The organism is Micromonospora sp. NPDC049497, from assembly GCF_044465805.1.
In the GTDB taxonomy this organism is placed as follows: Bacteria; Actinomycetota; Actinomycetes; order Mycobacteriales; family Micromonosporaceae; genus Micromonospora.
On sequence record NZ_JBITMC010000018.1, the window covers coordinates 56,373 to 111,387 of the forward strand.

A 55,015-nucleotide genomic window follows, 5' to 3' on the forward strand; every position below is an offset into this window, starting at 1 on the left:
GTGACCTGCGGGCAGCATACCGCCCCCGATGCGGCGGGCCGGGCCGGCTCGGGGTGACTACGCTGACCGCATGGCCGACACCCCGTCCGGCGCGCCGCAGCCGCCGTCGCCGACCGCCCTCGACGCCCCGCCGCCGGGCGGGCCGGCCGTGAGGATGCCGACGCGCCGGCTGGGCTGGCGACGCTTCGTGGCGCTGGCCGGGGTGGTCCTGCTGATCGCGGCCTGCGCCGTGTTCATGCTCTTCCGGCTCGGAGAGAGCCTCGGCGCCGAGGCGTTGCTGATCGGTCTGGTCGCGTCGATCCTTCCGGTTCCGGTGCTGGTGGCCTGCTTCCTGTGGCTCGACCGGTACGAGCCGGAGCCACTGCGGTACCTGATCTTCTGCTTCGCGTGGGGCGCGTTCGTGTCCACCGCCGCCTCGCTGACCGTCAACAACTTCTCGGCGGGACGGTTCGAGGACCTGGGGCTGCCCACGGCGCTGACCGGGGTGCTGGTGGCCCCCTTCATCGAGGAGCTGACCAAGGCCCTCGGGCCGATCCTGCTGCTGATCTTCCGGCGCCGGGAGATCTCCGGCATCACCGACGCGCTGGTCTACTGCGGGCTCTCCGCGATCGGCTTCGCCATGGTGGAGAACATCCTCTACCTGGGCGGGTACGGCTACGCCACCGGCGTGGAGCGGTACGGCCCGGCGACCGGCACGCAGCAGGTCATCGCCATCTTCATCGTGCGGATCCTGCTCTTCGGCTTCGCCCACCCGCTCTTCACCGCGATGACGGGCGTCGGGCTGGGCATCGCCGCGCGCGCCGCCGACCGCCGGGTGCGGGTGCTCGCCCCGGTCGCCGGCCTGCTGCTGGCGATGATGCTGCACGGCACGTGGAACCTGCTGCCGACGCTGACCCAGGCCACCGGCGAGACGCTGATCCTGCTCTACGGGTTCATCGGCGTGATGGTGCCGATCTTCTTCGGCATGGTGGGGCTGGCGGTGTGGCTGCGGGCCTGGGAGGGACGGCTCACCGAGCGCATCCTGCCCGACTACGTCCGGGCCGGCTGGCTGACCCCGCCCGAGGTGGCCGCGCTGAGCAGCCTCGGACGGCGGCACGCGGCACGGGTGTGGGCCAAGCGGGTCGGCGGCGACGCCGGGCTGAAGGCGATGCGGGGCTACCAGTTCGCCGCGACCCGGCTGGCGCTGCTGCGCGACGGCATGCGGCGGGGTCTGGACAACCGGCCCGCCGACCGGGAGCGGGCCGCCGTGGAGGAGCGCGAACTGCTCGACACGATCAGCGGGTACCGGGCGTTCTTCGTCGGTCGGGACCCGCAGGCGCCGGCCGGTACGTGGGACGGGCAGCGCTACCACCTGCGGTTCCCGGACGGCTCGCAGCGGACCGTCGAGGCGCCGGACGAGCCGGTGGTGCCGATCCCGGTGGTGCTCGCGCCGCCGCCGCCGCCCCCGCCGGCCGGCTACGGCCCGCCCGGCTGGTACGGCCCCGGCCCGGCGGCGACCTGGCCGCCCGGCCGCCGCTGACCCCCGCCGTCGTCCCCGACCTGACCGGTGCTCAGGTCATCAGGCTGGTGAGGAAGTCACCGAGGCCCTGGAACAACGCCAGGAGGCCGGCGCCGATCGCCCCGAACATCTCCGCCGCGCCCTCGGGCCGGAAGGCCATGAAGTAGATCAGGAACGCGATGAACCCCCAGAACAACAGCTTCCTTATCCAATCCGGCATCGTCCCTCCCCAGGCCGGTGGTGCGGCTGGCTTCCCGGCGGGGAGCGGTGCAAACGACGCCGACGGCGCCGGGTGTCAGAGGTACAGGCCGGTGGAGTCGTTCTCGATGCGTTCGGCGGCCACGGCGTGCACGTCGCGCTCGCGCAGCAGCACGTAGCCGCGGCCGTGCAGCTCGACCTCGGAACGGTCGTCGGGGTCGAACAGCACCCGGTCGCCGGAGACGATGGCGCGGACGTTCGGGCCCACTCCCACCGCGGTCGCCCAGGCGAGCCGCTTGCCCACGGCGGCGGTCGCCGGGATCACGATGCCGGCGGTGGAGCGGCGCTCACCCTCGCTGCCCTCCATCCGCACCAGCACGCGGTCGTGCAGCAGTCGGATCGGCAGGCCGGAGTCGAGGTTCGTGTGGTCGGCGGTCACGCCGCAGACGGTACCGTGCCCGTCCCTGGCCGTCCGCGCCTGTCCGGGAGTGGTTACCTGCCGGTGGACGGGGCAATGTGTGGCCGAACTGCCCTACGGTGGGCGGGGTCGGACGTATCCTGTCCGACTGACCCCGTGCGCGGTCCCTTTCTCATGCCAGGAGGTGCGCTTGAGCCGCTTCGAGCGGGTACGCGGTCGGCTCCGCCGTGCGTACGATTCCGGTCGCGAGTCGGTGCGCGCCGGCCGGGCCGACCACGCCGACCACCCGGAGACGCCGGCCGTCGCCTCGCCGGCCTCCCCCGGGCCGGTGGCCCCGCCGTCGGCGACCGTCGTCGGCGCGGAACAGCCGGCCGCGGTGCACAACTCCACCTCCAGCCGGGACGACGCGGACGTTCCCCACGCGCTGCGGATCTCCGCCGCCTGGTGCTGGCGTCTGATCGTGATCGGCGTCGTCTTCTGGGCGCTGCTGGGGATCGTCGGGCGGATCAGCATCGTCATCATTCCGCTGGCGATCGCGCTGCTGCTGTCGGCGCTGCTGGCGCCGGCTGTCGGGTGGCTGCTCCGGGCCCGCCTGCCGAGGTCCCTCGCGACGGCGGTGGTGCTGGTCGGTGGCCTGGCCGCGGTGATCGGCACGCTCACCCTGGTGGTGAACGAGTTCATCCAGGGCGTGCCGGAGCTGAGCGAGAAGTCGTCCGAGGGTGTGCGCCAGATCCAGGACTGGCTCAAGACCGGCCCGCTGCACCTGAACGACGGCCAGCTCGACCGCTACATCAACGAGGCCGAGCAGTGGGTCAACAACAACACCGAACGGTTCACCAGTGGCGCGCTCGCCACCGCGGCGACGCTGGCCGAGGTGCTGACCGGCGCGGTCCTGGTGCTCTTCGCGACGTTCTTCTTCCTGCGTGACGGCAACAACATCTGGCGTTTCCTGGTCCGGCTGCTGCCGGTCGCCGCCCGGTGGAAGGTCGACGACGCGGGCCGGGCCTCCTGGGCCACACTCGGTGCGTACGTTCGCGCGACGGTGCTGGTGGCCTTCATCGACGCGGTCGGCATCGGGATCTTCCTGATCATCTTCGACATCCCGTTCGCCTTCCCGCTCGCCGCCCTGGTGTTCCTCAGCTCCTTCATCCCGATCGTCGGCGCCACCCTCTCCGGCGGCGTGGCGGTGCTGGTGGCGCTCGTCGACAGCGGCCCGGTGACCGCGCTGATCATCCTCGGTGTGGTGATCGGTGTGCAGCAGTTGGAGGGACACGTGCTCCAGCCGCTGATCATGGGCCGGGCGGTGGCCATCCACCCGCTCGCGGTGATCATCGGGATCGCGGCGGGCGTCGTCCTCGCCGGAATCACGGGCGCGCTCGTCGCCGTACCGCTGATCGCCGTGCTGAACACGGCCGTCCGGCGTCTCGCCGCGCGTACCGTGCCGGACACCCCGCCCGACGCGGTCGTCGTCGCCGCCAAGGCCCCCTGACCGGCCCGACACCCCCACAAGATCACGCTCGCTCCAGGAAGTAGTGGCCTCCGCACGCGGGGAGGCCACTACTTCGTGGTTCCAGCACGATCACGAAGGGCGCGGCGCGCGGTCAGGCCTTCGCGAGGCGCTCCAGGGCGCCGCGGGCGACCTCCGGGCGGGTCGTGTACCAGAACGGCGGGAGCGAGCGGCGCAGGAACGGCCCGTAGCCGCGGGCCGTCTCCAGCCGTGAGTCGAGCACCGCGACCACACCACGGTCACCGGTCGCCCGGATCAGCCGGCCGACGCCCTGGGCGAGCCGGACGGCGGCGATCGGCACGCTGACGGCGGCGAACCCGGAGCCGCCGTTCGCGTCGACCGCGGCGGCGCGGGCGGCGGCCAGCGGCTCGTCGGGCCTCGGGAACGGCAGCCGGTCGATGACCACCAGCTGGCACGCGTCACCGGGTACGTCGACGCCCTGCCACAGTGACATCACGCCGAACAGGCAGCTCGACTTCTCCTCCCGGAACCGCCGGACCAGCAGCGGCAGCGCCTCCTCGCCCTGGAGCAGCACGGGCAGGTCGGTCCGCGCGCGGACCAGCTCCGCGGCCTGCTGTGCGGCCCGTCGGGAGGAGAAGAGCCCGAGCGTACGGCCACCGAGCGCGCCGACCAGCGCGAGCAACTCCTCGCCGGCCGCGTCGGGCAGCCCGGAGACGCTGGGCCGGGGGAGGTGCGCCGCCACGTAGAGGATGCCCTGCCGCGCGTAGTCGAACGGGGATCCCACGTCGAGTGAGCGCCAGCCCGGCCCCGAGGTCGCCGGGACGCCCGGCGTGCCGTCCGTGACCTTCCCGCCCGGGCCGGCGGCGCCCCGCGTGGCTTGCGGCCGGTCGGGTCCGGTGGACGCGGCGAGGGCGGCGGCGGCCGGAGTCGGCGGGCTCGCCGTGGGCGCCTCCAGGCCGAGCGCCCGCGCCACCGTGTCGAAGCGGCCGCCCAGCGTCAGCGTGGCGGAGGTGGCGACGACGGTGCGTTCCTCGTACAGGTGGGTGGCGAGGGTGCCCGCGACGGACAGCGGCGCGACGACCAGCGCCCGCCGGCCGGTGGTGTCGTTCTTCTCCACCCAGGCCACGTCGTGGTCGGCCTCGTCCAGCAGCCGCTGCGCGGTGGTGGAGAGCTCGTCGAGGGCGGCCTTGGCCTGCTGCTTGCGCACCGGGTCGGGGTCGTCGGCCTTGACGTCGCCGATCGCGTCGAGCGCCGACCGGGTGGCCGCGTCGAGCAGCGTGCACGCGTCGCGCAGCGGACCCGGCAGGCCGGAGGTGATCCGGCCGGCCGGCGCCTCGGCCAGCCCGACGGCGAGGGCGTCGCCGGCGGCGGTGAGCGCGTCGGCGGTCTCCGGGCGCAGCAGCGGGCGGGCGCGCTTGGCGGTGCGGTCGATCAGCTCCGGCACCAGCTCGGCCTGCGCGGCGGAGGAGACCCGGTCGGCCAGCTCGTGCGCCTCGTCCACGACGAGCAGCTTGTGCGGCGGCACGATCTGCCGGCCGGCGAGCATGTCCACCGCGAGCAGGCTGTGGTTGGTGACGACGATGTCGGCCTCGCGGGCGCGGGCCCGGGACGCCTCGGCGAAGCACTCCGCGCCGAACGGGCAGCGGGCGGCTCCCACGCACTCCCGGGCGGGCATCGAGACCAGCCGCCACGCCTGGTCGTCGACCCCCGGGTCCAGCTCGTCGCGGTCGCCGGTGTCGGTCTTCTCCGCCCAGTCCCGCAGCCGCTGGATCGACTTGCCGAGCCGGCCGGCCTCACCCAGCCACTTCGTCCCGCCGGCGGGGCGGGGCGCGGGGGTGTCGAAGAGGGTGTCCTCCGGCTCGTCCTCGGTGGAGTTGTCCAGTCGGGCCAGGCACAGGTAGTGGTGCCGGCCCTTGAGCACCGCGAAGGTGGGCCGGCGGCCGAGCAGCGGCTCCACCGCGTCGGCCAGCCGGGGGAGATCGTGCTCGACGAGTTGCGACTGCAGCGCCAGGGTCGCCGTCGAGACCACCACCGGGCCGTCCACGGTCAGCGCCGGGGCGAGGTAGGCCAGCGACTTGCCGGTGCCGGTGCCGGCCTGTACGAGCAAATGCTCGCGGGCGGAGACGCACTCCTCGATCGCGGTCGCCATCTCCTGCTGGCCGGGGCGCGCGGCGCCGCCGGGCACCGCGCCGACGGCGGCGACGAGCAGGTCCGCGCCGCTGGGCCGGTCGCCCCGGCGCCGTCGCCCGGTGCGCGGCGAGGGGCTGGCGGAACCGGTGGCGGTGCGGGGCGGAGTCACCGTGCGACGGTACCCGCCGGACCCGACACCGGCCGCGCGGCACGGCCCGGGACACCGTCACGGTCCGGCATCCGTACGGCCGCGCCCGGTTACATCCCTGCGGCGACGCCTGGGCCGAATCGGTTAGGGTGCGAATCATGCCGAGCGATGTGGTCCGTGTGATCTACCGCAAGTACGACGGCAGCGCCCACCGCGACTATAGGGCCCGCCGGCTGGCCGAGGACGACCTCGGAATTTGGCTCGGCGTCACCGCCGGCACCGCCTCGGTCTACCACGGCCGCCCGTCGGTGGAGCAGATCCCCTTCGTCCTCCTGGTGCCGCACGCGGCCTGGTGGACGGGCATGTTCAACCCGCCGCCGCGGACCAGCGAGGTCTACTGCGACATCACCACACCCGCCCGCTGGGCCGACGACGACACGGTCCACCTGGTCGACCTCGACCTGGACGTCGTACGGCGACGGGCCACCGGCCTCGTCGAGCTGCGCGACGAGGACGAGTTCGCCGAGCACCGGGTCCGCTTCGGCTACCCGGACGACGTGATCGCCGAGGCGGAGGCCGCCGCCGGATGGCTCCTCGGTGCACTGGGTGACGCCACCGAGCCGTTCGCCACGTCGTACCGGAAGTGGCTGGCCCTGGTGGTCTGAGCCGGCGCCGTCGTCGTGGCCGTCACCAGCGCGGCGGCCAGGTGTCCTCCGGGCCGAGCGGCGGCACGTCGCGCACCTTCTCCGGGTTGAGCTGGTTGAAGACGCCGGTCACCCGGCCCTCGTGCACGGCCAGGGCGGTGACCAGCCGCAGCGGCCGGCCGTCGCGGAACACCGTCTCCAACTGGAGCCCCAGGACACCGTCGACCAGCACCGGCCGGGCCCGCAGCCGGCCGCCGTAGCGGCCGGCCTGACCGAACAGGCCGAGGGTGAAGCGGGCGACCTTGTCGGCCCCGACCACCGGGTACCGCGCGGCCGGGAAGTGCCCGCCGCCGTCGCCGACCAGGACCACGTCCGGGGCGAGGACCTTCAGCAGGTCGTCCAGCTCACCCGACTCGGCGGCGGCGACGAACGCCTGCACCACGCGGCGCTGCTCGGCGGCGTCGGCGGTGTGCCGGGGCGCCTCCGGTGCGCTGACCGCGCGGCGGGCCCGGGAGGCGAGCTGCCGGGCGGCGACGTCGGTGGTGCCGAGTACCTCGCCGACCCGGGCGAAGGGCACCGCGAAGACATCGTGCAGGACGAACGCGACCCGCTGCTCGGGGCTCAGCCGCTCCAGCACCACCAGCAGGGCGGTGCCGACCTGGTCGGCGCGGACCGCCCGCTCGGCCGGGTCGGGTGCGAAGCCGTCCGGCCGGGGAAGGGCGTCCAGCGGCGTGACCACCGGCTCGGGCAGCCACTGGCCCGGGTACGTCTCCCGACGCACCCGCGCCGAGCGGAGCACGTCCAGGCAGATCCGCGAGCAGGTGGTGGTCAGCCAGGCACCGAGCTGGCGGATCTCGGCGCGGGCCGCGGGGTCGGCGAGCGCCGCCGCGTACCGCAGCCAGGTCTCCTGGACGGCGTCCTCGGCCTCGCTGCGGCTGCCCAGCATCCGGTACGCGACCGCGGTGAGCCGGCCCCGCTCCGCCTCGAACTCCGCCGTCAGGTCGCCCACCCCGTCGCTCCCTCCCCGATACACAGGACGATCCTCCCCCGCCGGAGGACGCCGCACGGCCCCCGACCGTGACAGCAGGGAAATCCTCCCTTTCGTGCGGGGAGCATGATCGGCTCGACGTCAGTGACATCGGGGTGTCCGGGTGGGTCTTTCAGCCCGACGTCATTGACATCGAGTGGATATACGCGCCTGAGCGGAACGCGACGATCAGGCGGTGGTTGTCGGCGGGCGGTCTTGGGCGGGGTGGGTGATGATCGCGGGATGAGCGAGGTGAGTGGGACCGACGGGACCAGCGGGAGCGACGGGGCTGCCGTGGTGGAGCCGGTCGGGGGGACGATGCGGGAGTTGCTGCGGGTCGCGTCCGGTGACGCGGTCGATCTCGCGGCCGTCGACCCGCGGTCGACGCCGGGGCTGCCCGACCGGGAGGTGACCGGTGAGGACCGCAAGGCGTGGGCGCGTACCCAGGTCGAGCTGCTCGGTGTCGGACTGGGACGGCAGCAGGAGATGCTCTTCGCCGGTGCGAAGGCGCCGGCGGTTCCGGCCGCCCGGGGCCCGGCGGCCCGGCGGCGGGTGCTGCTGGTGCTCCAGGCGATGGACAGCGGAGGCAAGGACGGCACGATCAAGCGCGTGGCCGGTGCGATGAACCCGCTCGGGCTGCACATCCGCTCGTTCGGGCCTCCGACGGAGCAGGAGCTCGCCCACGACTTCCTGTGGCGGATCCGGCGCGCCCTGCCCGCGGCCGGGTACGTGGGTGTCTTCAACCGGTCGCACTACGAGGACGTGCTGGTGGCCCGGGTCGAGTCCCTGGTGCCGGAGGCGACCTGGCGGGCCCGGTACGACGAGATCAACGCCTTCGAGCGGGAGCTGGCCGACGACGGGCTCACCCTGGTCAAGGTGATGCTGCACATCTCCCACCACGAGCAGGGCAGGCGCCTGCTGGCACGGCTGGACGACCCGCGCAAGCACTGGAAGTACAACCCGGGTGACGTCGACGCGCGGGCCCGCTGGAACGACTACCAGGCCGCGTACGCCGAGGCTCTGAGCCGGTGCGACACGGACGCCGCGCCCTGGTTCCTGGTGCCGGCGGACCGGAAGTGGTACCGCGACTGGGCGGTGGCCCACCTGCTGCGTGAGACGTTCGACACGGTCGGTCTCGGGTATCCGGCTGCCACCTTCGACGTACGACGGGAACGGGAGCGACTGCTGGGGACCACGGGACCGGTGAAAGTTAACGGAAGATGAACAGAGGGTAGATCGGAGCTGGCCATAGGTGGGCCGCCGTTTTCCCGGATCCGTCGTTTCCTAGCATTCCCAGGCGGGCGCCTCTCCGGGGGAGCCTCCACCCTTCCACCGACACGACGAGGTCCGTGCTGTGAAGTTTTCCTTCCGCCCGAACGAGGGCGCCTTCTACGAGCTCTTCACCAGGGCCGCGCAGAACCTGGTGAAGGGCACCGAACTGCTGAACGAGCTGGGGCTGCCCGGGGTCGAGGTGCAGTCGGTCAGCGAACGGCTGACCGAGGTGGAGCACGACAGCGACCAGATCACCCACGAGCTGTACAAGAAGATCAACTCCACGTTCATCACGCCGTTCGACCGGGAGGACATCTACCGGCTCGGCTCGCTGCTGGACGACGTGATGGACCACCTGGAGGCGGTCGGCAACCTGCTCTACCTGTACGGCCTGACCAAGCTCCCGTCGCTGCCGCGGGAGATGCACGAGCTGGTCAACGTGCTCGACCAGCAGGCGAAGCTGACCGCCGAGGCGATGCCGCGGCTGAGGTCGATGAAGGACCTCGAGGACTACTGGATCGAGTGCAACCGGCTCGAGAACACCGGTGACCAGATGTACCGGATGCTGCTGGTCCGCCTCTTCTCGGGCGAGTACGACGCCCTGACGGTACTCAAGATGAAGGAGGTCGCCGACGAGCTGGAGGCGGCCTGCGACGCCTTCGAGCACGTGGCCAACACCGTCGAGACCATCGCGGTCAAGGAGTCCTGATCCTGTGAGTCCCGAACTCATCGCCGTGCTGGCGGTGATCGCGGTGGCCCTGGCGTTCGACTACACCAACGGGTTCCACGACGCCGCCAACGCGATCGCGACCAGCATCTCCACCCGCGCGCTGACACCACGCGTGGCCCTCGCCATGGCGGCGGTCGGCAACTTCATCGGCGCGCACTTCGGTGCCGAGGTGGCCAAGACCGTCGGTAGCGGGCTGGTGAAACTACCCACCGGGCAGGCCAGCCTGGCCATCGTCTTCGCCGGCGTGATCGGCGCGATCGTCTGGAACCTGATCACCTGGTACTTCGGCCTGCCGTCCTCCTCGTCGCACGCGCTCATCGGCGGCCTGGTCGGCTCGACCATCGCCGCCTCCGGCACGGTGCTGTGGACCGGTATCGGGGAGAGCGTCATCATCCCGATGATCCTCTCGCCGATGGTCGGCTTCCTGCTCGGATACATCGTCATGATCGCCGTGCAGTGGATCTTCCGGAAGGGGCACCCGGGCAAGCTGAACCGGGGCTTCCGCTGGGCGCAGACCGCCTCGGCCGCCGCCATGTCGGTCGGCCACGGCATGCAGGACGCCGCCAAGACCATCGGCATCGTGGTGCTCGCCCTCTACGTGGGCGGCTTCCAGGACGATCCGGAGTTCATTCCGGAGTGGGCGTTCTGGACCTCGGCGGCCGTCCTCGCGGCCGGCACGTACGCCGGTGGCTGGCGGATCATCCGGACCCTCGGTCGCAAGATCATTGACCTGCGTCCGCCGGAGGGCTTCGCGGCCGAGACCGTGGCCAGCTCGGTGCTCTACTTCAACGCGCTGGTCCTGGGCGCCCCGATCTCGACCACCCACACGATCACCTCGGCGATCATGGGTGTCGGGGCCACCAAGCGGCTCTCGGCCGTGCGCTGGGGCGTCGCCGGCAACATCATCGGCGCCTGGATCCTGACCTTCCCGGCCGCCGGCTCCATCGGCGCCCTCATGTACTTCCTGGTCCGCCCCCTCTTCAGCTGACAGAAGGAAGGGCCCCTTGTTAACGCCTGGCGTTGTACAAGGGGCCCTTCCTAACGCACCTAGGTGTAGTCGACGCCGATCTGCGCGCGGATGCCGTCGAGCAGCGCCATGACCTCCAGCGTGACCGAGTGCGGCACGAGCGGGCTCTCCGGGAGACCCGCCGCGAGGCAGCGCTGGACCTCCTCGGCCTCGTACTGGTAGCCGTTGCCGACCAGCTCCGTCGTGACGGTCTCCGGCTCGGCGCCGTCCCGGTGCAGCGTCATCGAGCCGGGCCGGAAGAACGGCTCCGGCAGGTCGATCCGCCCGCCGGTGCCGGTGATCGAGGCGACCAGCGGGGTGGCTCCCACCATGCCGCAGCTCAACGTGGCCACCGCCCCCGAGTCGTACCCGAACACGATCCCGGTGTTCTCGTCCACGCCCTCCGGGCTCACCTTCGCCCACGAGCGCACGTGATCGGGCACGCCGAGCAGCAGGTGCGCCAGGCTCACCGGGTACACGCCCAGGTCCAGCAGCGCGCCACCGCCCAGGGCGCGGGCCCGCATCCGGTGCTCCGGCGGGAACTCACCGGCAGCCCCGAAGTCCGCCCGCACACTGGTCACCGTGCCGATCGCGCCGTCGGCGACCAGCTCGCACACCCGCCGTACCAGCGGGTTCGTCCGCATCCACATGGCCTCCATGAGGAAGACCCCGGCGGCGCGCGCGGCGTCCACCAGCTCCCGGCTGGTGGCCAGGTCGAGGGTGAAGGGCTTCTCCAGCAGCACCGCGCGGCCCGCCCGGAGACAGGTCAGGGCCGCGGCGTGGTGGGCGGCGTGCGGGGTGGCCACGTAGACGACGTCCAGGTCGGCGTCCGCGGCCAGTTCCGCCCAGGAGGCGTACGCCCGCCGCGCGCCGTGCCGGGCCGCGAAGCGCTCGGCGCTCTCCCGCGTACGCGAGCCGACCGCGACCAGCTCGGCGCCCGGCACCAGCCGGAGGTCTTCGGCGAACCGACCGGCGATGTGGCCGGTGGCGAGGATGCCCCAACGAGTCATGCCGCAACGCTAGCGAAGATCACCGGGGGAGCGGACCGGGGTTCCGGGGGGCGGGAAACAGGGCCGCGTCCGGGCGGCCGGGCGTGGCCTAGGCTCACCGCATGACGATCGAGCGCGACGGCTTCCCCGCCCCGCCGGCGCTGGTGGAGCACGCCCGCCGGTTCCGTGCCGAGGGGGGCACCCCGGCCGTGCCACGGGTCGCGGCGACCGTGCTGCTGCTGCGTCCGGCCCCGGCCGACTTCGAGGTCTACCTGATCCGCCGGGTCGCCGCGATGGCCTTCGGCGGGATGTACGCCTTTCCCGGTGGCGGTGTGGACGCCTCGGACTCGCAGGCGCACGTGGACTGGGCCGGCCCGGACCCCGCCGAGTGGGGTGCCCGGCTCGGCCTGTCTCCGGAGGCCGCCCAGGCGGTGGTCTGCGCGGCCGCGCGGGAGGTGTTCGAGGAGGCCGGTGTGCTGCTCGCCGGCCCGGACGCGCGGACCGTGGTGGGCGACGTCAGCGGCGACGACTGGGAGGCGGCCCGGGTCGCCCTGGAACGGCACGAGGTGGGCTTCGCCGACCTGCTCGCGCAGCGGGGCCTCACCCTCCGGTCGGACCTGCTGCTGCCGTGGAGCCGGTGGATCACCCCGGAGTTCGAGCCGCGCCGCTTCGACACGTACTTCTTCCTGGCCCTGCTGCCCGAGGGGCAGCGGACCCGGGACGTCTCCCGCGAGGCCGACCGCGTGCTCTGGGCCCGGCCGGCCGACGCCCGCGACCGGGCGGCGGCGGGCGAGCTGACCATGCTCCCGCCCACCCTGGTCACCCTCGGTCAGGTGGCGGCCTGCGGTGACCTGGACGGGGTGGCCCACGCCGCGACGACCCGCGACGCCGCCACCCCGGTCACACCGCACCTCGACGTGACGACACCCGACGCCCCCCGCTTCCTCCTGCGCTGACCGTCCCGCAGGCGCGCGCCCACATGCAGTTTCAGAGAAAGAGTGGCCATTCCGGCGAGAATGGCCACTCTTTCTCTGAAACTGCGGCAGTAGGCGGGGCGGCTCAGCCGAAGCGGCCGGTGATGTAGTCCTCGGTCTTCTTCACGCTCGGGTTGCTGAAGATCTTCTGGGTGTTGTCGTACTCGATGAGGCGGCCCGGGTCGCCGGTCTTCTCGATGGAGAAGAAGGCGGTCCGGTCCGAGACACGTGCGGCCTGCTGCATGTTGTGCGTCACGATGATGATCGTGAACTTGTCCTTCAGCTGGAACATCAGGTCCTCGATGGCCAGCGTGGAGATCGGGTCGAGCGCCGAGCAGGGCTCGTCCATGAGCACGACCTGCGGCTCGACCGCGATGGTACGGGCGATGCAGAGCCGCTGCTGCTGACCGCCGGAGAGGCCGGCACCCGGCTTGGCCAGGCGGTCCTTCACCTCGTTCCACAGGTTCGCCGACTTCAGCGCCTTCTCGGCCGCCTCGTCCAGGATCGACTTGCGCCGTACGCCGTTGAGGCGCAGCCCGGCCACCACGTTCTCGTAGATGCTCATGGTGGGGAACGGGTTCGGGCGCTGGAAGACCATGCCGATCATCCGGCGGACGGCGGTGACGTCCACGTCGCGGTCGTAGATGTCCTGCCCGTCGATGGTGAGGCTGCCCTCGACCCGGGCCCCCGGGAGCACCTCGTGCATCCGGTTGATCGACCGCAGGAAGGTGGACTTGCCGCAGCCGGAGGGGCCGATCAGGGCGGTCACCGTCTTGGGCTCGACGGTCAGGTTGATGTTCTCGATCGCCTTGAAACCGCCGTAGTAGGCGGTGACGTTCGAGGCTTCGATGCGCTTGGCCATGGTGGTGGTACCTCCGGGGTTCATCGGCCGAGCCGGTTGCGACGGGCCAGCAGCTTCGCCGCGATCGTCAGGATCAGCACGAGGGCGACCAGGGTGAGTGCCGCGGTCCACGCCCGCGCCGGCGCGTACCTGGACGCGTCACCGGCCTGCTGGTAGACGAAGAGGGCCAGCGACGACTGGTTGTTCTCGAAGGGGTTGAAGTTGATCGCCGCGCCACCGCCGGCGACGAGCAGCACCGGGGCGGTCTCGCCGGCCGCGCGGGCGATGGCGAGCATGACGCCGGTGACGATGCCCGGCAGGGCGGTCGGCAGCACGACCCGCAGGATGGTCTTCCACTTCGGCACGCCGAGCGCGTACGCGCCCTCGCGCAGCGGCGCCGGCACGAGGCGCAGCATCTCCTCCGTCGACCGGACGATCGTCGGGAGCATCAGCACGCTGAGGGCCAGTGCCGCGGCGAAGCCGGAGAATCCCGGCCGCCCGTCGTTGAAGTACGGCGACACGATCAGGATCCAGAAAGCCAGGATGAACAGACCGGAGACGATCGACGGGATGCCGGTCATCACGTCGACGAAGAACCGGATCGCGGCGGCGAACGCGCCCCGGCCGTACTCGACGATGTAGATCGCGCAGAGGACCCCGATCGGGACGGTGATCAGGGTGGCGATGCCGACCTGCTCCAGGGTGCCGACGATGGCGTGGTACGCGCCACCGTTGGGATCGCGAGCCCCGATGTTGTTCATCGAGGTGAGGAAGAAGTCGGCGTCCAGCCGCTCGGCGCCCTTGGTGACCAGCGTCCAGACCACCGAGGCCAGCGGCAGGACGGCCAGCACGAACGCCGAGTGGATCAGCGCGCTCCAGGTGCGGTTGCGCGCCGACCGCCGGCCCTCGACCGCGTTCGCGGCGAGGAAGAGCCCGGCCAGGTAGAGGACCGCCCCGATCACCACGACCAGGACCGGGCCGCCGATGCCCGTGCCGTACACGAGGCCGGCGGCGACCAGCAGCGCGACCAGCGCGATGGCCGGCGCGGCGTACTTCGGCAGTCGCCGGGCCCGCAGCGTCGGCGGCTGGGCCGGCGGGCGGGTGCGGTGCGATGCGACGGTGCTCATGCCGCCACTCCGCTTCGCTCCGTGGCGCCCTGAGGCACCGATGCACTGTGACGGTGATTCACTCGCTGACGCTCGCTCATGCGGCCGACTCCGTGAACTCCCGGCGGCGGTAGATGATCGCCCGCGCCGTGATGTTGACGATCAGCGTGATCGCGAAGAGGACCAGACCGGAGGCGATCAGCGCGCCCCGACCCGTCTCGTTCGCCTCGCCGAACGCGTTGGCGATGTTGGCGGCGATGGTGTTGCCGCCGTTCTCGATCAGGTTGAACGAGATGTTGAACGTGATGCCGAGGGTCAGCGCCAGCGCGATGGTCTCGCCGAGCGCGCGGCCCAGGCCGAGCATCACCGCGGCGATGATGCCGGGGCGGCCGTAGGGGAGCACCGCGGTGCGGAGCATCTCCCAGCGGGTGGCGCCCAGCGCGAGGGCGGCCTCCTCGTTGGCGGTCGGGGTCTGCAGGAACACCTCGCGGGAGAGCGAGGTGATGATCGGCAGGACCATGATCGCGAGCACCAGCGCGCCGAGCAGGATGGAGGCGCCGAAGGGGCCGTCGCCGCCGAACAGCGGAATCCAGCCGAAGTACGTGTTCAGCCACGCCGAGAAGTCGCGGACCGGGCCGGAGAAGTAGTCCCGGCCCCAGAGGCCGAAGACCACGCTGGGCACGGCGGCGAGCAGGTCGATGAGGAAACCGAGGGAGGTACCCAGCCGGCGCGGCGCGTAGTGGGACAGGTAGAGCGCGATCCCGAGCGCCACCGGGACGGCGAGCAGCAGCGCGATCACGGAGCTGAGGACGGTGCCGAAGGCGAGCGCACCGATGCCGAACTTCGGCTCCGGGTCGTTCGGGAACCAGCCCTCGAACGTCCAGAAGTTCTCCGTGTTCGCGCGGAGCGCCGGGACCGCCTTGATGATCAGGAACACCGCGATGGCGGCGATGACGACCAGGACGGCGGTGCCGGCGGCCAGCGTGAGGCCGCGGAAGGCCCGTTCGGCGCCGAACCTCCGGGCCCGCGGCAGCGCGCCGCCACCGCCCAGGCCGGGGCCGTCCGGTGTACGGGTGCTGACTGGTGCCTCGGCCGTACGCGCCGAGGCACCGGCGGGGCTCCCGTAACCGTTGGTCACGGGGCTCCCGCCGGTGCCGGCGTTGGCCGAGCGGTGAGGGATGTCACCCATCTGCTCGCTCGCTCCGATTGAGGAATGGTGGTGTCGGGTCAGGAGAGGCTGGTGACCGCGGTCTCGACCTTGGTCCGGACGGTCTCCGGCAGCGGGGCGTAGCCCAGTTCGGTCAGCTCCGCCTGGCCCTCGGTGCTGGCCGCGTAGCCGAGGAAGCCCTTGACCAGCGGCAGCTTGTCGGCGGCGGTGCCCTTCTCGCAGACGATCTCGTAGGTCACCAGGACGATCGGGTAGGCCCCGGCCTCCTTGGTGTTGTAGTCGATCTTCATCTTGAGGTCGTTGCCCTGACCCTCGATGGCCGCACCCTGGATCGTCTTGCCAGCCGCCTCGGCGGTCAGCTCGGCGAACTCGCCGGCGCCGTTACCGATCTTGGCGATGCCGAGGCCGGCGTTCTCGGCGAACGACCACTCCATGTAGCCGATGGTGCCCTCGGCACCCTTGACCCGGCTGGCCACGCCGTCCGAGCCCTTGGCGCCGGTGCCGCCCGGGGCCTTCCACTCCTTGGCCTTGCCGAAGGTCCAGTCGGCCTCGGCGGTCTTGCCCAGGAAGTCGGTGAAGTTGTCGGTGGTGCCCGACGAGTCCGACCGGTGCACGGTCTGGATGGCGGTGGCGGGAAGCTTGGCGTCCGGGTTGTCGGCCTTGACGGCCGCGTCGTCCCACTTGGTGATCTTGCCCGCGAAGATCTTGGCCAGGGTGGCCGGCTTCAGCTGGAGGTTCTCGACGCCGGTGAGGTTGTAGGCGACGGCGACCGGACCGATGACCATCGGCAGGTTGACGGCCTTGCCGGTGGCGCAGCGGGCGTCGGCCTTGGGCTGCTGGTCCTCCTTCAGGGCCGAGTCCGAGCCGGCGAAGTCGGCGGTGCCGGCGATGAAGGCCTCGATGCCGGCGCCGGAGCCCGAGGGCTCGTAGTTGATCGTGACGCCCTGGCACTTCTGCTGGTACGCCTTGATCCACTCGGCCATGGCGTTCTTCTGGGCCGAGGAGCCCTGAGCGTTCAGCGTGCCCGTGGCGCAGTCGGCCGCCGCGGACGACCCGGAGGCCGACGGGCTGGCAGGCTCGTTGTTGTCCGAGCCGCATGCACTGAGAGCGAGCGTCGCGGTAAGAGCGAGGCAGGCGAGAGTGCCGTGCCGCTGGAGCTTCACCTGAGGGGTTTCCCTTCACGTCTGACTGACTGGGCTCCCGGTTGGGGGACCCGGAACCGGCACGCTGACCGGCTGGTCCAAAAGCTAGGAGCGCCAGGTGACCGGTTCGCCGGTCGCAAGTGAACGAAAGGTGAACAGGTTGAACCCTCGGGGTGACCGGTCGCTGAGGGCGAGTTGTCCGTTACGTGAACTCGGGTACCCCTGTCGGACGTATGGGCATTTTCCCGGTTGGCCGTTACCGTGCCGAGTCGCCACCGTTATCCGGCGGTGACCCGTCGCGCCGTCGCTCAGGAGATCCGGGCCACCTGGTCGGCCACCCGGCGGCGGAGCACTTCCGGCAGCGCCGCGTAGCCCAGGTCGGTGATGGCCCGTTGCCCGTCGGCGCTGGCCGTCCAGCCGAGGAAGCCCCGGACCAGCGGCACCTCGTCCGGGGCGAGTCCCCGCTCGCAGAGGATCTCGTAGGTGACCAGCACGATCGGGTACGCCCCCGCCGCCCGGGTGTCGCTGTCCACCTCGACCGGCAGGCCGTTCCCCGGCATGGTCACCGCCTTCCCGGCACCCTCCGCCGACGGCGGGACGAACTCACCGGCCGCGTTGCGGATCCGGGCCACCGGCAGGCCCGCCCGCCGGGCGTACGACAGCTCCAGGTAGCCGATCGCGCCCTCGGTGTCGGCGACCGCCTCGGTCAACCGCTCCGAACCCTCCGCGCCGGTCCCGCCCGGCCCCGGCCACGTCCGGTCCGCGCCGAGGGTCCAGTCACCCGGCGCCGCGGCCGCGAGGTAGGTCGTGAAGGTCTCGGTGGTGCCGGAGTCGTCCGATCGGTGCACCGACCGGATCGGCGCGGCGGGCAGGTCGACCCCGGGGTTGTCGGCGCGTACGGCGGGATCGTCCCAGGTCGAGATCGCGCCCGCGAAGATCCGGGCCACGGTCGCCGGGGTCAGCCGGAGTTCGGCGACGCCGCTGAGCCGGTACGCGACCGCCACCGGGCCGATCACCATGGGCAGGCTGATCGTCCGACCGCCCGAACACTGCGCGTCGGCCTGCTCCTGCTCCTTCGGTTCGAGCAGCGACTCACTGCCCGCGAAGTCGGCGGTGCCGGCGACCAGCGCCTTGATGCCGGCCCCCGAGCCGGAGGGCTCGTAGTTGATCGTCGAACCGGGGCAGGACCGCTGGTAGGCGCGGGTCCAGACCTCCATCGCGTTGCGCTGGGCCGAGGAGCCCTGCGCGTCCAGGGTGCCGGGGGCGCACAGCTCGCGGGGGACCGGGCCGGTGACGGGATCCGCCGTGCACGCCCCAACGGTCAGCAGCAGCGTCGCGACGCTGCCGGCCGTGCCGAACCGTCGCCCGCGCACCACTCAGCCCAGTTGGTAGTTGACGTGCGCCGACCAGTGCGCGAAGCCGAGCCGCCCGTAGAGCGCGACCGCGCCGGTGTTCGACTCGTCGACGTAGAGCATCACCCGGTCCAGGCCCCGCCGGTCCCGCAGGTAGGTCAGGCCCGCGGCGGTCAGCGCCCGACCCAGCCCGCCGCCGTGGAAGGAGGGGTCCACCCCGAGCACGTAGACCTCGCCGATGCGGGCGGACCCGGGCCGCTCGTGCACCTTCGTCCAGTGGAAGCCGCGCAGCCGGCCGTCGGAGGTGTCGACGGCGAGCAGGAAGCCCGCCGGGTCGAACCAGGGCTCCGCCAGGCGTACCCGCAGGTCGTCGACCGACCAGAGGCCCTGCTCCGGGTGCTCGGCGAAGGCCCGCGCGTTCAGCGCCAGCCATGCGGCGTCGTCGTCTCCCGGTCGGTACGGGCGCAGCGTCACGCCGTCCGGCAGAGGCTGCTCCGGGATTGGCGCGGTGAGCGGCCGGCGCAGCTGCCAGAGCACCCGGGCGCGCCGGAAGCCCAGGTCGACGGCGAGCGCGGCGGCCGACGGGTGGTCGCCGTGCGCCCACACCCGGAGCGGCCCGGTGGCCGTCGCGAGGACACCCCGGGCCAGTGCCCGCCCGGTGCCCCGCCGCCGGTACGCGGGGTGGACGACCAGCTCGACCCCGGTCCCGGTGGCGGTGTCGGTGGTGTCCAGGTGCGCGTACCCGGTCAGGGTGCCGTCGTCGGCGCGGGCGGTGAGGTGCACCGCGGGGGCCGCGGCGTCCCGGAGGCGGAGCAGGACGTGCTCGTCGAACGGGTCCGCCCCGTCGGCGTCGCCCGCGAGCCGGGCGAGGGTCAGCACGTCGGTCACCTCGGCCGGGTCGAGCCGGTCGGTCCGGGTCACCTGGTCGACGGTCGGTTCGGCGTTGCTCATGCCGGCCACCGTAGCCCGCGCCCGCGGTGGCGCCGGACCGGCCGGCTCATGTCGTGCCGGTCGGCATCGCCCCCAGCTGGAACCGGCTCGTCAGGTCCGGCAGGATCCGGTGCAGCGCGTCCACGGTGCCCTGCCGGTCGCCGCCGGCGTCGTGCAGCAGCACCACCGAGCCGGGTACGACGCCGGTGACCACGGTGGCGGCGATCCGGCCGGCCCCCGGCGCCTGCCAGTCCGACGGGTCCACGTTCCAGTGCAGGGGGACCATGCCGAGTTCCTCGGCCACCGAGACGACCGTGCGCGTCCAGGCGCCGCCGGGCTGGCGGTAGTAGGAGATCGGGGCGCCGGGCGCCGCCGCCCGGATCGCGTCGCTGGTGCGCACCAGGTCGGCCCGGATCCGGTCCGCGGACCGCGCCCCGAGCCGGACGTCGTGGTTCCAGCTGTGGTTGCACAGGGTGTGCCCGTCGGCCACGATCGCCCGGATCAGGTCCGGGTGGTTCTGTGCGTTCTCGCCGACCACGCAGAAGGTGGCCGTGACGTCGTGCCGCCGCAGTGCGGCGAGCACCTGCGGCGTGTAGTGGGGGTCCGGGCCGTCGTCGAAGGTCAGCGCGACGGCCGAGGTGCCCGTGGTGGTGTGCGCGCCGTACGCCTCGTCGGAGTCGTCGGCTGCGCCGGACTGCGTGGCCTGCCCGTCCGGGCCTCCAGGGTCGTCCTGCCCGGCCTCGTCGGGGCCGCTCGGCCCGCCGCCCGTCGGGGGCTGGTCGGCGTAGTGGGGGGCGGTGGCGCCGGTGGTGACGCCGCGACCGGGTCCGTCCGGGACCAGGCTGCGACCCAGGGCGTACGCGGAGCCGAGCAGGGCGGTCAGCACCAGGACGACGATGCCCAGGGAGCGGACGGCCGGGCTGACCCGCATCAGTGGACCCGTCCCGGGCCGAACTCCACCACCGCGGTCGATGCACGCACGATCTCCCCCTTTGCCTGGCAAACCCGGCAATCAGAATAGGGCGGGCTAGCCGTGCAAAAAGGGCAGATCAGTAATAGTTCCTGCGGAAGGAGACGGTCAGACCGGCAGCGGCGCGTGCTCCGCGTCCGGCAGCGAACGGGACGGCGGCACGACGAACTTGTAGCCGACCTGGCGGACCGTGCCGATCATCGACTCGTACTCCGAGCCGAGCTTCGCCCGCAGCCGCCGGACGTGCACGTCCACCGTGCGGGTGCCGCCGAAGTAGTCGTAGCCCCAGACCTCGCGCAGCAGCTGGTCCCGGGTGAACACCCGGCCCGGGTGCTGGGCCAGGAACTTCAGCAGCTCGAACTCCTTGTAGGTGAGGTCCAGCGGCCGGCCCTTGAGCTTGGCGGCGTACGTGTCGGGGTCGATGGTCAGCTCGCCCGCCCGGACGGAGCCGCCGGTGCCGGCGGTCGCGTTGCTCAGCCGGCCGACCGCGAGGCGCAGACGTGCCTCCACCTCGGCCGGACCCGCCGAGGCGAGGATGACGTCGTCGACGCCCCAGTCGGCGTTGAGCGCGATCAGACCGGCCTCGGTGACGACCGCGACGAGAGGAACGCCGAGCCCGGTGGCGTGCAGCATCCGGCAGGTGGCGCGGGCCTCGCTCAGCTCGGAGCGGGCGTCGACCATGACCGCGTCCGGGCTGGGGCCGGAGACCAGGGTGCGGACGTCACGCGGCGCGGTGCGGACCGAGTGCGGCAGCAGGTCGAGCGCCGGCAGCACAGCGGATGGTTCGCCTGCGCGTGCGGTCACCAGCAGCAGGATCTCCACGATCACCTCCGTCCCGGCGGCCGCATCGGCCGCGCGCGACCAGCGGCACCCCGAACCGGGCGTGCGCTGATGAACTTGCGTGGGTCCCGGCGTCGCTGACGGGCGGGTAACGGCTTGAGCGTAACCGATGGCCCCGGCTTCACCTTCACGTCCTTTCCCGTTTGCCCGAGTTGCCCTTGATCGCAGCTCACCTTTTAACGTCGCCGAAACCGTGCTCCCCGCACCGGCCAGCGGGTCTGGCACGATCGGAGGCGTGTATCCCGCCAGCTCGCCCGACACCGGCCGTGATCCGTGGCCCGACGGGCCCCGTCCGGCATCGGCCGGCGCCTCGCCCGCTCCGCGTACCGGACCGGGTGAGGAGGACGACGGCGACCGCCGGAGCGGCCCGCGCCGCCGGCGCGACGGCGAGCCGGCCCGTCGCCCGGACGACGCCCCGGACGCCGAGCCGGAGGAGGAGCAACCGCCGCCGGTCGAGGTGCGCCGCCCGCTGGCGCTGGCCGTCGCCGGCTTCGCCGCGCTGCTCGGGCTCGGTCTGGTGCTCGCGGCGCAGACCTCCGGCCCCGGGCACCGCCTGCCCTTCGCGATCGTCGTCCTGGGCGTACAGCTGCTCTTCGTGCTGGCCTGGACGACCGCCCTCCGCCCGCCGGCCATGTGGCTGGTCGCCGGCGTCGCCGGCGTCGCCGCGGTGGTGGCCGACGTGGCCGCCGTGCGGATGGCGGAGGCCCGCCTCACGCCGCTGCTCTCCGTGGCGGCCGCCGCTCTCCTGGTGGCCGTGCTCGGCCAACTGGTCCGCCGGGTGGACCGGGCCCGGGTGACCGACTCGCTGCGCGGGACCGCGCTCATCGTGGTCGGCGTCGTCGCCTTCGCCACCCTGATCCTGCTCAGCCGGATCGTGGCGGGGACCCAGACGATCACCGTCGGCCTGCTGGCCGCCGGGGTGGCGCTCACCGTCGCTCGGTTCACCGACGGGTTCGCGGCCTGGCCGCGACTGGCCCCCCAGGTGCCCCGTGGCGCCTCCGGCGTGGTCGGCGGCGCGATGGTCGGCACGCTGGTCAGTGCCCTGCTCGGCAGCTACCTGGTCGCCCCCTTCACCCCCACGAAGGCCGCGCTCATCGGCCTGGTCGCGGCGGTCGCGGCCGTCCTCGCCGACCTCGCCGCCGGGTACGCCGAGGCGGGCCGGCTGATGGCGGGGGAGCCACCGACGATGTGGGTGGCCCGGCACATGCAGGGGCCGCTCGGCGGGTTCGCCCTCGCCGCACCGGCGGCGTACGTCATGTGCAAGCTGGTGTTCTGACCACGGTTGAGCTTTTCGGAGTTCGGGTACCAACGGTTGCGCCGAGGCGGCGACCGGGTGACAGGAGGCGGCGTGACGCAGGAGTACGCGTACGAGGAGGAGCGGCCGCGGCGGCGCGGGCGCAAGGTGCTCGTCACGCTCGTCGTGCTGCTCCTGATCCTGGTCGGGCTGCTGGTGGTGGCCGACCGGGTGGCGGCCGGGGTGGCCGAGCGGGCCATCGCCGACCAGGTCCGCCAGGAGGTCGCCAAGCAGGGCGCGCAGTCCTCGCCGCCCTCCGTCGACGTGGGCGGCTTCCCGTTCCTCACCCAGGTGCTGAACGGCCGTTACGAGCGCATCTCCATCGGACTGACCGACGTGCAGGGGTCGGTGCAGGGTGACGCCGTCGCGCTGCCGAAGCTCGATGTGGACGCCCGCAACGTGGCCGCGTCGCTGGACACTCTCCGGTCCGGGCAGGGCGACGTGGTCGCCGAGACCGTCAACGGCACCGGCACCATCAGCTACGAGAGCCTGGCGGCGCTCCTCGACCGGGAGGGGCTCACCCTCGGCGAACAGAACGGCCGGCTCGCGGTGACCGCCCCGGTCGACGTCCTCGGGCAGCGGCTCACCGTCAACGGCACCGCCGACGTGACCGTCGGCGAGCAGGGAAAGGTGGCGCTGCGCTTCAAGGACCTCAGCGCCGAGGGGCTGCCCGACGTTCCGCTGGCCCGCACGATCCTCAACAACTACGCGCAGAGCATCTCGATCGACGTACCCCTGCCCGACCTGCCGTTCCAGCTCGCCGTCCGCGAGGTTCGACCGCTGCCCGAGGGTCTCGCGGTGACCGCCGACGCGAAGAACGTGCCGATCAACTCCGCCACCTGACCGAGCGCGCCGCCTCCCGGGCCGGCCACGTCCGACGCGGGAGCCGCGTCCCGGATGCTGGTCGGCCCGGTGGCGTCACGGTCACTGACTGGTAGGCTCCGTGGTCATGGGGACGCTCCTCACCAAACGGCGCGCGGTCGACCTGTGCCGCGTGGCCACCTGCCTGTGTCGCCCCGTCATCTGACGGCGGGGCTGTCCTCGGCTGCCTGATCCGGCAGCGCACTCAGGGTCCACGACCCTTCCGGTGCTCCCCCACCGAACGCCCGACAGCGGCGCCGTCGCACGAACCCGTGATCCGTCCTAGCTCTGGGTCCCGCGTGCGGCAACGACCAATACCGATCTCCGCGCGCTGGCTCACCATCCATCCTCACCAGGGAGTGATCTGATGAGTCGCGACACCGCGCTCGTCTCGGCCGAGTGGGCCGAGAAGAACCTCGACGCCCCGGGCGTCGTCTTCGTCGAGGTCGACGAGGACACCTCCGCCTACGACACCGGCCACATCGCCGGCGCGATCAAGCTCGACTGGAAGACCGACCTGCAGGACCCGGTCCGGCGGGACTTCGTCAACAAGAGCCAGTTCGAGGCGCTGCTCTCCGAGCGGGGGATCAGCAACGACGACACCGTGGTCCTCTACGGCGGCAACAACAACTGGTTTGCCGCGTACGCGTACTGGTACTTCAAGCTCTACGGCCACGGCGACGTCAAGCTGCTCGACGGCGGGCGCAAGAAGTGGGAGCTGGACGCCCGTCCGCTGGTCAAGGACGCGGTGACCCGCCCGGCGACCCGGTACGTCGCGCAGGAGCCGGACACCTCCATCCGCGCCTTCCGGGACGAGGTCGTGGCCGCGATCGGCACCAGGAACCTGGTCGACGTGCGCAGCCCCGACGAGTTCGCGGGCCGCCTGCTCGCCCCCGCCCACCTGCCGCAGGAGCAGGCGCAGCGGGCCGGCCACATTCCGACCGCGATCAGCGTGCCGTGGTCCAGGGCCGCCAACGAGGACGGCACCTTCAAGTCCGACGACGAGCTGCGCCGGATCTACGCCGACGCCGGTCTGGACGACGGCAAGGAGACCATCGCGTACTGCCGGATCGGCGAGCGCTCCTCGCACACCTGGTTCGTGCTCCAGGAGCTGCTCGGTCACCGCAACGTCAAGAACTACGACGGCTCCTGGACCGAGTACGGCTCGCTGGTCGGCGTGCCGGTCGCGCTCGGCGACGAGCCCGGGGAGGCCTGATCATCATGACTGCACCCACCGCCGCCGGATGCGCCGCTCCGGACCAGGCCGCGCCGCTGCCGGCCAGCCTGGATCTGGAGAAGGAGACCGTGATCACGGGTGTCGTCCGCTCCGACGCGGGCGATGCCGTGCCGGGCGCGTACGTCCGACTGCTCGACTCCACCGGTGAGTTCACCGCCGAGGTCGTCACCTCGGCCGCCGGCCAGTTCCGGTTCTTCGCCGCCCCCGGCGCCTGGACGCTGCGGGCGCTGTCCCGCCAGGGCAACGGCGACACCGCCGTCACCGCCGGCCGTGGCATCAACGAGGTCGCGGTCACCGTCGCCTCCTGACCCACGCCCTGATCGGCCCGTGGCCCGCCACCCCTCCCGGAGGTGGCGGGCCGCTGCCACAAGATCCCCGCAACATCGGGGAACCTGCTGCCTCGATCACGCGCGAGGCAGCATTTTCGGGGAAGTCGCGGTCTTGGGGCGGGTGGGCGAAGGGGCGGCGGGCGCGTGACACTATGGCGCGTGTGAGTGGTCTTGCCCCGCCTGGATACGCCCCGTCGACCGGCACCGAGCCGTCCCCGCGCGACCGGCGCCGGACCCGTCGGCTGCTGGTGGCGTCGGTGGTCTGGGCGGTGCTGCTGGCCGCGCTCACCTGGTACTCGGTGCGCACCGACCCGCCGACCGTGCGGGAGCAGCGGAGCCTCTCCGACGCGGGCCCGGTGGTCGACCGGGCGATCGGCGAACTGGCCGGAGCGATCGGCGGAGACTCCGTGCTGGCGCTCACCCCGCCCGAGGTCGAGCGGGGCTGCCGGGTCACGCCGCTGTCCGACGGGGGCATCCTGCTGCGCGGCGTGACGGTGGTCGTACCGGCCGGCGAGGAGCGGACGCTGCTGGAGCGGGTCTCCGGACGGCTCCCGGCGGACTGGCGGGCGGGGGTCCGGGTCACCGCGGAGGGGCCGCGCCTGCGGGCCGACGCCGGTGAGTTCGTCACGGTCGAGGGCGAGGTCGAGCGGGAGGGTCGGGTCCGGTTCACCGCGGACACCGGCTGCCGGCCGCTGGGCGACCCCTACGTCGAGCCCGCGATCGGCGCCGGCTCGGGTCCCGACGTCGACGCGCTCGTCGCGGCCCTGCGCGCCGTCGGCCACCCCGACCAGCCGGTCGGCGACCACGACCGGGCGGCCTGCCCGGACGGCGGCGTCGCCCGGACGGTCCGCGCCGACCCCGTCCCGGCGCCGCCGGCCCTGGGCGCCGCGCTCGCGCCGCTGTCCGGTGGCGTCCCGGTCGTCGACAACCCCGAGGTGTATGCGTACCGCACCGGCCCGGTCAGCGTCATCGCCGACCAGACCGACGGCGAGGTCCGTCTCTCCGCCACCCTCCCCTGCACCCCCTGACCCAGTCACCGGCAGGGGGTCAGTGGCCTCGGGTTCCGTCGTGGGGGCCGCGGCTGCGGCCCAGGGCGTCGACCTGTCCCCACCGGCCCGGGATGTCCAGCAACTCGACCCGCCCCATCCCGTCCGGCACGGCCGGGTCGATGATCAGGTGCTCGCCCTGCGGCTCCAGGCCGAGCATGACCCGCAGCAGCAGCAGCGGCGTCCCCGCCGACCAGGCCTGCGGGCTGCACGCGGTGGGATACTCCACGGGGTAGTCGGTGAGGGTCCGCTCGTAGCCGGCGAAGGCCTCCGGCAGCCGCCCGTCGAAGAACCGGGACGCGGCCAGCATCGCCTCGCAGACCCGGCCGGCCTCCTCCCGGTAGCCGTACCGCCACAGTCCCCAGGCGATGAGCGAGTTGTCGAACGGCCAGACCGTCCCGACGTGGTAGCCGATCGGGTTGTACCGCCCCTGGTCGTCGGCGAGGGTCCGGATGCCCCAGCCGGTGAAGAGGCGGGGGCCGAGCAGGTGCTCGGCCAGGCGTCCGGCGCGGGACTCGTCGACGATGCCGCTCCACAGCAGGTGCCCGATGTTGGAGGTGAGCGCGTCCACGTGCCGGCCGTCGGCGTCCAGGGCGAGCGCGTAGTACTCCCGGTCCGGGATCCAGAAGTCGCGGTTGAAGCGCGCCTTCAACTCCGCGGCCTCCCGCTCCAACTGCTCGGCGTACGCCGGGTCGTTCCAGAACGTCCGGGCCAGCCGGGCGCCCCGGATCTTCGCGTCGTACGCGTAGCCCTGGAGTTCGCAGGTGGCGCGGGGGAAGCCGGGCAGCCGGCCGTCGTGGTACGAGATCGAGTCCCAGGAGTCCTTCCAGCACTGGTTCGCCAGGCCGGTGTCCGGGTTGCGGGTCTGGTACCAGAGGTAGCCGGTGCCGAGCAGGTCGCCGTACGTGTCGATCCAGGCGAGCGCGGCCCGGGTCTGCGTCTCCAGTTGCCGGACCAGCCGGCTGTCACCGGTCCAGCGCTCGTACTCGTCGAGCAGGATCACGAACAGGGGCGTCGAGTCGGCCGACCCGTAGTACGGCGAGTGGGGCTGCTCCTCGAAACCGGCCGTCTCGCCGTACCGCAGCTCGTGGAGGATCTTGCCGGGCTCCTCGTCACGGAAGTCGTCGAGTCGGTGCCCCTGGATTCCGGCCAGCAGGAGGATGGTCGGCGGGATCAGGTCCGGCAGGAAGGGCAGCACCTGCAACGAGGTGATGATGCTGTCCCGTCCGAAGAGGGTCATGAACCACGGCAGTCCGGCGGCCATCAGCCGGACGCCGAGGGTGATCGACTCGTACCGCAGGGCGGCCAGGTCGTTCAGGCTGCGTCGGTACGCCCCGGCCAGCGGCTCACAGTCACAGCCCAGCTTCGGCGCCCGGGCGATCAACTCGTCCTGCTCGGCCTCGATGACGGACGGGCTCCGGCCTCCCCCCAGTGGCAGGCTGGCGCGGAAGTCCTCACCCCGCGCGCCGTACACGACGGTCGCGACGTGCAGCCGCGTGGTCCACTCGCCGTGCGGGGCGACGCGGATCCGGTAGGTGATGCCCGAGACGTCGACCTCCCCCGGCGTGCTCGTGGTGATCACGGTCTCCCGGTGGAAGGCCTCGCGGCGGTACGTGAGCCGTAGCTCGTTCGCGCCCACCGTCGCGATGGTCCGACCGCGTTTGTGGATCTCCTGCTTGACCTCGAAGAGGTCGGCGAAGTCCGCGCCCATCTCCACGCGGACGGTGAACTCCATCTCCTCGCGAGTGTGGTTGAGCACGGTCAGTTCCTCGGCGAAGCTGCCGCCGATCGCGCGGCTCCGGATCACCGAGACCTTGGCGTCCAGGTAGTGGGTCGGCTCGCCGGGCGCCAGGAAGAAGCGGGTGCGGTAGGACGTCGAGTCGTCGACGGACAACGCGTGCAGGCGTTCGCCGTCGATGGTGAGCAGCCAGGTGGAGAGGAACCGGGTGTCGAAGGAGAAGAGACCGGTCGGGAAGTCCAGGGACGGCTCGATGTCGCCACGCCGGTCGCTCACCAGGAAGGTGTTGCCGTCCAGGATGCTGACGAGGTCCTTCACCGCAGCCGCCCGGCCTGTTGGCGGGCGACCTCGCGCGGATCCCTCGTGCCGGGCCGATTCGGGAAGAACAGCCGGAACGCCAGGAACAGCGCGACGTTGCCGCTGAAGGTGCTCTCGTTGCGCAGGACGGCCGCGATCGCCTGAGCCCGCCCGGTCGCCAGGCGCTCGAACAGTTCCTCGGAGTTGTACCAGATCGCGTCGGCCGGCCCCCGGGCCTGGCTCACCTCGACCTCGCCCGGCGCCATCCGGACCAGCCAGTGCGTGGTCTGGTTGTCCTTGGAGAGGTCGATCTGGATGGTCCCGGCGACCGGGCCGCGCAGGACCTGCGGGGCGCGCGCCGGCAGCGATTCGAAGAACCGCTCGATCGCCTCGCTCACATCCGAATCGTAGGCACTCGCCCGAGTTGTCGGGCCCTTATCGGAACTCCACCCGCCCGCCGTCCGGCGGGTGCCCAATCAGTAGACCAGCGCCTGCGCGCCGTCCGCCATGGCCTCCTCGACGAAGACCGCCGCGCCGGCGATGCGGACGCCCGGCAGCACGTCGCCGGGGCCGATGTCCCGGCGGGCGGCGCACTGGGTGCAGGCGGTGACCCGGCCGGTGGTGAGGATCACGTGCAGCAGCTCGGCCAGCGGGGCGGAGTGCGGCAACTCGAACTCCTGGGCGCGGCCGGGCAGGGCGAACCACGTCGACTCGCCGGTCAGCCAGAGCGACACGTCCACCCCGGCGGCGGCCGCGGTGGCGGCGACGGTGAAGGCCTGGGCGCACCGCTCCGGCGCGTCCGCGCCCGCGGTGGCCTTGACGACGAGAGTGCGGGCCATGGCCCCAGCATAGGATGGCCGGGATGGTTACCGAGATCGGGTTCGTCAGCCTGCTGGTCGCCGGCCTGGGCGCGCTCGCCGGGGGCCTGGTCTACGTTGCCGTACGCATATCGAGAGGACGCTGGTGAGCGCGAGGAGTGAGCCGGGTCTGCGAGCCCCGCAGTCGCGACCGAAGGTGGCGTGGTAGCCGGTGAGCGAGAACCCCCTGCAGCCGCCGTGGCTGAACGCACCGCCGGTCGACCCCTACCCCTTCGAGGAGAGCCACGACCTGCGCGTCGGCCCGAAGCTGCACCCGACGCTGGACGCGCTGCTGCCGTACGTGGGTGTGTGGCGGGGCCGGGGCCGGGGCGGTTTCCCTAGCATCGAGGACTTCGACTTCGGGCAGGAGATCCGGATCAGCCACGACGGGCGGCCGTTCCTGTTCTACGAGTCCCGGGCCTGGATCCTGGACGAGCAGAGCCGGCCCGTCCGCCCGGCCGGCCGTGAGGTCGGCTGGTGGCGTCCGGTGCTGGACGGCGACCGCGCGACGGACGAGCTGGAAGCGCTGATGACCACCCCGACCGGGGTGATGGAGCTGCACATCGGCAAGCGCAAGGGCACCCAGATCGAGTTCGTCACCGACGCCGTGGTGCGCACCTCCACCGCGAAGGAGGTCACGGCGGGCCACCGCCTCTTCGGCATCGTCGAGGGCGCCCTGCTGTACGCCCAGGACATGGCCGCCCTCGGCCACGGCCTCACGCCGCACCTCTCCGCGCGCCTCATCCGGGTCGGCGGCTGACCCCGTCCGTCACCGTCAGGGCAGGGGGAAGGCCACCAGGCGCTGAAGGTCCGGGGTGCGCGCGCAGCGGGGCAGATCGGTGCCGTCGAGCGTGCGCACCTCGACCAGCCCCCGGACCGACGAGGTGAACCACACCCCGTCGGCGTGGTGCAGGTCCGCCGGTGTCGCCATGCACTCGTCCGCGCGCAGGCCGACGCGGTCGGCGTGGGCGAGCAGCCAGGCCGCGGTGGTGCCCGGCAGGATCCCGGTGCCGCCCGCCGGGACCGTACGGAGCGTGTCGCCGGCCAGCCAGACGACGTTCGCGCTCGGCCCCTCCAGCGCGTACCCGTCGGAGGAGACCCAGAGCACGTCGTCCACCCCGGTCCGCGACGCCCAGCGCCGGGCGGCCGTGCTCACCGCGTACGACGTCGACTTGATGCCGGCCGGCAACCAGTCCAGTTCGGTACGGGCGGCGGCCGGCACGCCGAGCGGCAGGGTGGCCAGGGTGATCCCGTCCCGGCGCGCGGCCCGGGCCGACGCCGGCACCTCGGCCAGCGTGGCGTAGACGGTCGGCTCCCCGCCTCCCTCCGGGCCCCGGGTGCACACCAGCCGCAGCGCGCCCTCCACTGCGGCGGGCCACCCGGCCGCGACCTCGTCCAGCACCCCGGCGAGGGCCTCGACGGGCGGCAGGGGCAGGTCCACGGCCTTCGCCGCGCGGGCCATCCGGTCCAGGTGCTCGTCGCGGAGCCACGGCTGCCCCGCCCGCAGGTGCATGGTCTCGAAGAGCCCGTCACCGCGCAGCACGCCCAGGTCGTCGCCCCGCAGCACCGGCTCGCCCGCCGGCACCGGCCCTCGTCCGAGCACCGCGATCCTCGACGCCACCATGACCGCTGAGCCTAGCGGCGGAGCGGTCACGGTCGGGAGTCGTGCGCGCGGCGAACTATGATCGGACGGTGTCCGAATCCTCCCTCGCGGAAATGCTCCGCGCCCGTGGGCTGCGGCTGACGGCGCAGCGGCAGCTGGTCCTCCAGGCGGTGCTGGACCTGGGGCACGCCACCCCGGAGCAGGTGCACACGGCGGTCCGCGAAGTGGCCGCGGGCGTCAACATCACCACCATCTACCGCACGCTGGAGCTGCTGGAACGGCTCGGCCTGGTCACCCACACCCACCTCTCGCACGGTTCGCCGACCTACCACGCGGCGGGCGAGGACCAGCACGTCCACCTGGTCTGCCGGGACTGCGGGGCGGTCGACGAGATCGACCCCGAGCTGCTGCGCCCCCTGGCCGACCAGCTGGTGCGGCAGCGGGGGTTCCGGGTGGACATCGGCCACGTCTCGCTCTTCGGTGTCTGCGGTCGCTGCGAGAACGGGGAACCGACATGATCGACATTGCGGGCGCGGTGGCCGTCGAGAGCATCGACGAGGCCAGCCGCGACCAGCCCGAGCCGGCGCACGTCGCGGCCGGCGTCCGGGGGGTGGCCGCCCACTACGGCGACCCGCTCCGTGAGCAGCGCACCCTGGACACGTCGGTCGGTCTGGTCGACCGGTCGCACCGGGGCGTCATCGCGGTGCCGGGCGAGGAGCGGACCGGCTGGCTGCACACCCTCACCACGCAGCACCTGGCGCAGCTCGGCGCGGGGCAGGGCACCGAGCTGCTGGTGCTGTCGCCGCACGGGCACGTCGAGCAGCACGCCATGGTCGCCGAGGACGGTGTCACCACCTGGCTGGACACCGAGCCCGGCGCCACCGCCGGCCTGCTGTCGTACCTGGAGAAGATGCGGTTCTTCAGCAAGGTCGAGCCCCGGGACGTCACGCCCGAGCACGCGCTGCTCTCGCTGGTCGGGCCGGACGCGCCGGACGCGCTGGCCACCCTCGGCGTGACCGGCCTGGCGGCACCCGACGTGGTCGCGGTGCCGGGCCCGAAGTTCCCCACCGGCTCCGTGCCGCCGCGGCCGACCGCGTTGTACGACGTCCGCCCGCTGCCGTCCGGCGGGTGGGCCCGCCGGGGTCCGCTCGGCGTGGACCTGCTGGTGCCCCGGGCCACCATGGAGCAGGTCGTCGCCGAGATGCGTGGCGCGGGGGTGCCGGTCGCCGGGCTGTGGGCGTACGAGGCGGTGCGGGTGGCTGCCCGTCAGCCCCGGGTCGGGGTGGACACCGACCATCGGACCATCCCGGCCGAGGTGGACCTGATCGCTCCGGCCGTCCACCTGGAGAAGGGTTGTTACCGGGGTCAGGAGACGGTGGCCCGGGTGCACAACATGGGCCGGCCGCCGCGTCGGCTCGTACTCCTGCACCTGGACGGGGTGACCACCGACCAGCCGCCGGCCGCCGGCACGCCGGTGACGCTCGACGGCCGGGCGGTCGGCTTCGTCGGCACCGCCGTGCAGCACCACGAGCTGGGTCAGATCGCCCTCGCGGTGGTCAAGCGCAACGTCCCCGGCGACGCCCGCCTCCGCATCGGCGACACCGCCGCCGCCATCGACGCGTGAAGGAAGGGCCCCTTCTTAACGCCTGCGGTAGAGGAAGGGTCCCTTCTTAACGCCCCTCACGCCGGAAGGCTTCCTGTCGACCGGGGCTGAGTGGGCCGTCTAGGATCCGGGCATGACGACAGGGACGTTGATCACGGTTGCCCCCACCGGTGCGGAGTCCGCGAAGGCGGAGGTGCCGGCGCTGCCGGTGACCCTCGACGAGCTGCTGCTGACCGCCAAGGAGTGCGAGGCGCTCGGCGCCGCCGTGATCCACGTCCACATTCGGGACGACGAGGCGAGGCCGACCCTCGACCAGGGTCGGCTGCGGGAGACCGTGGGGGCGTTGCGGGAGAGCACCGACCTGATCGTGCAGCTCTCCTCCGGCGGCGCGGTGACCGACCCGGAGGCCGCCCGGCTCGCGGTGCTCGACGCCGGCCCGGACATGGCCTCCTGCACGATGGGCACGGTCAACTTCGGCGACGACGTCTTCCTCAACCGCTGGGAGTTCATCGTCGACCTGCACACCAGGATGCAGGAGCGCGGGATCGTGCCGGAGTACGAGATCTTCGACCTCGGTCACCTGGCCGCCCTCCAGCGGCTGCTCGGCAAGTACGGCCTGCCGGCCGGCGGCCACGTGCACGTCGACTTCGTGATGGGCGTGCCGGGTGGCATGCCGGGCACCGCCGCCACCCTGGTCGCCGCCCACCAGATGCTGCGCGACCTGCCGGAGGGCACCACGTTCTCCGCGACCGGCGTCGGCCGCAGCACGATTCCCGTCCTGCTCGCCTCGCTGGCCACCGGCGGGCACCTGCGGGTCGGCATGGAGGACACCGTGACGTACGCCAAGGGGCGGCCGGTCGAGTCCAACATGCAGCTCGTGGCCCGGGCGGTCGGGTTCGCGCAGCTCGCCCAGCGCCCTCCGCTCACCACCGCCGAGGCGCGTGAGCTGCTCGGCCTGGCCGCCGCCCGGCGGTAAGCGGTCCCGCGCCGGGCACTCCTGTACGCCCGAACCTCCCGGACCTGGTCACCCGCCTGCCGGCGGTGATCAGCGGGCGGTACCGTCCACCTCGTGGGAAAGACGTACGAGGGCGGCGCGCCGCTCGCCGAGGTGGTCCGGTCCGGCTTCGTGGAGGGTGTGCACCGGGGATCGGTGGTGGTGCTCGACGCGACGGGCGCCCTGCTGACCGGTGCCGGGGACGTGACGTCGCCGATCTTCCCGCGTTCGTCGAACAAGCCGATGCAGGCGGTCGCGATGCTGCGCGCCGGGCTGCCGCTGACCGACCCGGCCGACGTGGCGCTGGTCTCGGCCAGCCACGCCGGGGAGGAGTTCCACCTCGCCCGGGTCGGTGCGCTGCTGGCCCGCGCCGGGCTGGACTCCTCGGCGCTGCACTGCCCGCCGGACCTGCCCGTCGGCGAGGAGGCCCGGGAGGCGGTGCTGCGCGCGGGCGGCGGCCCCACCCGTACGCAGATGAACTGCTCCGGCAAGCACAGCGGAATGCTGCTGACCTGCCGGGCCGCCGGCTGGCCGCTGGACGGCTACTGGCGGCCCGAGCACCCGTTGCAGCAGCGCCTGCTCCAGGCGGTGGAGGAGTTCACCGGTGAGTCGGTGGCGGCGACCGGTGTGGACGGTTGCGGCGCCCCGGTGCTCGCGGTGTCGCTGACCGGGCTCGCCGGGGCGTACCTGCGCCTGGTCGGGGCGGAGCCCGGCTCGGAGGCGCGGACCGTGGCCGACGCGATGCGTGCCCATCCGGAGATCGTCGGCGGTACGCGGGCCGACGACACCCGTCTGATGCGCGGTGTCCCGGGTCTGCTCGCCAAGGTGGGGGCGGAGGGGGTCATCGCCGCGGCGGTGCCCGGCGTGGGCGCGGTGGCCCTCAAGATCGACGACGGCGCGGCCCGCGCCCGGATGCCGGTGCTGGTGTCCGGGCTGCGCCGGCTCGGCGTCACGGCGCCGGTCCTGGAGGAGTTCGCCGAGGTCCCCCTCTTCGGCGGCGGCCTCCCCGTAGGAGCCGTCCGCCCCCTCTGGTAACCCCAGCCCCCACCCCCGCCCCACCCCCCGCCCCCGCCCCACCCCCGCCCCGCGATCTTGCACTTTCGGCCGCCCTGATGCGCGCTTTGCCCCGCTCTGCCCGGGCACAAAGTGCAAGATCGCGCGAGTTGGAGGGAGCGCGGGGTTAGGGGAGGAAGGGCAGGAGGGCCTTGGTTACCGGGGTGGGGTGTTCCAGGGGGAGCAGGTGGCCTGCGTCGGGCACGTCCGGCAGGCGGGTCGCGTTCGGCGCCTCGGCGGCGATCCGGTCGGCGAGGCGGCTCACGTCGGGCAGGTCGGCCGCCCCGGCGGTGACCAGGACGGGCATCCCGAGCTCGTCGAGGCGGCCGATGGCCGGCGGGTCGAGTTCGGCGACGTCCACGGCGCTCAGCGCCTGCTCGGCGACGAGGGCCCGCCGATCCATCGCGAACGCGAAGGCGGTCAGGTCCGGGTCGACGTCCTGCGGATCGCGGCCGGGGCCGACCACCCAGAACCGCACCTCGGCGGCGGCGGTCGCGTCCAGGTCCTCCTGGTCGATCTCGCCGATCAGGGTGTCCCAGAGGTCGTTGGCCTCCTCGGACCACCGGTTGCCGGAGACCGCGGCGCCGAACAGCGCGAGGGCGGTGACCCGGTCGGGATACGCCAGGGCGGTGTCGATCGCGACCGCCCCGCCGAAGGAGCAGCCGACCAGGGCGGCGCGCTCGATGCCGAGCGCGTCGAGCAGCCCGACCACGTCGTCGTGGTGCGCGAACGGTGCGGGTGGCAGGTCCGACTCGCCGTAGCCGCGCAGGTCGGGGACGACGACCCGGTGCCGGGCGGCGAGGGCGGACACCTGGCCCCGCCACATCCGCCGGTCGGCGATGCCGGCGTGCAGCAGCACCACCGGCGTTCCGGAGCCGGCCTCGTCGTACCCGAGCGTCGCCCCGTTGACTTCGATCTTGGCCATGACCAGGACGGTACGCAGCCGGGCGATGGGCGCGCAAACGGCATCTGAGACGTTGCTAACTCTGGCAAGCATTCTGCTTGCAGGAGCTAGCAGAGCCGGTTAGCGTCGAGGCATGGCCACAGGCAAGGACCTTCCCGACGTCGGCGCGTTCATCCGCGACCTGCGCCGCAACGCGAAGATCTCGCTCCGACAGCTCGCCGACCAGGCGGGGGTCAGCAACCCGTACCTCAGCCAGATCGAGCGCGGCCTGCGCAAGCCGAGCGCAGAGGTGCTCCAGCAGCTCGCCAGCGCCCTTCGGGTCTCCACCCCGGCGATGTACCTGCGGGCCGGGCTGCTCGACGACAAGGAGGGTCACGGCGTGCTCGCCGCGATCGCCGTCGACCCCGAGCTGACCATGGCCCAGAGGCAGTCGCTGACCCAGATCTACGAGACGTTCCGCCGGGAGAACGCCCGCCTCGCCGAGGCGACGGCCGCCGCCGGTGACACGACAGCGGCCACCACCGGACAGCCGGAGTCCACTCAGCCGGAGTCCATGCCGGGCGCACCGACGACCCCGACCGGTGCGGCGACGACGGAGTCGCCGGACCTGGCCAACCTTGCCGCCACCGGCCCCACCACGCCGGAGGGCACCCCCACCGAGGCGGTCATCGAGTCGGTCGCCGTCACCGAGGCCGGCCCCGCCCCCGCTCCCACCCCCGCCAAGAAGGCCGCCGACGCGGCCGAGGAGGAGAAGTCATGACCCAGCCGAAGACCAACCGCATCCCGGCCCCGCTCTACGCCGCCGCCGGCGCCGGCGAGCTGGCGTACCAGCAGCTGCGCAAGCTTCCCGCCGTGGTGACCGACCTGGGCAACCGGGTCGTCGCCGACGGCACCCGCGTCGTCGCCGACCTCGGCGGCAAGGCCGTGGTGACCGGCGTCGAGCTGCGCCAGAAGGCCGACGACACGCTGCGCACCGCCACCCTCACCGCCGGCACGCTGCGCGAGAAGGCCGTCCCGGCCGACCTCGCGAAGCTGCGCGAGGCCGCCGACCTGAAGCGCCTGCGCGAGACCGCCGACCTCGACAAGCTCCGCGAGGTCGCCGACCTGGACAAGCTCCGCGAGCTGGCGACCCGCAACGCCGCCGTGGTCGTCGCCGGCGCCCAGGTGGCGCAGGAGCGGGCGCTCGCCGCGTACGCCGCCCTGGTTGCCCGGGGTGAGCGCTTCGTCGGCGCCGGCGTCCTGGAGGCCGCCGACACGGTGAACGCCGACATCGAGGCCACCGAGGCCGACACGGTCACCCCCGCGCCGGCCGCGACCGCCGCGCCGACCGCGACCGCCACGCCGGCCGCGACCGCCACCGCCACCGCCGCGCCGGCCGCCGAGGCCGCCGTGAAGCCGGCCGAGGTCGAGGTTCCCACCCCGGCCGACGTGGCCGAGGTCGTGGAGGCCAAGCCGGCCGCCGTCAAGAAGCAGCGGGCCGTCAAGGCCGCCGCCAAGCCCGCCGCGACCCCGTCGGCGAAGCTGCCCCGGGCCACGAAGCGGACCCGGCCGGCCGCCGAGTAACACCCGCCGCATCGCGACCCCGGAGCCGTCCTGTCGGACGACTCCGGGGTCGTCGGCATAAGCTTGCCGGCATGGCCATCGCCGCGCCAATCTTCGCCTTCGCCATCCGCGACGTGATCGAGACGATCCTGCTCGCCTTCGTGCTGATCGTCCTGGCGGTCTCCCTCGTGCACGCCATCGCTCAGCGCTCCGACGGCTTCCCCGCGATCGGCACCCTCCCCAAGGGCGGCTGGATCGCGATCCTGGCGGTCTGCCTGCTGCTGACCCTGCTGACGCGCAGCTCACTCAGCATCTTCGGACTGATCGGCATCGCCGCCGGGCTCATCTACCTGCTCGATGTCCGGGTGGGCCTGCGCGAACTCCGGGACGGCCGGGGATCCTCCTGGTGAGGGGTTTCCGTTGGCCGCCGCCACCGGACGGTGGGCCCCGCACCTGGGGACCGGGGCCCGGTGGACCACGCACCGGCCGGCCCGCCCTGCCGGAGCCGGAGACCGAGCTGGTCGCGACGCCGCACGGCGTACACCTGGAACAGCTCGTCACCGGCACGGGTGACCCGGTCACCGTCTTCGCGCACGGCCTGGGCAACGGCATCGCGACCACCCGGCCCTTCGGCAGCGGGGTCGCCGGACGGAAGGTCTTCTTCCAGTTCCGGGGGCACGGCCGTTCCGACGCGCCGCCCGGCCCGTGGACCTATCTGGACCTCGCCCGCGACCTGCGCGCGGTCGCCGATCTGGGCGGCGCCACCCGGGCCTTCGGGGCGAGCCTCGGTGCGGGGGCGCTCTGCCGGCTGTTGCTGGAGAGCCCCGGGCGCTTCGAGCGGCTGGTCTTCTTCCTGCCGGCGGTGCTGGACCGGCCGCGCGGGGAGGTGGCCCGGGAGCGGTTGACCGCCCTGCTGGACGCCGTCGACAGCGGGGACGCGTCGGTCGTCGCCGAGGTCGTCCAGGTGGAACTGCCGACGGCGGTGCGTAACACCCCGGCCGGCTGGGCGTACCTGCGGCAGCGCCTCGACCAGTTGCTGCGCGACGGCCTCGCACAGGAGCTGGCCACCCTCCCCGATTCGGTGCCGGTCCCCGACGCGAAGGCGCTGGCCGCCGTCACCGCGCCCGCCCTGGTGATCGGCTGTGTCGGCGACGACCTCCACCCGGTCGAGGTCGCGGAGCAGCTCACGGCCGCGCTTCCGCACGCCACGCTGCACGTGTACGACCGGCCAGGCGTCCTCTGGACGGAACGCGCCGATCTGCGCAATCGCATTTCGACCTTTCTCGACGGGTAGCGGGTCGGCGTCCGCGGCGTGCACTTGAAGGTTGCCAGAAGGTGAACGAGGATCCTCGATAGGTAGGCCCCCGGCCTCGACGGCGGGAGCCACGCGACAAAGGAGTCCTCATGCCTGATCTCAACCGGCGTACCCTGCTGCGCGGCGCCGCCGCCGCAGCCGGTGGCGCCGTCCTCGGTGGCCCGTTCCTCGGCTTCGTGGCGCGGGGCGAGGCCGGCGCGGTCGGCCCGCGACCGGTACCCGACCCGACTCTGGGGCCGGTGCCGGACCTGCGCGACGGCACGGTCCGACTGCACCTGCCGGAGGGCTTCCAGTACCGGTCGTTCCACGACACCGAGTTCCCGGTGGTGCTCGACGACGGCACGCGGCTGCCCGGCCGGCACGACGGCATGGGTGCCTTCCGCGGCCCCGGCGGCACCGTCCGGCTGGTCCGCAACCACGAGGTGAACAACCCCGGCCCCGCCTTCGGCGACGCCTCCGCCGCGTACGACCCGATGGCGCAGGGCGGCACCACCACCGTCGAGGTGACCCGGTTCGGCGAGGTCCGTCGCTCCTGGACCAGCCTGAACGGCACCATGATGAACTGCTCCGGCGGGCAGATGCCCTGGGGCAGCTGGATCACCTGCGAGGAGACGGTCAACGGGCCGGACGTCGGCCCGGACTTCACCGGCACCTCCAACGTGCCGCTCACCCAGCCGCACGGCTTCATCTACGAGGTCCCGGTGGACGGGCAGTCGGACGGGGCGCCCATCACCGCCGCCGGCCGCTTCGCACACGAGTCGGTGGCGTACGACCCGCGCGGCGGGCACCTGTACCTCACCGAGGACAACTTCGGCTTCCCGTCCGGCTTCTACCGGTACACCCCGCCGCGGCACCCGAGGTCGTGCGGCCGGCTGCTGGACGGCGGTCGGCTCCAGATGCTCGCGGTCCGGGGCCGGCCCAACCTGGACCTGGCCGCGGCGCAGCGGCGGCGCGCGACGTACGCGGTGGAGTGGGTGGACATCGACGACCCGGCGCCCCGGTTCCCGTACACCCCGGGTCAGGTCGCGCCGACGACGAACGAGCAGGCGTTGACCCACGTCTCCCGGCAGGGCTGGGAGCGCGGCGCCGCGTACTTCTCCCGGCTCGAAGGCTCGGCGTACGACGACGGCGTCGTCTACTTCACCGCGACCCAGGGCGGTGGCCCGGCGGAGACGTCGACCGGCCCGATCGCCGACGGGTACGGCAACGGGCACGGCCAGGTGTGGGCGTACCACTGCCGGCAGCAGGTGCTGCGGTTGGTGTACGAGTCGCCGGGGCCGGACGTGTTGGACCTCCCGGACAACGTGACGACCAGCCCGCGGGGCACGCTCGTGGTCTGCGAGGACAACGTGAACGACAACTACCTGCGCGGGCTCACCCCTCGCGGCGACCTGTTCGACATCGCGCTGAACCGGCTCGTCAGCAGCACCGGGGTGGACCGGTCCAACGACGAGTTCGCCGGCTCCACGTTCAGCCCGGACGGGCACACCCTGTTCGTCAACATCCAGGCGAGCCGCGGCATGACGTTCGCGATCTGGGGTGACTGGCGGCGGATCGGGGTCTGAGCGCGACCGACACCACCACGAGCGTCACCCGCCCCCGGCCGGGCCGGCGTCAGCCGCGCGGCCCGGCCGGGAGGTGGGCGGCACGGACGTCGAGCAGCCAGCGCTCCACCGTGGCCTCGTCCGGGCGGTCCGGCAGCGGCGTACGGATCTCGTCGAAGTCGCGTTCCGCCTCGGCCAGCAGGGTCCGTGCCGCATCCAGATCCCCGCCGGCCACCCGTTCCCCGAACCCCCGGAACCACTCCGGGTCGGCGAGGCGGATCTCCAGCACGCCCGTGGCGTAGAGGTGCCGGCCCTGGTGCACCAGCCGGGCCAGGTGCCGGGCGTGCTTCGCGGTCCGCCGTCGCACGTCGGAGGAGAACGTCCCGTCGCCCCGGGACTCCAGCTTGCGGAACTGCCGCGACGCGTACCCGAGGAAGGCGTCGCGCACCCGTGGCGCGGACAGGAACGCCGACCGGATCGCGACGAGCCGGTCGCCGAACTCCGTCCGCGTCTCGTAGCAGTCGTCCGGCAGCCACATCAGCTCGGTCGCGGTCGGGTTGCCGCTCAACGCCAGGCGCGCGTACTTCCCGGCCTCGTGCAGGGTGACGTCCGGGTCGGTGGTGACGACGGACTCCTTCGGTGGGTGCAGGCCGTGGAACGCGACGGTGGGCGCGGCGAACACGCCGATCCGGTCGACGTCCGAACCCGGACCGGCCAGCCCGTACGCGACCGAGCCGACGATCCCGGTGAGCAGCAGGTGCATGCCGGCGAGCATGACGCACGACACCCGTTCACGAAACCGGACTTCGGATGTCAGGTTTTCCTGTCAGGGTCGATGCCATGACGACGACACCGCTGACAGGAAAGGTCGCACTGGTCGCCGGGGCGACGCGGGGCGCTGGCCGGCAGATCGCGGTCCAGCTCGGGGCGGCCGGCGCGACGGTCTACGCCACCGGGCGCAGCAGCCGCGCCGGCCGGTCGGAGATGGACCGGCCGGAGACCATCGAGGAGACCGCCGAGCTGGTCACCGCCGCCGGTGGCACCGGCATCGCGGTCCGCGTCGACCACCTGGTCGCCGACCAGGTACGCGACCTGGTCGCCCGGATCGACGCGGAGCAGGGTCGGCTCGACGTGCTGGTCAACGACATCTGGGGCGGCGACCCGTTGATCACCTGGGAGAAGCCGGTCTGGGAGCAGCCCCTCGACGCCGGGTTCCGCACCCTGCGGCTGGCGATCGACACGCACATCATCACCAGCCACTTCGCGCTGCCGCTGCTCATCCGCCGCCCCGGCGGCCTGGTCGTCGAGATCGGCGACGGCACGAAGGCGTACAACGACGAGAACTACCGGCTGTCGGTCTTCTACGACCTGGCCAAGGTGTCGGTGAACCGCCTCGCCTTCAGCTGGGCCCACGAGCTGAAGCCGCACGGGTGTACCGCCGTCGCGCTCACCCCGGGCTGGATCCGGTCCGAGTCGATGCTGGAGCACTTCGGGGTCACCGAGGAGAACTGGCGTGACGGCGCGGCGAAGGACCCACACTTCCTGATCTCGGAGACCCCGGCCTTCGTCGGGCGCGCGGTCGCCGCCCTCGCCGCCGACGAGGAGAAGGCGCGCTGGTCCGGACGGTCGGTGTCGGCCGGCGAGCTGTCCCAGGTGTACGGGTTCACCGACGTCGACGGCAGCCGGCCGGACGCCTTCCGCTACATCAGCGAGGTGGTCGACGCCGGCAAGCCGGCCGACGTCACCGGCTACCGCTGAGTGTGCAAGGAAGGGCCCCCGCTTAACGCCTCAGGTAGAGGAAGGGTCCCTTCCTAACACCGGCGCCGCGTAGAGCGCCGCCGTGCGGGACGCCGCCTCCGCCAGCCGCGACCGAAGCTCGGGCGGGTCGAGCACCTCGGCCTCCGGGCCCAGCCCGAGCACCTGCGCGTACGCCACCTCGACCGACTCGACGGGCAGGCGGACGGTCGTCCACCCCTGCCCGTCCGGTCCGTCGGCGGTGGCGAGCGCCTCGTCGTACACAAAGGGAGCGTCGGCGACGAAGCGGAGCCGGCGCAGGCCGGCGGCGCTCAGCCGGAGGGTGACCCACGCCCGGAGCATGTCCCGCAGGAACGCCTCGGCCTGCTCGCGCCAGTACGTGGCCAGGTCGAACCCCTCGTCCCGGGTGAAGGTCGCGTCGCCCACCTCGACCCCGGTGACCCGGTCCACCCGGTAGGTGCGCACGTCGTCGCCGACACGCCCGACCAGGTACCAGACACCGTTCTTGAGCACCAGGCCGTACGGGCACAGCTCGCGGGTGACCTCCCGCTCGCCGCGCCGGTAGCGCAGCCGCACCGCCCGGTCCCGCCAGACCGCGCCGGCCAGCTCGGTCAACCACGGCGGCGGCCTGGACTCCCGGAACCACCCCGGCACGTCGAGGTGGAAGCGTTGCCCGGTGCGTACCGGTGCGTCGCGCAGCGCGGGTGGGAGCGCCGCGAGGACCTTCAGCTCGGCCGAGGCGACCGCCTCGGCGAGTCCCATGTCGCCGGCCGGACCGGGCAGTCCGGCGAGGAAGAGCGCCTCCGCCTCGTCCCGGCTCAGCCCGGTCAGGCGGGTCCGGTAGCCGCCCAGCAGCCGGTAGCCGCCGGCCCGTCCACGGTCGGCGTAGACCGGCACGCCGGCGGCGGAGAGCGCCAGCACGTCCCGGTAGACCGTCCGCTCGGACACCTCCAGTTCCCGTGCCAGTTCGGCGGCGGTCATCGTCTCCCGCGCCTGGAGCAGAAGCACCAGGGAGATCAACCGCGCTGCCCGCATCCCCCCATTGTGTAAGGAAGGGCCCCCGCTTAACGCCTGCGGTAGAGGAAGGGCCCCTTCTTAACACTGCAGCGCGGCCGGGCCCACGCGGCACTAGGCTCTGCGCTCGTGAACGCACCCAGCCGCATCGCCGCGCCCGTGACCGGCGCCGCCGGCCGGTTCCTCTCCGGCGTCGGGCTGCTCCTGCGCGGCCTCGGCCTCTACGTCCGCAGCCCTGGCCTGATGCTCCTCGGCGTGCTGCCGGCGCTGATCTCCGGCGCGCTCTTCGTGACCGCGTTCGTCCTCCTCGCGTACGTCGTGGACGACCTGGCGGCGCTCGTCACACCGTTCGCGGACGACTGGTCGACCACCGCGCGGAGTCTGGTCCGGGTCATCGCGGGCCTGGCCTTCCTCGGGCTCGGCGGCCTGCTCGCGGTCGTCGGCTTCACGGCGGTCACCCTGGTGATCGGCGACCCGTTCTACGAGAAGATCTCCGAGCGGGTCGAGGAGCGTCTCGGCGGTACGCCCGGTGGGGTCGAACTCTCCTTCTGGCCCTCCCTGCGGCGCAGTGCGGTGGACTCGCTGAAGCTGGTCGGCCTGTCGGTGCTGGTCGGCATCCCGCTCTTCGTCGCCGGATTCGTGCCGGTGGTCGGGCAGACCGTCGTACCGGTCATCGGTGCGGCGGTCGGTGGCTGGCTGCTCGCCCTGGAGCTGACCGGCGCGGCCTTCTCCCGGCGCGGACGGCGGCTGCCGGACCGGCGGGCCGCCCTGCGCGCCGACCGTCCGACGGCGCTCGGGTTCGGCGTCGCCGTGTTCGTCTGCTTCCTGATCCCGCTCGGCGCGGTGCTGCTCATGCCCGCCGCCGTCGCCGGGGCGACCCTGCTCGCCCGCCGGTCGCTCGGCCTGTCCATCGAGGAGCGGTGACATGGAGATCGTGCTTGCCCAGGGCGACATCACCAGCCAACGGGTGGACGTGATCGTGAACGCCGCCAACTCGTCCCTGCTGGGCGGCGGGGGAGTGGACGGCGCGATCCACCGCAGGGGCGGGCCGGCGATCCTGGCCGAGTGCCGTGCCCTGCGCGCCTCGACGTACGGGCGGGGCCTGCCCACCGGGCAGGCGGTGGCGACCACGGCCGGCGACCTGCCGGCGCGGTGGGTGGTGCACACGGTCGGGCCGGTGTACTCGGCCGGCGAGGACCGCTCGGCGCTGCTACGCGACTGCTACGCGAACAGCCTGCGGGTCGCCGACGAACTGGGTGCGACGACGGTGGCATTCCCGCTGGTCTCCGCCGGGATCTACGGCTGGCCGGTCGAGGACGCCGTCCGGCGGGCGCTGTCGGTGCTGCGGGCCGCCGAACCGGCGCACGTCACCGAGGCCCGGCTCGTCCTTCTCGGCGCCGACACGTACGCGGTCGCCCAGCGGGTGTACGCGGGCTGACGCCGCGCGGTCAGGGCAGCTCGCGTAGGCAGGACCACTGGGACGCAACCGGTCGGTAGCCGAGCCGGGCGTTGACCGCCAGCATCGGCGCGTTCGCCTCGTCGTTCGAGGTGTACGCGACCCGGATGCCCCGGGCGGCGGCCCGGTGCAGGCTGGTCTGCTTCGCCAGCAGGGCCAGCCCCCGCCCCCGGTGCTCCGGCAGGGTGCCGGTGTAGTCCGACCACATCCGGTCACCGTCCCGCTTGACCAGGCTGAACGACACCAGCTCGCCGTCCACCTCCACCGCTGTGCTGGCCTCCCGGTCGAGCCCCAGGTTCTCCCAGACGTCCCACACCCAGTTCTCGTAGGTGACCCTCTCGAACGGGACGTCGTTCGGTTCATCGGTCGCGGCGGCGGCCTCCAGCCGGTGCACCCGGCGCGGGTCCAGTCCGGCCAGCGGGTGCACGAGGACACCGGACGGCGGTTCCGGCGCGGGCGGAGCGGGCCGCAGGTTCAGCGCCGAGTAGCGCACCTCCCGGCTCGGTGTGAAACCGTTGCGGCGGGCGAACGGCAGCGAGTCCGGCTGCGCCCAGGTGCGGATCCGGCGTACGCCCAGTGCCGTGACATGGTCGAGCGCCCGCGTCGTCAGAGCCTGCCCCAGGCCCCGCCGCCGGTGGTCGGGGTGTACGTGCGGAAGCGCGATCTCCCCGACGTCCGGCTCCGTGGTGTGGATGTTGCGGAAGGCGGACACCCAGCCCACCACCTGCCCGTCCACCTCGGCCACGTACGCCGTCCAGTCCTCGCCCGGTGGCGGTTCGGCGATCATCTGTCGGGTCGAGGCGACCCCGCGTACCAGGTAGGGGTGGACCACCGCGCGCAGCTCCACCACGCCGGGCGCGTCGTCGGGAGTGGCTGTGCGGATCATGCGGCGACGGCCACGGCGGCGATCGCCTCGACCTCGACGAGCTGGTCGGGGTAGCCGAGCACGGCCACCCCGAGCAGGGTGCTCGGCGGGTCGTGGTCGCCGAACGCGTCGCGGACCACCTGCCAGACGGCGACCAGGTCGGCGCGCTGTGACGAGGCCACGTACACGGTGGTCCTGACGACGTCGGTGAGTGTCGCGCCGGCCGCGCCCAGCGCGGTCTCCAGGTTGGCCATCACCTGCCGGGCCTGCGCGACGGGGTCGCCCGGAGCGACGGTCGCGCCGTCGGCGTCGAGCGGGCAGGCCCCGGCGGTGAGGACGAGGCGGGCGGACGGCTCGACCGAGGCGACGTACGCGTATTCGGCGTCGGCGAGGGCGGGGACGTGCAAAAGATGGGACACGGGCCGACGCTAGCGCCCGCGGCGGGGAGCGCTCGACCGATTTCCGGTGTTAAGAAGGGGCCCTTCCTCTACCGGAGGCGTTAACAAGGTGCCCTTCCTTACACCCCTTCCTTACACCCCTTCCTTGCGCCTCACGCCGAGTCGCGGAGCACCAGCTCCGTCGGGAGGACCACGGACGGCTCGATGGTCTCGCCCGCGGCGAGCCGCAGCAGCTGCCGGGTGCCCTGCCGGCCGAGTTCCAGTATCGGCTGACGGACCGTGGTCAGCGGCGGGTCGGTGTACGCGGCGGTCTCGATGTCGTCGAAGCCGATCACCGCCACGTCGTCCGGCACCCGCCGGCCCGCCTCCCGCAGGGCCCGCAGCGCGGCGTGCGCCATCAGGTCGGAGGCGGCGAACACCGCGTCCAGGTCGGGGTGCCGGGACAGCAGGTGGCGCATCGCCGCCCAGCCGGACTCCCGGGTGAAGTCGCCGACCGCGACCATCTCGGGCAGGCCGGCCGCGGCCACCGCCTCCCGGTAGCCGGCCAGCCGCTCCACCCCGGCGACCATGTCCTGCGGCCCGGCGATCGTCGCGATCCGCCGGCGTCCCCCGGCGACCAGGTGGCGCACGGCCGCGGTCACCCCGCCCACGTGGTCGACGTCGACGTACGGGACCGGCACGTCGCCGAGCATCCGGCCGCTGCACACCACCGGGATGCCCAGCCGGGCGAGCCGGCCGGGCAGCGGGTCGGCGCCGTGCAGGGAGGCGAACAGCACGCCGTCGACGTGCCGTCCGGTGGTGAAGCGCTCCACGCGGTCGTGCCCGGCCTGCGAACCGGCGAGCATCAGCACGAGCTGCTTGTCGGCCGCCTCCAACTCCTGCGCCGCGCCCCGGATGATCCCCGGGAAGACCTGGTCGTCGGAGAACACCCGGGTCGCCTCCTCGGGGAGGACCAGGGCGATGGAGTCGGTCCGCTGGGTGACCAGGCTGCGGGCGGCCAGGTTCGGCACGTACCCCAGCTCGGCGACCGCCCGGCGGACCGCCTCCTGGATCGGCTCGGCGACCGTGGTCGACCCGTTCACCACCCGGGACACCGTCGCGCGGGAGACCCCGGCGCGCCGGGCCACCGCCTCCAGGGTCGGCCGCTGCGCCGTCGTCATCGCTGGCATCACCACCTCGTCACAGCCCGTTCCGGGAGATCACCTCCTGGTACCACCGGGCACTGGACTTGAGTGTGCGCCGCTGGGTCAGGTAGTCCACGTGGACGATCCCGAACCGCTTCCGGTAACCCTCGGCCCACTCGAAGTTGTCCAGCAACGACCATACGAGATAGCCGCGCAGATCCACGCCCCGGGCGATGGCCTCGTGCGCCGCCCGCAGGTGTCCGTCGAGGTACGCGATGCGGTCGGTGTCCTGCACCTCGCCGGCCGGATCCGACCCCGCCTTGTCCGGAAACGCCGCGCCGTTCTCGGTGACCAGCAGCGGCACGCCCGGGTAGTCGGTCGCGATCCGCTCCAGCAGCCGGGTCAGCCCGGCCGGCTCGATCATCCAGCCCATGTCGGTGAGCGGGCCGGTCGGCGGCAGGAAGTCCACCGCGCCGTCGGTGCCCGGGTACGCGCCGCCGCCCCCGGCGCCGTCGGGCCGGCCGGCGACGTAGGTGGGCTGGTAGAAGTTCACGCCGAGCAGGTCGATCGGGGTGGCGATCAGCTTCTCGTCGCCGTCTTGGACGAACGTCGCGGGATCCACGAACCGGGCGACGTGCTCCAGCACGTCCTCCGGGTAGGCGGCGCGCAGCAGCGGGTCGAGGAAGATCCGGTTCTGGAGGCCGTCGACGAGGCGTACCGCGGCGGCGTCGGCGGCGCTGTCCGGGTCCGCCGCGCGAACGTCGGCGGGGTTGAGGGTGATCCCCACGGTCTCCGCGCCCGCCGCGCGCAGCGCGCGGGCCGCCAGGCCGTGCCCGAGCAGCAGATGGTGTACGGCGGTGAAGGCCGCACCCGCGTCCCGCCGGCCGGGGGCGTGCACCCCGTTGCCGTACCCGAGGTAGGCCGAGCACCACGGCTCGTTGAGCGTGGTCCACGTGTCCACCCGATCGCCGAGCCGGGCGTGCACCGCCGTCGCGTACGTGGCGAAGTGCTCCGCGGTCTCCCGCGCCGTCCAGCCGCCCCGGTCCTCCAGGGCCTGCGGCAGGTCCCAGTGGTAGAGGGTGACGATCGGGTCGATGCCCCGGCTGAGCAGCGTGTCCACCAGCCGGTCGTAGAAGTCCAGGCCGCGCGGGTTGACCGGGCCGGTGCCGTCGGGCTGGATCCGGGGCCAGGCGACCGAGAAGCGGTACGTGTGCAGCCCCAGCTCCGCCATCAGCGCCACGTCGTCGGCGTACCGGTGGTAGTGGTCGCAGGCGACGTCGCCGGTGTGGCCCTGGTGGACCTTGCCCGGCGTACGGCTGAAGGTGTCCCAGATCGACGGGCCGCGGCCGTCGTCGCGGGCCGCGCCCTCGATCTGGTACGCGGCGGTGGCGGCGCCCCAGCGGAAGTTCTCGGGAAATCGAAGCTCGTTCACGGTGTCTTCTTCCGTTCGCGACTGCGGGGCTCGCAGGACCGGCTCACTCCTCGCGCTCACGCCTTGACCGCGCCTTCCATGATGCCGCCGATGATCTGGCGGCCGAACACGACGAACACCAGCAGGAGGGGCAGGGTCGCGATGGCCGTGCCGGTGAACACCTGGGACATGTCCTGGTAGTAGCCGTCCGACAGGGCCCGCAGCGACAGCTGGACCGTGGGGTTCTCCGGGTCGTTGAGCACGGCGTACGGCCAGAGGAAGTCGTTCCAGGTGGTCATGAAGGTGAGCAGGCCGAGCACGGCGGCGGCCGGGCGCAGCGCGGGCAGGACCACGTTCCAGTAGATGCGCGCGGTGTTGCAGCCGTCCATCCGGGCCGCCTCGATCAGCTCGGTGCTGACGGCCTGCCCCGCGTACTGGCGCATCATGAACACGCCGAACCCGGTCACCAGAGCGGGGACGATGACCGCCGGCAGCCGGTCGTTCCAGTTCAGCTTGGTCATCAGCAGGTAGAGCGGGATGACTCCGAGCTGGGTGGGCACCATCATGGTCGCGATGATCACCATGAGCATCGCGTTGCGTCCCCGGAACTGCAGCTTGGCGAAGGCGAAACCGGCCAGGGTGGAGAAGAAGACCACCGAGACGGTGACCGTGGTCGCCACGATCGCCGAGTTGATCAGGCCGGTCAGGAAGTACGCGTCGGTGTTCGCGAACAGGCGTGCGATGTTGGCGCCCAGGTTGCCGCCAGGGGTGACCGGTGGGGGCAGTTGCCCCATCGCGTCGCTGGACCGGCTGGCCACCACGAACATCCACCAGATCGGGAAGATCGAGGCGAACGTGGCGACGAGCAGCGCGCCGTAGGTCAGGGGACTGGCCCGCCACAGCCGGCTCATGACCGGTCTCCCTTCCCGGCGCCCAGTCGCCGGATGATCAGCACGTTGATCGCCGCGACGACGGCGATGAGGACGAAGAGCAGCCAGGCGACCGCGGAGCCGTAGCCGAAGTTGTAGTACGGCGCGAAGGCGTTCTCGAACATGTACATCGTCACCGTCTGCGACTCCCGGGTCGGTCCACCCCGGATCGCGTTGGTGCCGGAGTGGAAGAGCCGGGGCTCGGTGAAGAGCTGGAGCCCGCCGATCGTGGAGATGATGACCGCGAAGATGATCGTGGGCTTGAGCAGCGGGACGGTGATCGACCAGAACTGCCGGGCCCGGTTCGCGCCGTCGATCGCCGCGGACTCGTAGAGGTCCCGGGGGATGGCCTGCATGGCGGCCAGGAAGATCAGCGCGTTGTAGCCGGTCCACCGCCAGTCGACCATCGCCGAGATGGCGACCCAGGAGGCGTACCGGTTGGACTTCCAGTCCACGCCGTCCAGCCCGACCAGGTCCAGCAGCCAGTTGATCATGCCGAACTCGCGGCCGAAGAGCACCCCGAACACGATCGCCACGGCGGCGGTGGAGGTGACGTTGGGAACCAGCACCGCCATCCGCCACCCGGTGCGTGCCCGTAGCTGGCGGTTGAGCATGTTGGCCAGCCACAGCGCCGCGAGCAGCTGCGGGACGGTGGAGATGACGAAGATGCCCAGCGTGTTGACCACCGCGTGCCAGAAGTCCGCGTCGGCCAGCAGTCGGGTGTAGTTCTCCGCGCCGATGAAGGTGGGGTTGCTGCCGAGCAGGTCCCAGTCGTGCAGCGAGACCCAGAGGGTGTACGCCAGCGGGTAGGCCCCGAAGATCGCGAAGAGCAGGAAGAACGGGGCGATGTACAGGTAGGGCGACCACTTCGTGTCGAACCGGCTGAGCCGGTGCGACCGGGTTGGTCGTACGGGTGACGCCGCCACGACCGGCGGCCGCGCGTCGAGCTGCACGCTCACGGCCCGAGACTCCTTTCCACGCCGCCCGCCCCCACCGGCCGGGCCGCCGTCGACTCGTCGGCGGCCGGACCGGTGGGGGCGGGCGGGGAGCGGTTACTTGGCGGCGGCCTTCTTCGCGTTGTTCACCGCGTCGGTCCAGCCCTGGTCGGGGGTGCGCTGGCCGAGTTCGACCGTGCGGACGGCGTTCTCCACCTCGGTGCGGACAGCCTGGTTCTTCGGGCCCATGTAGACCGGCTTCAGGTTCTTCGCCCCGGTGGCGAAGATCTGCCCGACGGGGGCGTCCGAGAAGTACGCGTTGGTGGAGCCGGTGATCGCCGGGTCGTCCAGGGCCTGCGGCGAGGAGGGCAGCGGGCCCTTGGCCTTGAATGCGCCGATCTGGCCCTTGGCGCTGGTCAGGAACTTCGCCAGCTCGATCGCCTCGGCCTGGTGCTTGCTCTGCTTCGGCACGGCCAGGTAGGAGCCGCCCCAGTTGCCGCCGTTGCCGGGCACCTGGGCGATGTCCCACTTGCCCTTGCCGGCCGGGCCGGCGTTGCCCTCGATGACACCGGTCATCCAGGCGGGGCAGGCGATGGTGGCGAACTTGGCCTGCTTGAACGCCGAGACCCACTCCTCCGACCAGGCGCCGTACTTGCCGGAGAGGCCGGAGTCGATGATGTCCATGGTGGTGTCCCACGCCTGCTTCACGGCCGGGTTGCTGTCGACCACCAGGTTGTCGCTCGTGTCGTAGTAGTGGTGGCCCTGCGCGTTGCCGGCGGTCTGGAGCACGATCGTGTTGAACGTGTTCGTGGCGGCGTCGAGGAAGGACGCCCCGGTCTTCGCGGCGGTGAACCTCTCACCGACCGCGACGTAGTCCTGCCAGGTCGGCCAGAGCTTGCTCACCGCGTCCCGCTCGGTGGGCAGCCCGGCCTTGGCGAACAGGTCCTTGCGGTAGCACATGGCCATGCCGCCGACATCGGTGCCGAGGCCGATGAGCTGCTTGCCGTCGGCGGTGAGCCCGGCGTTCCACTTCCACTCCAGGAAGTTGCCCTTCAGCTCGGCCGCGCCGTGGTCGAGCAGGTTGACGAAGTTGCCCGGGTTGGCCTTGTACTCGACCAGCAGGCCCTCCTCGATGGCGACCACGTCGCCGGCCCCCTTGCCGGCGGCCAGCCACTGGGTCAGCTTCGGCGAGTACTCGTCGAGGTTGCCGCCGGTGCCCCGTTCGACGATCTTCACGTCGGGGTGGCTGGCCATGTACTCCTTGTAGAGCTCGTCGTAGCCGAACTGGCCGAAGACGTCGACGGTCAACGTGATCGGGCCGTCGGCGGCATCCTCCGCGTCGCCGCCGCCGCAGGCGGCGGTGGCGAGCAGGGCGGTGGCGGCGACGAGGGCGACCGCCGCGCGGCGGCGGAGCGAATTGGCACCCATGTGTCTCGGACCCCTCTCAGGTCGGGTGGGTGGTGGTCGTCGGTGAAGCTGAGAGAGCGCTCTCTCGCAGCCTGTCGGGTCGCCCCCCGGCTGTCAAGAGAGCGCTCTCTAATCGAGACCGACCGCCCCGCCTTCAAACGGACAGAGTGGCCGTTCCGGCGGGAACGGCCACTCCTTCGGGTGCGTGCTGCGGTGCCTCAGCCGGTGCGCAGGCCGCCCAGCAGCGCGCGCTCGCCCGTCACGCCCAGCGTGTCGAAGCTGACCCGGCCCCACAGCGCCAGCAGCAGGTCGCTGGCGGTCCCCGCCACCTGCGCCCGGGCGTGGTGGTCGTCGTGGTCGAAGATGGTGGCGGTGTCGAGCAGGGCCACGCCCTCGCCGCGCAGCCGCAGGAACCAGTCCTGCCCCGCGTCCGTCGCCGTCAACTGCACCACCCCGTGCCACGGCCCGTGGTTGAGCCGCCGGCCGGCCGGGAGCCAGGTGTCCAGCACCTCGCTCACCCCGTCGGCGGCGAGCTTCGCCTCGATCGGCTCACCGGCGGCGATGGCGAGCTGGGCGTCCCAGCGGTGCACCGCCGTCTCGTGCGCCATCCGGCGCGGCCAGAATCCCGCCTTCTTCGGCTGCGGCGCCCAGTTCCACGCCGGCGCCTCCGGGTCGAGCGCGTCGAGGAGGGTCATCAACTGGTCGTACGACTGCTGCCAGATCTGGAGCGCGGTGGTTCCGGCCTCCAGTTCGGGGCGCTGGGACCGGGTCGGAGGTGCCGTGGCGACCGGCGACCCGACGAAGGAGTGGACCCAGCGGTAGATGCCGGCCAGGTGCAGGGTCAGATCGGTGACCGTCCAGCCGGGGCACGAGAGAACGGGTGTCTCCGGCGGGGCCTCCGCCACCGCGGCGGCGAACGTGGGGCCCTCCGCCCGTAGTGCCCCGATCCAGAAGTCCTTCGTCACGTGCAGTCTGCTCATCGCCATCCTCCCGGGGGTGACCGGGCCACCAGTGGGTGCCGCGGCTACCCCTCAGCCTAGGGTGAAAGGCGTGTCAGACGTCTACGCCCAGCCGACGACCGGAGCCGAACCCGACACCAGGTGCCATCTCGCGCCATACACGACATTGCGCCTCGGTGGCGTGGCCGATCGTGTCGTCACCGCCACCACCGCCGACGACATCGTCCGGGCGGTCCGGGAGGCCGACGGCCCCGTCCTCGTCCTCGCCGGCGGCAGCAACGTGGTGATCGGCGACGCGGGCTTCTCCGGCACCGTGGTCCTGGTCCGCTCACGCGGGGTCCGCGTGCTCGACGAGGACGACGACACCGTCACCGTACGGGTCGAGGCCGGCGAACCGTGGGACGAGCTGGTCGCCCGTACCGTCGCCAACGGCTGGTCCGGGTTGGAGTGCCTCTCCGGCATCCCCGGCTCCACCGGCGCCACCCCGATCCAGAACGTCGGGGCGTACGGCCAGGAGGTCGCCGAGACCATCACCGGTGTGCAGGTCTACGACCGGGTGGCCGGCACCACCGACCGGATCGCCGCCGCCGACTGCGGCTTCGCGTACCGGTCGAGCATCTTCAAGTACAGCGAGCGCTGGGTGGTGCTCTCGGTCGACTTCCGGCTCGGCCGGTCCCCGCTCAGCGGCCCGATCCGGTACGCGGAACTGGCCCGCTCCCTCGGCGTCGAGGTGGGGGACCGGGTGCCGCTGGCCGACGCGCGGGCCACCGTCCTGCGGCTGCGCGCCGGGAAGGGCATGGTCCTGGACGGCGTCGACCCCGACACCTGGTCGGTCGGCTCGTTCTTCACCAACCCGGTGCTCGACCGGGCCGCGTACGAGCTGCTGCGGGAGCGGGCCGCCGACATCGGCGAGCCGCCGGCCTGGCCCGGCGCGGGAGACGCGGTGAAGGTCAGCGCCGCCTGGCTGATCGACCAGGCCGGCTTCGGCAAGGGCCACCCGGGTCCCGAGGGCGTCGCCATCTCCACCAAGCACACCCTGGCGCTGACCAACCGCAGCGGCACCGCCAGCACGGCCGCCCTGGTGGCCCTGGCCCGCGAGATCCGCGACGGCGTCCGGTCCCGCTTCGGCGTGACCCTCCACCCCGAACCCGTCTTCATCAACTGCACCATCTGAAAATTTCCGATCCCACGGGCGGGCGGGGCGGGCGGGTGGGTCAGGTCGGGGTTACGGAAGGCCAGGGGACGGTGAGTTCGCCGTGGCGCCAGCGGCGGGGGCCGTCCAGGACGGGCCAGCCGGACTCGCGGACGGCCGTCACGGTGCGTAGCCAGCGCTGGCGGGGGCCGAAGGGGGCGTAGCCCGCGGCGGCGTGCCAGGCGTCGTCCAGGGCGCGTAGGAGATCGTGGATCCGTTCCCCGGGCACGTTGCGGTGGATCAGCGCCTTCGGCAGCCGCTCCGCGAGCTGACCGGGGCTCTCCAACGTGGTCAGCTTCGCGGCGAGGGTCAGCGTGCGTGGCCCCGAGGTGTCGAGCAGCACCCACCCGCCGAGGCGGCCCAGCTCGTCGCAGGTCCCCTCGACCAGCAGTCCGCCCGGTGCGAGTCCGGCGGTGATGGTCCGCCACGCCGCCCCGGCCTCGCTCTCGTCGTACTGCCGCAGCACGTTGAAGGCACGGACCAGCGCGGGGCGGAGCCCGGCCAGCTCGAAGCCGCCCCGGGCGAAGGCGAGGCCGGGCGGGTCGGCGGCGGGCAGGGCGGCGGCGACGCGTACCGGATCGATCTCCAGGCCGACCACCCGGACGTCGGCGCGGACCGCGGTCGCCAGCCGGGCGCGCAGCTCCACGGCGGTGACCGGGGAGGCGCCGTAACCGAGGTCGACCACCAGAGGGTCGGCGGCGGCGCGCAGCGCGTCGCCGCAGGTCTCGACGATCCAGTTGTCCACCCGGCGGAGCCGGTTCGGGTTGGTCGTCCCCCGGGTGACCGCGCCGACCGGCTTCATTACGGTCACCTCCGTTCGACTGCGGGGCTGGCAGACCCGGCTCACTCCTCGCGCTTCACTGTCCCACCCGGTGGACCTTGTGCTGCGCGGCCTGCGCGAGCGGGCGGACGACCAGACGGTCCACGTTGACGTGGTGCGGCCGGGTCGCGCACCAGGCGACGCAGTCCGCCACGTCGTCGGCGACCAGCGGCTCGGCCACCCCGGCGTAGACGCCCGCCGCGCGCTCGGCGTCGCCGTCGAAGCGGACCAGCGCGAACTCGTCCGTCCGCACCATGCCGGGGTCGATCTCGACCACCCGGACCGGACGGCCGCACAGCTCCAGCCGCAGCGTGCCGGCCACCGCCGTCTGCGCGTGCTTGGCGGCGGCGTAGCCGCCCCCGCCCTCGTACACGGTGAAGCCGGCGGTAGAGGAGACGACCACGATGGTGCCGGCGCCGGACGCCTCCAGCGCGGGCAGCAGCGCCTGGGTGACACGCAGGGTGCCGAGCACGTTCACGTCGTACATCCACTGCCAGTCACCGACCGACCCGGTCTCCACCGGGTCGAGGCCCCGCGCGCCGCCGGCGTTGTTGACCAGCAGCGTGACCTCACCCGGCACGGCCCGGGCCGCCGCCGCCAGCCCGGCCACCGACTCGTCGGAGGTCACGTCGCAGGCCACCGCGGTGGCCGCGCCACCGGCGGCCTCGATCTCCGCGACCAGCGCGGCCAGTCTCTCGGTACGCCGGGCGGCGGCAAGCACGTGGAAACCCTCGGCGGCGAGGCGGCGGGCGGTGGCCGCACCGATCCCGCTGGACGCTCCGGTGACGACGGCGACAGAGGTCATCCGGTCATTCTCACCCCGGACGGGACCCGCCGGCGTGATGAGGTCCGTCACGCCGGGGACCCGCCCCGAGGTATTACCGATGCCCGATGGGGAAGATGACACCCGGCGTGGAGGTTGACCGAGAAGCGCCGGTCGTGCGGACGGCAACAACCGTGACAGAGGGAGCGGACGTGGCGGAGATGCACACCGGTGTCGGTCGTCAGCGAGGTGCGCAGCCGTGGCCCCGCCCCCGCCGCATCGCCACCCTGTCGGTGCACACCAGTCCCCTGCACCAGCCGGGCACCGGGGACGCCGGCGGGATGAACGTGTACATCCTGGAGGTCGCGCGCCGGCTCGCCCAGGCCGGCGTGGAGGTCGACATCTTCACCCGGGCCACGTCCGGTGACCTGCCCCCGGTGGTCGAGATGGCACCCGGCGTGCAGGTCCGGCACATCACCTCCGGTCCCCTCGAAGGGTTGACCAAGGAGGAGCTGCCCGGCCAGCTCTGCGCGTTCACCGCCGGGGTGCTGCGGGCCGAGGCGTCCCGCCCGCCGGGCCACTACGACCTGATCCACTCCCACTACTGGCTCTCCGGTCAGGTCGGCTGGCTGGCCAAGGAGCGCTGGGGCGTACCGCTGGTGCACACCGCGCACACCCTCGCCAAGGTGAAGAACGCGCAGCTCGCGGCCGGCGACCGGCCCGAGCCGAAGGCCCGCGTCATCGGCGAGGAACAGGTCGTCGCCGAGGCGGACCGGCTGGTCGCCAACACCAAGGTGGAGGCCGGAGACCTCATCGAGCGGTACGACGCCGACCCGACCCGGGTCGCCGTGGTCGAGCCGGGGGTGGACCTGGACCGCTTCCGCCCCGCGCCCGGTGACCGGGAGCGGGCCCGGGTCGT

General features: G+C 72.8%; 59 protein-coding genes and 1 riboswitch (2 of these 60 only partly in view). Of the genes, 29 read left to right on the plus strand and 30 right to left on the minus strand.

Annotation, left to right across the window (positions count from 1 at the left end):
* A riboswitch (SAM riboswitch) is annotated at positions 1–6 on the minus strand (it extends 116 nt beyond the left edge of the window).
* A gap of 22 nt (positions 7–28) precedes the next feature.
* Positions 29–1,519, plus strand: coding sequence for a PrsW family glutamic-type intramembrane protease (locus ACIBR0_RS22590; RefSeq protein WP_396718705.1), 1,491 nt, complete (start codon positions 29–31; stop codon positions 1,517–1,519).
* 31 nt (positions 1,520–1,550) lie between these two features.
* Here the strand turns inward: ACIBR0_RS22590 and ACIBR0_RS22595 are convergent, their stop codons facing one another.
* Together ACIBR0_RS22595 and ACIBR0_RS22600 are read right to left on the minus strand one after the other, a co-directional pair.
* Entirely contained in the window at positions 1,551–1,718 is a 168-nt protein-coding gene (locus ACIBR0_RS22595) for a hypothetical protein (protein WP_357038098.1), read from the minus strand.
* Positions 1,719–1,793: 75 nt separating this feature from the next.
* Positions 1,794–2,135, minus strand: a complete 342-nt coding sequence (locus ACIBR0_RS22600) for a co-chaperone GroES (RefSeq protein ID WP_357038100.1) — start codon at positions 2,133–2,135, stop codon at positions 1,794–1,796.
* A 169-nt stretch (positions 2,136–2,304) separates the two neighbouring features.
* Between ACIBR0_RS22600 and ACIBR0_RS22605 the strand changes: the two genes are divergently transcribed.
* Complete coding sequence (locus tag ACIBR0_RS22605; RefSeq protein WP_396718709.1) at positions 2,305–3,603, plus strand: AI-2E family transporter; 1,299 nt, start codon at positions 2,305–2,307, stop codon at positions 3,601–3,603.
* Between the two features lie 112 nt (positions 3,604–3,715).
* On the opposite strand, the gene ACIBR0_RS22610 is transcribed toward ACIBR0_RS22605, so the two are convergent.
* Positions 3,716–5,881, minus strand: a complete 2,166-nt coding sequence (locus tag ACIBR0_RS22610; RefSeq protein ID WP_396718712.1) for an ATP-dependent DNA helicase — start codon at positions 5,879–5,881, stop codon at positions 3,716–3,718.
* Between the two features lie 137 nt (positions 5,882–6,018).
* Here ACIBR0_RS22610 and ACIBR0_RS22615 point away from each other — a divergent pair, with 137 nt between their 5' ends.
* Positions 6,019–6,525: a DUF402 domain-containing protein gene (locus ACIBR0_RS22615; RefSeq protein WP_396718714.1), complete on the plus strand. Its 507-nt coding sequence runs from the start codon at positions 6,019–6,021 to the stop codon at positions 6,523–6,525.
* Between the two features lie 22 nt (positions 6,526–6,547).
* Here the strand turns inward: ACIBR0_RS22615 and sigJ are convergent, their stop codons facing one another.
* The gene (gene sigJ / locus ACIBR0_RS22620) at positions 6,548–7,513 is read right to left on the minus strand and encodes an RNA polymerase sigma factor SigJ (RefSeq protein ID WP_396718718.1); all 966 of its coding nucleotides are present in this window, start codon (positions 7,511–7,513) and stop codon (positions 6,548–6,550) included.
* A 336-nt stretch (positions 7,514–7,849) separates the two neighbouring features.
* Between sigJ and ACIBR0_RS22625 the strand changes: the two genes are divergently transcribed.
* From ACIBR0_RS22625 to ACIBR0_RS22635, 3 genes are all read left to right on the plus strand, one after another.
* Positions 7,850–8,755 carry a PPK2 family polyphosphate kinase gene (locus tag ACIBR0_RS22625; protein ID WP_396718847.1) on the plus strand — a complete coding sequence of 302 codons (906 nt, stop codon included), beginning with the start codon at positions 7,850–7,852 and terminating at the stop codon, positions 8,753–8,755.
* Between the two features lie 130 nt (positions 8,756–8,885).
* Positions 8,886–9,512 carry a DUF47 domain-containing protein gene (locus ACIBR0_RS22630; protein ID WP_396718720.1) on the plus strand — a complete coding sequence of 209 codons (627 nt, stop codon included), beginning with the start codon at positions 8,886–8,888 and terminating at the stop codon, positions 9,510–9,512.
* A 4-nt stretch (positions 9,513–9,516) separates the two neighbouring features.
* The gene (locus ACIBR0_RS22635) at positions 9,517–10,521 is read left to right on the plus strand and encodes an inorganic phosphate transporter (RefSeq protein ID WP_357032268.1); all 1,005 of its coding nucleotides are present in this window, start codon (positions 9,517–9,519) and stop codon (positions 10,519–10,521) included.
* A gap of 59 nt (positions 10,522–10,580) precedes the next feature.
* On the opposite strand, the gene ACIBR0_RS22640 is transcribed toward ACIBR0_RS22635, so the two are convergent.
* Entirely contained in the window at positions 10,581–11,549 is a 969-nt protein-coding gene (locus ACIBR0_RS22640) for a Gfo/Idh/MocA family protein (protein ID WP_396718722.1), read from the minus strand.
* Between the two features lie 101 nt (positions 11,550–11,650).
* Here ACIBR0_RS22640 and ACIBR0_RS22645 point away from each other — a divergent pair, with 101 nt between their 5' ends.
* On the plus strand, positions 11,651–12,484 hold the full coding sequence (locus ACIBR0_RS22645; protein WP_396718724.1) for an NUDIX hydrolase: 834 nt from the start codon (positions 11,651–11,653) through the stop codon (positions 12,482–12,484).
* Positions 12,485–12,587: 103 nt separating this feature from the next.
* Here the strand turns inward: ACIBR0_RS22645 and pstB are convergent, their stop codons facing one another.
* The 8 genes from pstB to ACIBR0_RS22685 all read right to left on the minus strand — a co-directional run bounded on the left by pstB (position 12,588) and on the right by ACIBR0_RS22685 (position 20,839).
* Entirely contained in the window at positions 12,588–13,364 is a 777-nt protein-coding gene (pstB, locus tag ACIBR0_RS22650) for a phosphate ABC transporter ATP-binding protein PstB (protein WP_396718848.1), read from the minus strand.
* 20 nt (positions 13,365–13,384) lie between these two features.
* A complete protein-coding gene (gene pstA, locus ACIBR0_RS22655; protein WP_396718727.1) occupies positions 13,385–14,470 on the minus strand; it encodes a phosphate ABC transporter permease PstA in 1,086 nt (361 codons plus the stop codon).
* Positions 14,471–14,546: 76 nt separating this feature from the next.
* On the minus strand, positions 14,547–15,638 hold the full coding sequence (gene pstC, locus ACIBR0_RS22660) for a phosphate ABC transporter permease subunit PstC (RefSeq protein WP_357032252.1): 1,092 nt from the start codon (positions 15,636–15,638) through the stop codon (positions 14,547–14,549).
* Positions 15,639–15,676: 38 nt separating this feature from the next.
* Positions 15,677–16,780, minus strand: coding sequence for a phosphate ABC transporter substrate-binding protein PstS (pstS, locus tag ACIBR0_RS22665; RefSeq protein ID WP_396718731.1), 1,104 nt, complete (start codon positions 16,778–16,780; stop codon positions 15,677–15,679).
* A 287-nt stretch (positions 16,781–17,067) separates the two neighbouring features.
* A complete protein-coding gene (gene pstS, locus ACIBR0_RS22670; RefSeq protein WP_396718734.1) occupies positions 17,068–18,132 on the minus strand; it encodes a phosphate ABC transporter substrate-binding protein PstS in 1,065 nt (354 codons plus the stop codon).
* 3 nt (positions 18,133–18,135) lie between these two features.
* Positions 18,136–19,062, minus strand: a complete 927-nt coding sequence (gene mshD, locus ACIBR0_RS22675; RefSeq protein ID WP_396718737.1) for a mycothiol synthase — start codon at positions 19,060–19,062, stop codon at positions 18,136–18,138.
* Between the two features lie 46 nt (positions 19,063–19,108).
* Entirely contained in the window at positions 19,109–19,972 is an 864-nt protein-coding gene (locus ACIBR0_RS22680) for a polysaccharide deacetylase family protein (RefSeq protein WP_396718739.1), read from the minus strand.
* 147 nt (positions 19,973–20,119) lie between these two features.
* Complete coding sequence (locus ACIBR0_RS22685) at positions 20,120–20,839, minus strand: winged-helix domain-containing protein (protein WP_396718741.1); 720 nt, start codon at positions 20,837–20,839, stop codon at positions 20,120–20,122.
* Between the two features lie 247 nt (positions 20,840–21,086).
* On the opposite strand from ACIBR0_RS22685, the gene ACIBR0_RS22690 reads away from it, so the two are divergent.
* The 6 genes from ACIBR0_RS22690 to ACIBR0_RS22715 all read left to right on the plus strand — a co-directional run bounded on the left by ACIBR0_RS22690 (position 21,087) and on the right by ACIBR0_RS22715 (position 25,600).
* Positions 21,087–22,127: a hypothetical protein gene (locus tag ACIBR0_RS22690; protein WP_396718743.1), complete on the plus strand. Its 1,041-nt coding sequence runs from the start codon at positions 21,087–21,089 to the stop codon at positions 22,125–22,127.
* Between the two features lie 72 nt (positions 22,128–22,199).
* Complete coding sequence (locus ACIBR0_RS22695; RefSeq protein WP_396718745.1) at positions 22,200–22,988, plus strand: DUF2993 domain-containing protein; 789 nt, start codon at positions 22,200–22,202, stop codon at positions 22,986–22,988.
* 106 nt (positions 22,989–23,094) lie between these two features.
* Positions 23,095–23,172 (plus strand): Ms5788A family Cys-rich leader peptide, encoded by a 78-nt coding sequence (locus ACIBR0_RS22700; protein ID WP_311202345.1) that lies wholly within the window; start codon positions 23,095–23,097, stop codon positions 23,170–23,172.
* A 201-nt stretch (positions 23,173–23,373) separates the two neighbouring features.
* Entirely contained in the window at positions 23,374–24,222 is an 849-nt protein-coding gene (locus ACIBR0_RS22705) for a sulfurtransferase (RefSeq protein WP_396718748.1), read from the plus strand.
* 5 nt (positions 24,223–24,227) lie between these two features.
* Positions 24,228–24,551, plus strand: a complete 324-nt coding sequence (locus ACIBR0_RS22710) for a DUF1416 domain-containing protein (protein WP_357039430.1) — start codon at positions 24,228–24,230, stop codon at positions 24,549–24,551.
* Between the two features lie 182 nt (positions 24,552–24,733).
* Positions 24,734–25,600: a hypothetical protein gene (locus tag ACIBR0_RS22715; protein ID WP_396718751.1), complete on the plus strand. Its 867-nt coding sequence runs from the start codon at positions 24,734–24,736 to the stop codon at positions 25,598–25,600.
* A 19-nt stretch (positions 25,601–25,619) separates the two neighbouring features.
* Here the strand turns inward: ACIBR0_RS22715 and ACIBR0_RS22720 are convergent, their stop codons facing one another.
* The 3 genes from ACIBR0_RS22720 to ACIBR0_RS22730 all read right to left on the minus strand — a co-directional run bounded on the left by ACIBR0_RS22720 (position 25,620) and on the right by ACIBR0_RS22730 (position 28,492).
* Positions 25,620–27,674, minus strand: coding sequence for a glycogen debranching N-terminal domain-containing protein (locus ACIBR0_RS22720; protein WP_396718753.1), 2,055 nt, complete (start codon positions 27,672–27,674; stop codon positions 25,620–25,622).
* Positions 27,671–28,051: an SCP2 sterol-binding domain-containing protein gene (locus ACIBR0_RS22725; protein WP_396718756.1), complete on the minus strand. Its 381-nt coding sequence runs from the start codon at positions 28,049–28,051 to the stop codon at positions 27,671–27,673. Before ACIBR0_RS22725 ends, ACIBR0_RS22720 begins: the two co-directional genes overlap by 4 nt.
* Before the next feature lie 78 nt (positions 28,052–28,129).
* Positions 28,130–28,492 carry a DsrE family protein gene (locus tag ACIBR0_RS22730; RefSeq protein WP_357036017.1) on the minus strand — a complete coding sequence of 121 codons (363 nt, stop codon included), beginning with the start codon at positions 28,490–28,492 and terminating at the stop codon, positions 28,130–28,132.
* A gap of 23 nt (positions 28,493–28,515) precedes the next feature.
* Here ACIBR0_RS22730 and mtfM point away from each other — a divergent pair, with 23 nt between their 5' ends.
* Both mtfM and ACIBR0_RS22740 read left to right on the plus strand, forming a co-directional pair.
* Entirely contained in the window at positions 28,516–28,620 is a 105-nt protein-coding gene (mtfM, locus tag ACIBR0_RS22735) for a small membrane protein MtfM (RefSeq protein ID WP_043966460.1), read from the plus strand.
* Between the two features lie 62 nt (positions 28,621–28,682).
* Positions 28,683–29,270, plus strand: coding sequence for an FABP family protein (locus tag ACIBR0_RS22740; protein WP_396718760.1), 588 nt, complete (start codon positions 28,683–28,685; stop codon positions 29,268–29,270).
* A gap of 15 nt (positions 29,271–29,285) precedes the next feature.
* Here the strand turns inward: ACIBR0_RS22740 and ACIBR0_RS22745 are convergent, their stop codons facing one another.
* The gene (locus tag ACIBR0_RS22745) at positions 29,286–30,134 is read right to left on the minus strand and encodes an aminotransferase class IV (RefSeq protein WP_396718763.1); all 849 of its coding nucleotides are present in this window, start codon (positions 30,132–30,134) and stop codon (positions 29,286–29,288) included.
* 68 nt (positions 30,135–30,202) lie between these two features.
* Here ACIBR0_RS22745 and ACIBR0_RS22750 point away from each other — a divergent pair, with 68 nt between their 5' ends.
* From ACIBR0_RS22750 to ACIBR0_RS22765, 4 genes are all read left to right on the plus strand, one after another.
* Positions 30,203–30,631, plus strand: coding sequence for a Fur family transcriptional regulator (locus ACIBR0_RS22750; RefSeq protein ID WP_396718765.1), 429 nt, complete (start codon positions 30,203–30,205; stop codon positions 30,629–30,631).
* Positions 30,628–31,737 (plus strand): YgfZ/GcvT domain-containing protein, encoded by a 1,110-nt coding sequence (locus ACIBR0_RS22755; RefSeq protein ID WP_396718767.1) that lies wholly within the window; start codon positions 30,628–30,630, stop codon positions 31,735–31,737. The genes ACIBR0_RS22750 and ACIBR0_RS22755 overlap by 4 nt, the downstream gene beginning before the upstream one ends.
* A 112-nt stretch (positions 31,738–31,849) precedes the next feature.
* Positions 31,850–32,692, plus strand: a complete 843-nt coding sequence (locus ACIBR0_RS22760; RefSeq protein ID WP_357036001.1) for a 3-keto-5-aminohexanoate cleavage protein — start codon at positions 31,850–31,852, stop codon at positions 32,690–32,692.
* 93 nt (positions 32,693–32,785) lie between these two features.
* The gene (locus ACIBR0_RS22765; protein WP_396718770.1) at positions 32,786–33,745 is read left to right on the plus strand and encodes an asparaginase; all 960 of its coding nucleotides are present in this window, start codon (positions 32,786–32,788) and stop codon (positions 33,743–33,745) included.
* Positions 33,746–33,890: 145 nt separating this feature from the next.
* Here the strand turns inward: ACIBR0_RS22765 and ACIBR0_RS22770 are convergent, their stop codons facing one another.
* The gene (locus tag ACIBR0_RS22770; RefSeq protein WP_396718772.1) at positions 33,891–34,688 is read right to left on the minus strand and encodes an alpha/beta fold hydrolase; all 798 of its coding nucleotides are present in this window, start codon (positions 34,686–34,688) and stop codon (positions 33,891–33,893) included.
* 112 nt (positions 34,689–34,800) lie between these two features.
* Between ACIBR0_RS22770 and ACIBR0_RS22775 the strand changes: the two genes are divergently transcribed.
* The 5 genes from ACIBR0_RS22775 (at position 34,801) to ACIBR0_RS22795 (ending at position 39,089) form a co-directional block, all read left to right on the plus strand.
* Positions 34,801–35,427, plus strand: coding sequence for a helix-turn-helix domain-containing protein (locus tag ACIBR0_RS22775; protein WP_396718775.1), 627 nt, complete (start codon positions 34,801–34,803; stop codon positions 35,425–35,427).
* Positions 35,424–36,230 (plus strand): hypothetical protein, encoded by an 807-nt coding sequence (locus ACIBR0_RS22780; protein ID WP_396718777.1) that lies wholly within the window; start codon positions 35,424–35,426, stop codon positions 36,228–36,230. Before ACIBR0_RS22775 ends, ACIBR0_RS22780 begins: the two co-directional genes overlap by 4 nt.
* Before the next feature lie 71 nt (positions 36,231–36,301).
* Positions 36,302–36,619, plus strand: a complete 318-nt coding sequence (locus ACIBR0_RS22785; protein WP_357030486.1) for a DUF2516 family protein — start codon at positions 36,302–36,304, stop codon at positions 36,617–36,619.
* Positions 36,616–37,503 (plus strand): alpha/beta fold hydrolase, encoded by an 888-nt coding sequence (locus tag ACIBR0_RS22790; RefSeq protein ID WP_396718780.1) that lies wholly within the window; start codon positions 36,616–36,618, stop codon positions 37,501–37,503. Before ACIBR0_RS22785 ends, ACIBR0_RS22790 begins: the two co-directional genes overlap by 4 nt.
* 110 nt (positions 37,504–37,613) lie before the next feature.
* Entirely contained in the window at positions 37,614–39,089 is a 1,476-nt protein-coding gene (locus ACIBR0_RS22795) for a PhoX family protein (RefSeq protein WP_396718782.1), read from the plus strand.
* A gap of 49 nt (positions 39,090–39,138) precedes the next feature.
* On the opposite strand, the gene ACIBR0_RS22800 is transcribed toward ACIBR0_RS22795, so the two are convergent.
* Positions 39,139–39,831: a DNA polymerase beta superfamily protein gene (locus ACIBR0_RS22800; protein ID WP_396718850.1), complete on the minus strand. Its 693-nt coding sequence runs from the start codon at positions 39,829–39,831 to the stop codon at positions 39,139–39,141.
* Positions 39,832–39,908: 77 nt separating this feature from the next.
* Here ACIBR0_RS22800 and ACIBR0_RS22805 point away from each other — a divergent pair, with 77 nt between their 5' ends.
* Complete coding sequence (locus tag ACIBR0_RS22805; RefSeq protein WP_357030480.1) at positions 39,909–40,826, plus strand: SDR family oxidoreductase; 918 nt, start codon at positions 39,909–39,911, stop codon at positions 40,824–40,826.
* A gap of 30 nt (positions 40,827–40,856) precedes the next feature.
* On the opposite strand, the gene ACIBR0_RS22810 is transcribed toward ACIBR0_RS22805, so the two are convergent.
* Positions 40,857–41,858, minus strand: coding sequence for a helix-turn-helix transcriptional regulator (locus tag ACIBR0_RS22810; RefSeq protein WP_396718784.1), 1,002 nt, complete (start codon positions 41,856–41,858; stop codon positions 40,857–40,859).
* 108 nt (positions 41,859–41,966) lie between these two features.
* On the opposite strand from ACIBR0_RS22810, the gene ACIBR0_RS22815 reads away from it, so the two are divergent.
* Together ACIBR0_RS22815 and ACIBR0_RS22820 are read left to right on the plus strand one after the other, a co-directional pair.
* A complete protein-coding gene (locus ACIBR0_RS22815) occupies positions 41,967–42,761 on the plus strand; it encodes an EI24 domain-containing protein (RefSeq protein WP_357030476.1) in 795 nt (264 codons plus the stop codon).
* A 1-nt stretch (position 42,762) separates the two neighbouring features.
* Positions 42,763–43,275 (plus strand): O-acetyl-ADP-ribose deacetylase, encoded by a 513-nt coding sequence (locus ACIBR0_RS22820; protein WP_396718787.1) that lies wholly within the window; start codon positions 42,763–42,765, stop codon positions 43,273–43,275.
* A gap of 10 nt (positions 43,276–43,285) precedes the next feature.
* On the opposite strand, the gene ACIBR0_RS22825 is transcribed toward ACIBR0_RS22820, so the two are convergent.
* The 8 genes from ACIBR0_RS22825 to ACIBR0_RS22860 all read right to left on the minus strand — a co-directional run bounded on the left by ACIBR0_RS22825 (position 43,286) and on the right by ACIBR0_RS22860 (position 51,342).
* Positions 43,286–44,179, minus strand: a complete 894-nt coding sequence (locus ACIBR0_RS22825; protein WP_396718789.1) for a GNAT family N-acetyltransferase — start codon at positions 44,177–44,179, stop codon at positions 43,286–43,288.
* On the minus strand, positions 44,176–44,577 hold the full coding sequence (locus ACIBR0_RS22830) for a RidA family protein (protein WP_396718791.1): 402 nt from the start codon (positions 44,575–44,577) through the stop codon (positions 44,176–44,178). The genes ACIBR0_RS22825 and ACIBR0_RS22830 overlap by 4 nt, the downstream gene beginning before the upstream one ends.
* Positions 44,578–44,708: 131 nt before the next feature.
* On the minus strand, positions 44,709–45,716 hold the full coding sequence (locus tag ACIBR0_RS22835) for a LacI family DNA-binding transcriptional regulator (RefSeq protein ID WP_396718852.1): 1,008 nt from the start codon (positions 45,714–45,716) through the stop codon (positions 44,709–44,711).
* A 19-nt stretch (positions 45,717–45,735) separates the two neighbouring features.
* Positions 45,736–47,112 carry a GH1 family beta-glucosidase gene (locus tag ACIBR0_RS22840; protein WP_396718793.1) on the minus strand — a complete coding sequence of 459 codons (1,377 nt, stop codon included), beginning with the start codon at positions 47,110–47,112 and terminating at the stop codon, positions 45,736–45,738.
* Between the two features lie 56 nt (positions 47,113–47,168).
* Positions 47,169–48,002, minus strand: a complete 834-nt coding sequence (locus ACIBR0_RS22845; protein WP_396718795.1) for a carbohydrate ABC transporter permease — start codon at positions 48,000–48,002, stop codon at positions 47,169–47,171.
* Entirely contained in the window at positions 47,999–48,979 is a 981-nt protein-coding gene (locus ACIBR0_RS22850; RefSeq protein ID WP_396718797.1) for a carbohydrate ABC transporter permease, read from the minus strand. The genes ACIBR0_RS22845 and ACIBR0_RS22850 overlap by 4 nt, the downstream gene beginning before the upstream one ends.
* A 93-nt stretch (positions 48,980–49,072) precedes the next feature.
* Positions 49,073–50,383, minus strand: coding sequence for an extracellular solute-binding protein (locus ACIBR0_RS22855; protein WP_396718799.1), 1,311 nt, complete (start codon positions 50,381–50,383; stop codon positions 49,073–49,075).
* A 197-nt stretch (positions 50,384–50,580) separates the two neighbouring features.
* Positions 50,581–51,342 (minus strand): maleylpyruvate isomerase family mycothiol-dependent enzyme, encoded by a 762-nt coding sequence (locus tag ACIBR0_RS22860; protein WP_396718801.1) that lies wholly within the window; start codon positions 51,340–51,342, stop codon positions 50,581–50,583.
* A 70-nt stretch (positions 51,343–51,412) separates the two neighbouring features.
* Between ACIBR0_RS22860 and ACIBR0_RS22865 the strand changes: the two genes are divergently transcribed.
* Positions 51,413–52,495 carry a UDP-N-acetylmuramate dehydrogenase gene (locus ACIBR0_RS22865; RefSeq protein WP_396718803.1) on the plus strand — a complete coding sequence of 361 codons (1,083 nt, stop codon included), beginning with the start codon at positions 51,413–51,415 and terminating at the stop codon, positions 52,493–52,495.
* A gap of 40 nt (positions 52,496–52,535) precedes the next feature.
* On the opposite strand, the gene ACIBR0_RS22870 is transcribed toward ACIBR0_RS22865, so the two are convergent.
* Positions 52,536–53,315 (minus strand): class I SAM-dependent methyltransferase, encoded by a 780-nt coding sequence (locus tag ACIBR0_RS22870; protein ID WP_396718805.1) that lies wholly within the window; start codon positions 53,313–53,315, stop codon positions 52,536–52,538.
* Positions 53,316–53,370: 55 nt separating this feature from the next.
* Entirely contained in the window at positions 53,371–54,138 is a 768-nt protein-coding gene (locus tag ACIBR0_RS22875; protein WP_396718807.1) for an SDR family NAD(P)-dependent oxidoreductase, read from the minus strand.
* Between the two features lie 95 nt (positions 54,139–54,233).
* Here ACIBR0_RS22875 and mshA point away from each other — a divergent pair, with 95 nt between their 5' ends.
* Positions 54,234–55,015 carry the 5' portion of a D-inositol-3-phosphate glycosyltransferase gene (gene mshA, locus ACIBR0_RS22880; protein ID WP_396718854.1) on the plus strand. 643 nt of this gene lie beyond the right edge of the window, so only the first 782 of its 1,425 coding nucleotides appear in the window; the start codon lies at positions 54,234–54,236; the stop codon falls past the right edge of the window.

Coding starts and splice junctions, on each gene's coding strand:
- ACIBR0_RS22590 (WP_396718705.1), top strand. CDS start 29: ATGCGGCGGGCCGGGCCGGCTCGGGGTGACTACGCTGACCGCATGGCC.
- ACIBR0_RS22595 (WP_357038098.1), bottom strand. CDS start 1,718: ATGCCGGATTGGATAAGGAAGCTGTTGTTCTGGGGGTTCATCGCGTTC.
- ACIBR0_RS22615 (WP_396718714.1), top strand. CDS start 6,019: ATGCCGAGCGATGTGGTCCGTGTGATCTACCGCAAGTACGACGGCAGC.
- ACIBR0_RS22625 (WP_396718847.1), top strand. CDS start 7,850: ATGCGGGAGTTGCTGCGGGTCGCGTCCGGTGACGCGGTCGATCTCGCG.
- ACIBR0_RS22640 (WP_396718722.1), bottom strand. CDS start 11,549: ATGACTCGTTGGGGCATCCTCGCCACCGGCCACATCGCCGGTCGGTTC.
- ACIBR0_RS22645 (WP_396718724.1), top strand. CDS start 11,651: ATGACGATCGAGCGCGACGGCTTCCCCGCCCCGCCGGCGCTGGTGGAG.
- pstB (WP_396718848.1), bottom strand. CDS start 13,364: ATGGCCAAGCGCATCGAAGCCTCGAACGTCACCGCCTACTACGGCGGT.
- pstA (WP_396718727.1), bottom strand. CDS start 14,470: ATGAGCACCGTCGCATCGCACCGCACCCGCCCGCCGGCCCAGCCGCCG.
- pstC (WP_357032252.1), bottom strand. CDS start 15,638: ATGGGTGACATCCCTCACCGCTCGGCCAACGCCGGCACCGGCGGGAGC.
- mshD (WP_396718737.1), bottom strand. CDS start 19,062: ATGAGCAACGCCGAACCGACCGTCGACCAGGTGACCCGGACCGACCGG.
- ACIBR0_RS22680 (WP_396718739.1), bottom strand. CDS start 19,972: ATGCGGGTCAGCCCGGCCGTCCGCTCCCTGGGCATCGTCGTCCTGGTG.
- ACIBR0_RS22700 (WP_311202345.1), top strand. CDS start 23,095: ATGGGGACGCTCCTCACCAAACGGCGCGCGGTCGACCTGTGCCGCGTG.
- ACIBR0_RS22705 (WP_396718748.1), top strand. CDS start 23,374: ATGAGTCGCGACACCGCGCTCGTCTCGGCCGAGTGGGCCGAGAAGAAC.
- ACIBR0_RS22710 (WP_357039430.1), top strand. CDS start 24,228: ATGACTGCACCCACCGCCGCCGGATGCGCCGCTCCGGACCAGGCCGCG.
- ACIBR0_RS22730 (WP_357036017.1), bottom strand. CDS start 28,492: ATGGCCCGCACTCTCGTCGTCAAGGCCACCGCGGGCGCGGACGCGCCG.
- mtfM (WP_043966460.1), top strand. CDS start 28,516: ATGGTTACCGAGATCGGGTTCGTCAGCCTGCTGGTCGCCGGCCTGGGC.
- ACIBR0_RS22745 (WP_396718763.1), bottom strand. CDS start 30,134: ATGGTGGCGTCGAGGATCGCGGTGCTCGGACGAGGGCCGGTGCCGGCG.
- ACIBR0_RS22755 (WP_396718767.1), top strand. CDS start 30,628: ATGATCGACATTGCGGGCGCGGTGGCCGTCGAGAGCATCGACGAGGCC.
- ACIBR0_RS22760 (WP_357036001.1), top strand. CDS start 31,850: ATGACGACAGGGACGTTGATCACGGTTGCCCCCACCGGTGCGGAGTCC.
- ACIBR0_RS22770 (WP_396718772.1), bottom strand. CDS start 34,688: ATGGCCAAGATCGAAGTCAACGGGGCGACGCTCGGGTACGACGAGGCC.
- ACIBR0_RS22775 (WP_396718775.1), top strand. CDS start 34,801: ATGGCCACAGGCAAGGACCTTCCCGACGTCGGCGCGTTCATCCGCGAC.
- ACIBR0_RS22780 (WP_396718777.1), top strand. CDS start 35,424: ATGACCCAGCCGAAGACCAACCGCATCCCGGCCCCGCTCTACGCCGCC.
- ACIBR0_RS22785 (WP_357030486.1), top strand. CDS start 36,302: ATGGCCATCGCCGCGCCAATCTTCGCCTTCGCCATCCGCGACGTGATC.
- ACIBR0_RS22795 (WP_396718782.1), top strand. CDS start 37,614: ATGCCTGATCTCAACCGGCGTACCCTGCTGCGCGGCGCCGCCGCCGCA.
- ACIBR0_RS22800 (WP_396718850.1), bottom strand. CDS start 39,831: ATGCACCTGCTGCTCACCGGGATCGTCGGCTCGGTCGCGTACGGGCTG.
- ACIBR0_RS22805 (WP_357030480.1), top strand. CDS start 39,909: ATGACGACGACACCGCTGACAGGAAAGGTCGCACTGGTCGCCGGGGCG.
- ACIBR0_RS22810 (WP_396718784.1), bottom strand. CDS start 41,858: ATGCGGGCAGCGCGGTTGATCTCCCTGGTGCTTCTGCTCCAGGCGCGG.
- ACIBR0_RS22820 (WP_396718787.1), top strand. CDS start 42,763: ATGGAGATCGTGCTTGCCCAGGGCGACATCACCAGCCAACGGGTGGAC.
- ACIBR0_RS22825 (WP_396718789.1), bottom strand. CDS start 44,179: ATGATCCGCACAGCCACTCCCGACGACGCGCCCGGCGTGGTGGAGCTG.
- ACIBR0_RS22835 (WP_396718852.1), bottom strand. CDS start 45,716: ATGACGACGGCGCAGCGGCCGACCCTGGAGGCGGTGGCCCGGCGCGCC.
- ACIBR0_RS22845 (WP_396718795.1), bottom strand. CDS start 48,002: ATGAGCCGGCTGTGGCGGGCCAGTCCCCTGACCTACGGCGCGCTGCTC.
- ACIBR0_RS22855 (WP_396718799.1), bottom strand. CDS start 50,383: ATGGGTGCCAATTCGCTCCGCCGCCGCGCGGCGGTCGCCCTCGTCGCC.
- ACIBR0_RS22860 (WP_396718801.1), bottom strand. CDS start 51,342: ATGAGCAGACTGCACGTGACGAAGGACTTCTGGATCGGGGCACTACGG.
- ACIBR0_RS22870 (WP_396718805.1), bottom strand. CDS start 53,315: ATGAAGCCGGTCGGCGCGGTCACCCGGGGGACGACCAACCCGAACCGG.
- ACIBR0_RS22875 (WP_396718807.1), bottom strand. CDS start 54,138: ATGACCTCTGTCGCCGTCGTCACCGGAGCGTCCAGCGGGATCGGTGCG.